The sequence below is a fragment of the Methylobacterium sp. SD274 genome (assembly GCF_017355285.1).
GTDB lineage: Bacteria > Pseudomonadota > Alphaproteobacteria > Rhizobiales > Beijerinckiaceae > Methylobacterium.
The window spans coordinates 115,343-171,536 of record NZ_JADIJP010000008.1 but is presented as its reverse complement, the minus strand read 5'-3'; the positions used below and the strand labels follow the sequence as shown (position 1 = coordinate 171,536).

Sequence of the window (56,194 nt, the reverse complement as noted above, 5' to 3'; positions counted from 1 at the left end):
ACCTCCGGCCGCTCGGCCAGCGTGTCGCGATGAGCGCCGAACACCATGTTCAGGGAGCCCATCTCGGTGCCGTAGGGATACTCGACCAGCGTGCCGATTCCCGTGGAGAGGCTGACGCCGGGGGCGGGCTCCGCGCCGACATAGGCGTCGACGTCACCGCGCGCGAGGGCGATGTGCATCTCGCTGAAGGAGATGCGGACCGGCGTGATGTCCTTCACGCTCACCCCCTCCATCCGCATGCGCTCTAGGGCGAAGACCTCCTGGGTCGAGCCGGGCCAGATCGCCACCCGCTTGCCCTTGAGATCGGCGACCTTCTGGATGCCCGACCCGGTCTTGGCGATGATGGCCATGCCGCGATTGCAGGTGGAGGCGATGACGACGATGGGCTCGCCGGCCGCGGCGCCCAGGGTGCCGGCGGCGATCCCGAACGTTCCGAAATCCACCGATTTCGTCACCACCGCATTCTTGCACTCGGTGGGACTCTCGAACGGGATCACCTCCACGGTGACGCCGGGCGGCGCGAACTGGGCGTAGAAATACGGCGCGATGGAATGGATCAGCTTCAGCGATCCCATCCGGATCACGATGGGCGTCTCGGCCCGCAGCACCGAGGGTGCGGCGACGAGGCCGGCCCCGAGGCCGGCGAGGAAGGTGCGACGACGAATCATCTGAGCCGGCTCCGACATGATGTGAACCCAGACAGGGTATGTCGGGAGGCCGTTGCAAACGAGTGCTGGTTATCGACTATGGTGTTGCGGAATTCGCAACACTGGGCGTAGGGCGGAGCGGTGTCTTGGAGATCACCCTCCAGGCGCATGTTCGGGTCGTTTGTCCAAGACTTCACCTCATCCTGAGGTGCCGCGGAGCGGCCTCGAAGGAGCCCTTCAGGGATCGCTGCGGCATCTGGAGGCCTCCTTCGAGGCCCGCTGACGCGGGCACCTCAGGATGAGGTGGTCTGATGGGACGATCGACCTGAGCGCGAGTCGCGGCTGAGAGCCCTGATCGAACAGGCCCCATGAAGCATCTGCGGACCCTGACCTACGTTTCCGAGGTAGCGCGGCGGGGCTCGATCCGCCGGGCGGCGGAGGCCCTGAACATCGCGCCTTCGGCGCTCACGCGGCAGATCCAGGATCTCGAATACGAGCTGGGGACGCCGATCTTCGAGAGGCTGGCGCAGGGCATGCGGCTGAACGCGGCCGGCGAGTTGCTGGTGCGCCATATCCGGGATCAGGTGTCGGATATGGAGCGGGTCCGCTCGCAGATCGCCGACCTGTCCGGCGTGCGGCGCGGACATGTGGCGCTGGCCTGCAGCCAGGCTTTCGTGAACCAGATCGTGCCGGATGAGGTCCGGGCCTACCGGGCGCGCTTTCCCCTCGTCTCGTTCACGGTCCAGGTGCGCGACCATGCCCAGGCGGTGGCGGCTCTCGTCTCCTTCGAGGCCGACCTCGCCCTCGTGCTGCAGCCGCCGCCGTCGGTCGATCTCCACGCTTTGTTCACCTGCCGGCAGACGCTCTGCGTGGTGATGCGCGCCTCGCACCCCCTGGCCCAGGAGGAAGGGCCCGTCCGGCTGCGCGAATGCCTCACCCATCCGCTCGCCCTGCCCGACCGGTCGCTGGCGATCCGCCATCATCTCGACGATGCGCTGGCGCGGCGGGGCACGCCGTTTCGCCCCGCCGTCGAATCGAGCTCGCTCGAATTCCTGCGCAACCTCGCCCTGCGCGAGGATGTGGTGAGCCTGCAGGTGCCGAGCGGCATCCCCAATGACCAGCGCCTCGTCAGCCGGCCCATCGACGAACGCGACCTCTCCCCCATGACCCTGATTCTCGGCCAGCTGCGTGGGCGGATGCTACCCGTGGCTGCCGCGAAATTCGCCGACGGCCTCGCCGCGAGCCTCAACGACCGCTACGGCGCGGCGTGACTTGTTCAGGCGACATTCCGGTTCGACAGGTTAGGTGATGCGCAGTCACCGGCACGGGTTTGACCCGGCATCGTCCTCATCCTGAGGTGCCGCAGCGAAGCGGAGGCCTCGAAGGAGACTTCCAGGGATCGCGGCGCGAGCTGGAGGTCTCCTTCGAGGCCGCTTCGCGGCACCTCAGGATGAGGGTCACGGATGGGGCGACCGGGTGCAGTCGCGGGTTTTTCGAAGGGTTGATTCCCACTCATGCATGCCGACGCCTTTCTCACCGCCGCCGAGAATCTCCCCGTGGCGGATCTCGATGCCCTCACCGATGGGGGCGGGCTCGTCGTCGTCGCCCCGCATCCGGATGACGAGAGCCTCGGATGCGGCGGCCTGATCGCCGAGGCCTGCGCGCGGGGGCGCGAGGTGCGGCTCGTCATCGTCAGTGACGGCTGCGGGTCGCACACCCATTCCGCCCTCTATCCGCCGCTCCGCCTGCGGGCGCTGCGCGAGGAGGAGACGCTGGAAGCGGTGGCGGCGCTCGGCCTCGCTCCCGCCAACGTCACGTTCCTGCGCCTACCCGATGCGGGGGTGCCGAGCAGCGGCCCCGAGGCGCAGGCGGCGGCGGATGTGGTGGCGTCCGTGGCCAAAGAGAGCGGGGCCGGCGCGGTCTGCGTGACCTGGGCGTACGATCCCCATTGCGATCATCAGGCGGCGGCCGCCATCGTGAGGCTCGCCCAGCCGAAGCTCGGCGCGACGAAGGCCTTCGCCTATCCGGTCTGGGGCTGGACCCTGCCGCAGGGCACGGAAGTCGGCGGTCCTCCGTCGGGCTACCGCGTCGATGTCAGCGCGCATGTGGCGGCGAAGGCGAGGGCCGTGGCGGCGCATCGTTCGCAGACCACCGACCTCATCTCCGACGACCCGACGGGTTTTCGCCTCGCGCCGGAGATGATCGCGCGCTTCCTCGGCCCCTACGAGATCTTCGTCGCAATGCCGGCGGACGCCGCGTGAGCGCGACTGTCATCACCCTGAACAAGGGCCGCGACGCGCATCTGGCGCGCCTTCTCGAAGGCCTCGGCCGGGGAACGCATCCGGCCGAATGCATCGTGGTGGAGATGGGGGCGAACCCCGCCCCCCTCCCCGATCACGGCTTTCCCATCCGCCGCATCGACCTTCCGAGCGGCGGCCTGCCGCTGGCCCGCGCCCGCAACGCCGGACGCCACGCCGCCTCGGGCGATCACCTGATCTTCCTCGATGTGGATTGCATTCCCTCGGGCGATCTCGTCGCGAGCCTCGACGCGGATCTCGGGCTAGCCGACGGCCTCATCTGCTGCGAGGTGAGCTACCTGCCGGCGCGGGCCGTCGACGATGGCTGGACCGAGGCGGGGTTGCGCGCGTCGGGCCATACCCATCCGGTGCGGAGCTTCCCGGCTGCAGGCCTTGCCCGCACCGACAATCCCGGCCTGTTCTGGTCCCTCGCCTTCGGCGTCCGAGCCGCGACCTTCGACCGGATCGGCGGGTTCGACGAAGCCTTCGACGGCTACGGCGCCGAGGATACCGACCTCGCCTTCCGGGCCGATGCCGCCGGCATCCCGATCCTGTTCAGTGCCGGGGGCCACGCCTACCACCAGTATCACGGGGCATTCGACCCGCCGCTCCAGCATTTCGCCGACATCATCGCCAACGCCACCCGCTTCCATGCCCGGCACGGGCTCTGGCCCATGGACGGCTGGCTCGATGCCTTCGCGCGGTTGGGCTTGCTGCCGCCGACCTGGCGCGAGGCGCCGACGATCCTGCGCATGCCGACCGCGGACGAGATGGAAGCCGCGCGGGTGCCGCTGGACCGGCCTTTTTAGGTGTTTGCGCGCAGAAGCGGTGCAGGCTTCTCTCTCGGACGTCGAGGACCGGTTTATCCCACCCTCCACCTCATCCTGAGGTGCCAGAGCGCAGCGGAGGCCTCGAAGGAGGGCTCCAGAGGCCGATGTGATCCCTGGGGGGCTCCTTCGAGGCCGCTACGCGGCACCTCAGGATGAGGTAAGAGCTTGGAATATCAGATCAAACAGGCACTAAACCCTCCGCGCGCGGCGGCGCTCGATCCCCTGAATGACGTCTTCGATGATCGCGACCGTGCGGCCGATGGCGTCGGCTTGAACCAGCCCGCCGATCACCTCCGGATCGAGCGCGAGGCCCGCTTGAATCAATGCCGGCCATTCCGAGGCGTCGGGCCATTCCGTGCGGACGATGGCCGCGCCGAGAGCCGCCAAAGCCTCCGCTTTCGCCGTCTGCTCCTCGAAGGCTCGCGGTTCCGGCAGGCAGAGGAAGCGCTTGGCCCGCGTCGCTACCGCCGCGACGACGCCGTCGCCGCCGCCGCCGATCACTAAGGCGGCGCGGTCGAGATAGGGGCCGGTCTCGGCGACCCAGCCATGGAGATGCAGGTTCGGCGGGAGATCGGGGGTCGGGGCCTCCACCGGACCGAGAACGTGCCAGTGCCGGTCGGGCACGGCACGCGCGGCGGCCGCGAGGTCGGAGACCGAGCCGCCGGCCCCGCCTCGCCCGTAGATCACCGCGATGGAGCCGTCTTCCGACGCGCCCGCCTTGGGGGCATCGGCCAGGAAGCCGGCATAGAGGGTCTTCGCCCGCACCCAGTCCGGCGTTCCGGCCGTCTCGATCTCGGGCGGGTTGAAGGCGAGGAGGCGCTCCGCCGAGCGGAAGCCTTCGAGATGCGGAATGTCGGTGCGGTTTCCGGCCAGCCTCACCACGAGGGTCGGCACCGAGAGGAGACGCGCGAGGAGCGTCACCTCCACCGACACGTCGACGATCAGCAGGGCCGGATCGTGCTCGGCCATCCAAGCGGCGAGCAGTCCCATCCGGGAGCGGATGCGGTCGATCCCGACGGGGACATAATGAAAGCAGTCCGGCCGGATCGCCTCGCCGTCCTGGCCGTCGAAACCCGTGAGGCGGTCGTCGGGGAGGTCGAGGATCGCCCCGTTGGCACGCGAGGTGTCGATGTCGGCCAGGGTGCCGATGAGGGTCACGGGCCGGTCCAGGCGAGCGGCGATGAGATTCGCGCGCTGCCAGTGACCGGCGCCCTGATGGTGGACATAGTAGCCGACAGGGCGCCGGTGCGCCGCCGCCTCACTCACGCGACGCGCGCCGTGCGCCTGTCGATCAGCCGGGCGAGCAGGGCGTCGAGCCCCGCGATGGCCTCGTCGAGGGGGACATGGGCCGGCTCCGGCCCGATCTCGCCGACCCGCTCTCCCACGCGCTCCGCGAAAGCGATGGCGTTGACGCAGGTCCCCGGTTGGATCGCGGCGATATCCTCCGCCGAGACGCCGAGCGCGCGTAAGCCGGCTTCCGGGCCGCCCTTGGCGCTCCAGGCGAGGCGGAACGCGCGCTGGCGCTCGATCACGGCCAGCCAATGGCTGGCGGGCGGAAGGCGATACTCTTCCTCACCGGCGACGACGCGGGCGCGGCGAGCCATCTCGGTGGCCATCCCGCCGGTGACCCGGCCGGTGCCACGATCGGACACCGAGATCGAGACATGGGGGCAATGGCGCACGCGGCCGCCCGCGAGGCGGACCTTGGCGACCAGGGCGTTGTCCTCACCGCAGGGAATCGCGGGCAACCCGCCGACCTCGCGGTAGAGCGCGGCACGCAGTGCGAGGCTCGCCGCAACATGGTCGCCGTGGCGGGGCGCCGGATCGTGGGCGGGGGGATCGATGGCCTCTTCGAGGGCGCGCACCGCGACCCAGTATTGTTCGATCCGGCGATGGAGCGCGTGGATCTCCGGGTCCCGGTTCTCGCTCTCCTCCGTCTCGATGACGAGGCGGCCGCCAACGAGTTCGGAATGCTCCAGGGCCGCGAGATTGGCGCGGGCCCAGCCTGGGGCGGCGACGGCGTCGGCATCGGTGCTGAGGAGCACGGCATCCTCGACGCCGTCGGAATCCAGCCAGTCGGCCCCCGCATCGAGCGCCATCCGGCGCGCGGTACCCACATGGGCCACCTCGCGCGGCACCACGGCTTCGATCACCCGGAGATCGAGATGGCGCGTCTCGCCGTTGCGCTCCATCTCGCGGATCAGAGACACCGTTTCGTCGGTGCAGTTATTGGCCAGGATCACGACCCGCAGCAGCGCGCCGTCGCCCGACCCGATCTGCCGGTCGAGGGAGCGGACGAGGCGCGGCATCACCTCGGCTTCGTTGCGGGCGGGGACGCAGACGACGGCCCGGCCGAGGGAGAGCGGGCTGTTACGCATTGTCGAGAAGCGATGCGCGAGCGCCGGCCGGGACCGGACGGACGGAGACGGGGGTCGACCAGCGGCGGATTTCGGCATGGTACATCGCCTCGTAGCGGTCGGTCATGGTGTCGGCGTCGAACAGGTGCTCGGCCCGGCGGCGGCAATCGTGCCGGTCGAGGCGGATGGCACGGGCGAGCGCACGGCCGAGATCCACCGGATCGTCGGCGACGGCGAGAACGCCCGACGTCTCGTCCAGGATGTCGGGGATGGCGCCGCGCGCGAAGGCCGCGACCGGCGTGCCGCAAGCCAGGAACTCCGCCAGCACGAGGCCGAACGGCTCCTCCCAGCGCGGCGTACACAGGGCCACATGGGCCTCGCCGACGCGGCGGGCGAGTTCGGCATGGCCGAGATGGCCGAGATAGGTGATGTCCGGGCCGAGGCGGGGCGCGATCTCGGCGTCCCAATAGGCGCGGTTGCTCTGCGGGCCGGCGAATTTCAGGGGGATGCCGGCGACACGGGCTGCATCGATGGCCAGATGCGGCCCCTTCTCGGGGACGAGGCGTCCCATCCAGATCGCATGGGGCTCGCCCTTGGGGATGGGCGAATAGGCGAAGGCGTCGAGATCGATGCCGTTGCCGATCACCAGCGGCTCGTCAATGAGCGGCAGCCACTCGCGTGCCAGGGATTCCGAAACGGCGGCGAAGGTCATGTCGTCCGCCCGCGCCTTCACGCCGCGCACGAAGGGTTCGAAGGGCGGCGTGTGCAACGCCGTCACCATCGGCGCGCCGAGGTCGCGGGCGCGCAGCAACGGCAGGTAATGCAGGCTGTTGTTGTGGATGATGTCGAAGTCGCCGCGCGCCACATCCGCCACCATCGCCTCGTAGGCGGCGAGCTCGGCGCGGTCGATCCGCAGGGCGGATTCGTCGTCGACGGCGCTGCCGGTGGGCGGGCAGACCGCCTTCAGGCATCCGCGCGCATCCGACCCTTCGGAGGCGTAGAGCGTCACGCTGTGCCCGCGGGCACGCAGGGTGCTCGCGAGCAGATGCGTGTGCATCTCGAGCCCTCCCGAGAAGGGCTGGGCGATGGGATATTTGAGGTGGGCGAGCAGGGCGATCTTCACGGGGCTGCAGACATCACTTCTCGAGTGTCCTACGCCGCGAGTGACGCGGCCGACGGACACTGGAATGCCCCCACGGTCCCGTTCGACGCGACAGTAAGGCCGGCAAAGGCCTCTACCGTGCTCATCTAGGATGACACAGGTGAACGTCGCCCGAACGACCTCGGCAATATGCCGATTGTCCGAACCTGTACCATCCGGCCCGCCGAATCTCAGCGCGCCAGCCGCCGGTGCTCCTGGGTCAGGCCGTCATAGCCCCACGCCTCGGCCGCGATTTCCTGGACCACCACATAGGTCGCCAGCGGCAACCCATCCCCCAGCACCCGATGCAGTAGGGCATTGGCCTCCGCGATGAAGCGGGCCTTCTGTTCGGCATCGTTGGTGCCCGCCGTCACGGCTGCCTGAATATGGGCGGCGCAGCCCAGCGGCCGGGCTCCCACCTGCCATCCCTGCGGCGGCACCTCTTCCACCAGCACCGACGTCAGGTCGGCGTTCTTGCCGAGCACCCCGGCCATCAGCTCCGTCACGCCGCGATGCAGGCTGTCGAACTGCTCCACAGCGATGGCCGGACCGGCGATCTTCACATTCACGAATGGCATCAGGTCTTCCTCCCCTTCGGATCGCGGACGCTCCGCGATTGACGGTCGGATGGTGACCCCTCAAGATGGTTTGGAAAATCTCGTAATTCTGAAGCATCCGTTCGGAAAACCTCAATGGTCCTACCGGTCAACCTCGATATGGACGTGTTGCGGTCCTTCGTGATCGGGATCGATCTCGGCAGCTTCGCCAAGGCCGCCTCGCGTCTCGGCCGTTCGCCTTCCGCGATCAGCCTGCAATTGCGCAAGCTCGAAGATCAGGTCGGCCAGCAACTCGTGCAGAAGCACGGGCGCGGGCTCGTCCTCACCGAGGCGGGCGAGATGATGCTGGGCTATGCTCGCAGGCTGCTCGACCTGAACGATGCCGCCGTGAGCGCCCTCGGCTCGCCAGCCCTCACGGGCAGCGTTCGCATCGGCCTGCCCCAGGATTTCGCCGAGACCTGGTTGCCGGAGACGCTCGGACGTTTCGCGCGCCTGCATCCCGGCGTCAGGATCGACGCCCATGTGGATCGAAACGCCATCCTGCGACCCTGCCTGGAGGCCGGGGAGCTCGACCTCGCGCTCCTCTGGGACGAGGATGGCGTCGAGCGGGATGGCACCGTCATCGGAACCCTGCCGATGGCCTGGATCGGGCCACGCCACGGCATCGCACAGAGCGCGGACCGTCCACTCCCGCTGATCCTGTTCGGATCGCCCTGCATCTTCCGGCACGCGGCCCTCGAAGCGCTCGACGCGGCCTGTATTCCCTGGCGGATCTCGTTCAGCAGTCCGGGGCTCGCGGGCCTGTGGGCGGCTGTCTCGGCTGGGCTCGGCCTGACCGTGCGCACGCCCCATGGCCTGCCTGTGTCCCTCGAGGCGCTCGATCCCTTGGACGCGGGCCTGCCGCCTCTGCCCTCCCTCTCGTTGCGGCTGCTCACGGCGCCGGCGGTAAAAACTCCGGCGGTAGAACGCCTGGCAAGTCTTCTGCGCGAGGTTCTGACCGATACGATAGACGTCAAGAATCACCAGATAACAGCATGATTCGACTATGGTTTCGAGCCCTAAAGCATTAACGGAACCGGCTTTTGTGCAGCGCAAAACAATTCTCGAAACAACCGTCAGAGCGCTGCAGGAAATGGTGGCTGACGTTACGCATGACCTGCAATTTTGTCCTTATAGATGCGGGACAATCCGGAAAAATATTGGAACGAATGACGCATGCCATCCATTACGACCTGAGAAATACTTCCTGGAGGAACAGATGCGACAGATTTCCAAGCTCATCGGCGCCGGCGCCATCGTGATGCTCAGCTCCGCCATGGCTCTCGCCGCTCCCTGTGCCCCCGGCTCCACGGCGGATGGGAAGGCGGCCATGAACGACAAGAGCTCGAAGGTCGATCCCGGCGCGACCGGCAATGTCAGCCCCGGCGCAAAGGCCGAGTCGCCCGGTACGGTCGGCGCCATGAACAATGTCGGTGCCAACACCGCGACCTCGGCCCCGGACGTCGCGAAGCAGCAGGACGGCAAGCCCACGGCCGCGGATGCCGCCAAAGGCTGCTGAACGTCCTTTCACCGATCGTCAGGACGCCCGCCCGGTTCGACCGCGGCGGGCGTTCCGCGTTCTGGGCAGCGTCCCGGCGTCTGAAAGGGTCGATTTCGTCAAAAAGCACCGCTTCAGCCAAAGGACCCGGTGTTCTGTATGTAAACATACACAAATCAAGGCGAAATAACGGCCAGGGAACTCTTCACGAGAAAGCTGTCAGATAAGTCGAGATGAAGCCTTGCTTAAGCTTAGCTCGCGCGTACAACGAATAATGTCCGAATCGCTTCATCGCGCACGGGTCGGATTCTAGGTCGAGGCAACGCGTGAGACATTGGACCATCCTGGGCGCCGTATCGTGATCCGGTTTTCCGAACAGGAGCGGATCGCCTCGGAGATCGCCCGCACCGTCGACGGACCGGACCCTTTCGCCGCGGCCCTCCGGGCCACGCGGATGCCGATGGTCATCGCCGACCCGAACCTGCCGGACATCCCCATCGTTTTCGTGAATGCCGCTTTCGAGCGCGCCACCGGCTACTCCCGCGACGAGATCCTCGGCCGGAACTGCCGGTTCCTTCAGGGCCCGAAGACTGATCCGGCGGCCGTTGCCCGCATTCGCGACGCCATCGACAGAGCGGTTCCGATCGAGATCGACCTGCTCAACCATCGCAAGAACGGAGAGGTCTTCTGGAACCGTCTCCTGATCGCGCCGGTCTTCGATTCCCAACGCAAGGTCGCGTATTTCTTCGCCTCGCAATACGACGTGACCTTGGAGAAGGACCGTCTGGTCCGGTTGCAGAGCGACCACGACGCGCTGGAGGCCGAGGTGGAGCGCCGCACCGTCGCGCTTCGCCGCAGCGAGACGAATCTGCGCTTCGCGCTCACCGCCGGCCAGATCGGCTCATGGAGCCTCGATCTCGTCGCGATGACGTTGGAGACGTCCGACCACTTCCGGGCGAATTTCGGCCGGGATCCCGACGAGCCATTCAGCTACGGCGAGATGAGCGCTGCGATCCATCCCGGCGACCGCGAACGGATGAAGGCGCAGATGCGCCGATCCATCGAGCAGAACATCGATTACGATATCGAGTACCGGGTCGTCACGCCGTCCGGTGACCTGCGCTGGGTCCATATCCGCGGGCAGACCGTCTACCGTCCCGATGGAACGCCCGTCAGCATGGCCGGGGTGTCCCTCGACATCACCGCACGCAAACACGCGGAAGAGCATCGCTCGCTCCTCGCCGGCGAATTGACCCATCGGGTGAAGAACACCCTCACCCTGATTCAGTCGATCATCCGCCAGACCCTGCGAACCGCCCCCACCCTGGAAGAGGCGGGCCGGTCCCTCGAAGCCCGGGTGGTGTCGCTTGCCGCGGCGAACGATGTGCTGACCGAGGAGGCCTGGGACAGCGCCTCCATCGCAGACATCGCCGAACGCGCCCTCGCCCCGTTCCAGAGCAAGGGGCGGGAGCGCGTGCATGTCGAGGGCGGCGAGATCAGGCTGCCGCCGCGCGGTGCCCTGGCGCTCGCCATGGCGCTGCACGAACTCGCCACCAACGCGGTCAAATACGGGGCCTTGTCCAACGATACCGGCCTGGTCCGGCTGTCCTGGAGCCTCCTCGACGACACGGCGTCCTTTTCCTTCCGCGTTCTCTGGCAGGAGACAGGCGGTCCTCCGGTGGCCGTGCCGACACGAAAGGGCTTCGGATCGCGGCTGATCGAGCGGGCTCTGGCACAGGAGATCGACGGCACGGCGAAGATCTCGTACCGGCCGGAGGGTATTCTCTTCGTGGCCGAAGGCATCCTGCCGGGACATCCGCAGGATGAGGGCGAGTCTCCGGGCTCCGCTTGACCCGCTGGTTCTGAAGCTCGAAGGAAGTCGCACGGCAAGCGCGACGACGGAGACGAGCATGGCCACACGCGGTTTCACGGGACGACGGCCACCTGAGGCGACGCAGGAGCGGCTTCCGCCGGGCCAGTATCTCGAACAGGACTTCCCGGTTCTGCAGATCGGTCCGAACCCGCGCATCGACATGGACAGCTGGAGCTTCACCCTGCGTGAGGGCTCGCGGCCCATCAAGAGCTGGAATTGGGACGAGTTCTCCGCCCTGCCCCGGACCTCCTGGCGCGGCGACATCCACTGCGTGACGAAATGGTCGAAGTTCGACACCGGCTGGGAGGGCGTCAGCATCGACGACATCCTCGCGGCGGCGGGGATCTCGGCACCGACGGAATACCTGCTCGCCGAGGGCTACGACGATTACACCACCAACGTGCCGGTCGCCGATCTCACCGGCCCCAAGGCCATGGTGGCGACCCATTACGAGGGGCAGCCGATCGAACCCGACCATGGCGGCCCGGCCCGGCTCTTGGTGCCGCACCTGTATTTCTGGAAGAGCGCCAAATGGGTGAAAGGCCTGCGCTTCACCAAGAAGGACGAGGGCGGCTTCTGGGAGCTGCGCGGCTATCACATGTACGGCGATCCCTGGCGTGAGCAGCGCTTCACCGGTGATTGATCCCGCCGCGCGGCCCCTCCCCTGGCAACAAGCCACCCTCCTCGCCATCAAGCCGGTGACGCGGCGGGTGAAGAGCTACCGGTTCCGGACTGCTTTCGACCGGCCGATGCTGGCCGGACAGCATGTGGACGTGCGCCTGACGGCCCCCGACGGCTACCAGGCCCAGCGCAGCTACTCCATCGCCTCGGCGCCGGGCACGGACGGAACCATCGAACTGATGATCGAGGGCCTGCCCGAAGGCGAGGTCTCGGGCTTCTTCGATTCCGTGGCGGAGATCGGCGATACGATCGAGCTGCGCGGCCCCATCGGCGGCTCGTTCGTCTGGCGCCCGGAGGATGGCGGCCCCCTCCTCCTCGTCGGCGGCGGGTCCGGCGTGGTGCCGCTGCTGGCGATGCTGCGCCACCGCGCGGCGGCGGCGCCTCAGGTGCCCGCCCTGCTGCTCTACTCGGTGCGAGAGGCGGATGAGGCGATCGCCGCGGAGGAACTGGCTGTCCGCGCCCGTGACGAGGCGCATTTCGACCTGATGCTCAATCTGACGCGCGCCGGTGGCCGCCGGATCGATGGGGCGATGATCGGCGAAGCGTTGGGCAAGCTCGGGGCTCCGCGCCACGTCTATATCTGTGGCGGAAACGCCTTCGTCGGCAACGCGGCGGACCTGCTCCTCGATGCCGGATTGGAACCGGGACGCATCAGGACCGAACGTTTCGGCGGTTGAGCGGACAGGCAAACGCTGGCGGGCCGGGGGCGCCCTACGCCCAATGGCGCGCCCACAATGCCACGACCCCACCGACGGCGAGGGCCAGGAGCGGGGTCACCACAAAGGCGACGAATTGGATATCGGTCATGGCTCGAGGTCTTTCAGGACCATGCGCGCTAGGGCGTGAAGCCCGACACTGCATCTCAGGACGATTGCGCGCCCAGCAGAAGTGTCAACGGGCCGACGCCCCGTCCTCAGGCCTACGATAGTCACACATCCCACAGGAGACGCGGGTCCCCTCTCCTGGAAGGAGAGGGACAGGGTGAGGTGTGTGACCTCTCCGGAGATGGACCGCACCTCAACCCAGCCCTCTCCTTCCAGGCAGGGCGATCGCATATGCCGATTTGCCTGTCAGAAACCCGCTGGCACCACCCCGTCATCCCGGGTCCGCGCAGCGGAGCCCGGGATCCAGAAACACAAGTGGTGCAGGACTTTACACTGTCGGCGGCTCTGGATTCCAGGCTCGCCTGTGGCGACCTGGAATGACGGCGTGGTGCTATATGCGATCGCCCTGCTTTCCAGGAGAGGGAGCACGTCGCGCTTCGGGTTGAACCCTCTCAGATGAAGGAAAAGCCAGCGGGGAGATGTGGGAATCCGGTAGCCCTCACGGCTCGGACCCGACCAGCCGATCCGCCACCTCCTCGGCAAGCGACAGGCTCGATGTGAGGCCGGGGCTCTCGATTCCGAACAGGTGGACGAGGTGCGGCAGGCCGTGCTCGGCCGGCCCGTCGATGAGGAAATCCGCCGCCGCCTCGCCCCGCCCGGTGAGTTTAGGGCGGATACCGGCGTAATCCGGCGTCAGCGCATCCTTAGCCAGTCCCGGCCAATAGCGCCGGATGGCATGGGCGAAGATTTCGGTGCGGGCCGGATCGACCGCGTAGTCCGGCGCGTCAACCCACTCCACATCCGGCCCGAAGCGCATCCGACCGGCGAGGTCGAGGGTGAGATGGATGCCGAGCCCGCCTTCCATGGGCGCGGGATAGATCAGCCGCGAGAAGGCCGGACGGCCGAGGCATCCGAAATAGCTGCCCTTGGCGAGGACCTGCCTCGGGATGCGCTCGCCCGGATAGGGCTCGACCGCCCGCGCCACGGCCTGCGCGCCGAGGCCGGCGGCATTGACGACGGCGTCGAAGGACAAGTCCTCGCCGCAGACCTCGACCTGCCAGCCCCCGGACTCGCGCCGGATCGCGCCGACCTGACTATGGAAGGCGATGGCCCCGCCGGCATCCTCGATATCCCCCTGCAGGGCGAGCATCAGGGCATGACTGTCGACGATGCCGGTCTCGGGCGAATGCAATGCCGCGACGCAGGCGAGGTTCGGCTCCAGGGCGCGGGCCTCCCGGCCCTCGATGAAGGCGAGGCCCTCGACGCCATTGGCCCGACCGCGTTCGGCGATTCCCTCCAAGGCGGCCCGCTCGGGCTCGGAGGTGGCGACGATGAGCTTGCCCGGACGCGCATGGGGCACGCCGTGGCTCCGGCAGAACTCGTAGAGCATCCGGCGGCCACGCGTGCAGTGACGCGCCCGCAAGGAGCCCGCGGGATAGTACATGCCGCCATGGATGACTTCGGAACTGCGCGACGACACGCCGGTCCCGACGGCCCCTTCGGCCTCGGCGACGATGACGGAATGCCCGCGCCGGCCGAGGGCCCGCGCCACCGCGAGGCCGACGATTCCTGCGCCGATGACGAGCACGTCCATCTAAGGTTCCTGCCTGACAGTCTTCTTTGGCCCCATGCACCAGGGCCTCCCTTAGCAGGTCCCGGGTCACGACGGGGATGGGGCTTCTCGAAAGGCCCCAGCCGGCCGTTGGAATCACCGACCATTCAGGTCCGCCGACCCGATGCTACGGCCGGGCGGGAGATCGACGCCAGAAGCCAGTGAACACGTCCCTGACGCTTTGGGTCAGAGGGATTTCGATCTGACGATGCACGATCCAGGCAAGAATTCCGGCGAGCGCCACTGCACTAACGAATGCGGCCAATCTCAAATAGAGGCTATCCGGATCGAAAACTTTGAAGACAATCTTCTCGCAGAGTTGATAAGACAGGAAATGCGTCAGGTATAGCGCGTAGCTGCTGTTGCCCTGTTCTATGGCAAAGGCGGTTTTCGAGACGACGCCCTTGGTCTCCAGCAAGATCGCGGCGAGGACGAGTGAAGCTGCCGGCAGACCGAGGCCGATAAAGCGGGGAACGGTCGGCCAAAGAAACTCCGCCGCCAATAAAAGACCGAAACTGGCGAGGCCCAAGGTGCCGATCATCGGGACGTTGAAGAGGCTCGTCAGAATCGCGACGTGTCGCGCGATGTAATAGATCCATATGCCTGCGACGAACTCGAGTATGATCGGGTCCGTATAAAACCGGCCGAGCGCATCCTCGGGGCGAAAAACCAGTCCGAGGATCACGAGCGCGACCATGGTGAGGCTGAGACAAAGGTATCGATTTAATTCCGTCTGAATGTACAGGCTCAGACAAAAGAGGCAATAAAAGAAGATCTCGTAGTTGATCGTCCATCCGAGGAACAATACCGGCTGGATCAAACCGTTCGATTTCTCAAACGGAATGAACGCCAGCGACATGAGCAGCTGCGCCGGCCCGGCATCGACGCTGCGGAATAGAAAGGGCATCGATAGGGCCGTGAGAAAGACGGCGATCGTCATGAACCAGTATAAGGGAAGGACGCGAACCAGTCGTTTGACGATGAATCGACGTGGGCTCACGTTCCGGCCGCCGGTGGTGTAGGCCATCACGAACCCGCTTATCACAAAAAATATATCGACGCCCCAAGCCCCCATTGAATATTTCAGGTGCCCGAAAAGCAAGATTTGGCAGTGAAAGCCAACAACGAGATAGGCCGCGATCGCCCTCAATGTCTGGACATTGTATATCATCGGATCGTCTCCACTGAGATGATATGAACGATCGTTCGACGCTATCCAGGCGATTGCGTTTGACTGCTCCGATGGGGAGCGCACCGCCACCATCATCACTGCCGCGCGTTCTTCGAGAAAGTGCGCATCGGGGCTATCTCGGTCTTTAGCGAAGTAGCATCCGCCAATGCGGACGGCGGCAAAGCCCGCCGTCACTGGCATTCGCGGCCACTGCCACCTCGGCGAGATCCGCCACGCCACATAGCCGCCGCCATGGCCGCGATTGCGAAGGGCTGGGCTCGGGCGGTCGCGCACCAAGGGGTGCGGGGACCTCGGCGGATGGGAAGCGGCATCCTGTGCGAGCGCCCCGTTTCCGTCCGGTAGTAACCATCCGCCACAATGCACGCACCGGCATACGACCCGCTTTTCAGGCGGGGCCGGCGAGCCTCGCGCCAATGATCGAAAATCATCCGTGACACATTTTGAACAAGATCTGCTCACTAAGATTTGTTGTGACAATAAAGAACTAGAATACTGAAGTGTACCGATCTGTACATTTGCCAATTGGCACAGAGGAAGTTCTTCTTAGTGCCGGCTGGTAATTCGTACGATCCGATTATTCGCTCATCAGTGCGACAATAATCTTGGGAATAGTGTCGGCAAACAACGCCGATGCTCATGGGGATCCGTGGCCAAAACAGCAGCGGATTGAGAGGGTCGGCATCAGGACCGGCCGCAGACACAACTGGAAATTGAATGCAGCATTCGCATCATCACGTCGCATCGTGCGACGACGCGCGTTCCGCCTCCGACACGGGCCTGGGATCGAGCCCGATATCCGACGTCGTTTCGGGACTTGCCGACGGCAGCGTCTCGAGCACGGTTCCGGTCATCGACAGCGCGGAACCCGTTTCCGACGTCCCTGTGGTGGTGGAGTCAGACGCCGGGGCGACATCCGCATCCAGCGCCAGCGCGGCTCCGTTGACACGCCACGATGGGACGATCGTCGCCAAGGAAGGCGATGTCATTCGCAACCTCGACATCTATGTCGATAGCGGTCCCGGCATCGATATCGACAACGTAAACAATGTGACGGTCGAGAACGTCCGCATCCATATCAATGGAAACGGCGGCACCGAGGAAGGCGCCGGCATCCGCATCATGCGGGGCAACAACGTCGATATCCAGAACGTGGAGGTCTTCAACGAAGGCGCACCCGAAACGGGCGCAGAGCGGACCCCGGACCATTACGGGATTTCGGCCTTCGAGGCCGAGGCTCTGAGCGTGACGAACGCGACGTTCCACGACACCTCGACGGGCGTCCTCGTGCAATACTCGCCGGGCGCCACACTCGAGGGCATCGAAGGCTACGATATGCGCGGGCCCTTCCCCCGCGGACAGCTCGTACAATTCGGCGAGTCGCCGGACAGCAGCCTCAACAACTTCTACGTCCACAACGATCCGAAGGTCGCTTGGACCGAGGACAACATCTCGGTTTACTACAGCGACAACGTCACCGTCTCGAACGGCGTGATCGACGGCAACAATTCGCCGAGCGGTCAGGGGGTCATCTTCGAGGGGTCGAACAACGGCACCGCGCGCAATATCGATACGATCCATATGGGCAACGGCGCGTTCGCGGATTACGGCCAGAACAACACCTTCGACTCCACACGCTCCTTCGACAACATCGCAGAGGACCAGGGACGGGGAAATCCTCTCTCGAACGCGCTGCTCTGGGGCGTGAACGAGAATACGGTGGTGACCAATTCCTCGTATCAGAATGCGGGAAATCCGGGCAACATCGTCTGGGGAGAGGGCAATATCGGCGCCAACATCGACGTGGCCGAAGTGAACGGCCAGACGCCCATGGCCCATTTCACGAACGCGTTCAGCGAAGGCTTCTCGGGTTCGGTACCCGAGGTCGACACTCCGGCTCCCATCCCCGAGGGGCCGGATGTGGTGGTGCCCGACATCGGAGCGACGCCCTCGCCCGAAGAACCCCCGGTCGTCGCGCAGCCATCCGAGCCGGCACCCGTGGACGAGCCCCCGACCGAGGGCGGCAACGCTCCTCTCACGCGCCATGACGGAACGATCGTCGCCCAGGAAGGCGATGTCATTCGGGACATGGACATCTACGTCGATAGCGGTCCCGGCATCGACATCGATCGCGTGGACAATGTCACGGTCGAGAATGTCCGCATCCATTTCAATGGAAACGGCGGCACCGAGGAAGGCGCCGGCATCCGCGTCATGGATGGTGACAACGTCGATATCCAGAACGTGGAGGTCTTCAACGAGGGCGCACCCGAAACGGGCGCCGAACGGACCCCGGACCATTACGGGATCTCGGCCTTCGAGGCCGACGACCTGAGCGTGACGAACGCGACCTTCCACGACACCTCGACGGGCGTCCTCATCCAATACTCGCCGGGTGCGGAACTGGAAAACATCGAAGGGTACGATATGCGCGGGCCCTTCCCCCGCGGACAGCTCGTGCAGATGGGCCAGTCGCCGGACAGCAGCCTCAACAACTTCTACGTCCACAACGACCCGAACGTCGCTTGGACCGAGGACAACATCTCGATCTACTACAGCGACAACGTCACCGTCTCGAACGGCGTGATCGACGGCAACAATTCGCCGAGCGGTCAGGGGGTCATCTTCGAGGGGTCGAACAACGGCACCGTCCGCAACGTCGATACGATCCATATGGGCAACGGCGCGTTCGCGGATTACGGCCAGAACAACACCTTCGACTTCACGCGCTCCTTCGACAACATCGCGTCGGACCAGGGACGGGGAGATCCTCTCTCGAACGCGCTGCTCTGGGGCGTGAACGAAAATACGGTGGTGACCAATTCCTCGTACCAAGATGCGGGAAATCCGGGCAACATCGTCTGGGGAGAGGGCAATATCGGCGCCAATATCGACGTGGCCGAAGTGAACGGCCAGACGCCCATGGCCCATTTGACCAACGAGTTTACTTGGAGCTGATCCGATCCGCGTCTTCGGACAGGCCCAGGCTCGTTCGACATGCATGATGAACGATGCTCGGTGTGAACGAGCACCGAGCATCTGATCTTACACAGCCGAACTCGAAACCAATGTGGGGTCCCGACAGGCAACCGTCGGGGCCCCCTTTCGTGTCGGACGTCGTTTTGGGCGATCCGCCTTCACCGATCGTGCCCGCATTGGCCGCGGTAAGGATTTGGATGGGAGGGTCCGCCCGGTGCCTTCGCCACGGGATGCACGCAAACCACGCTTGGAAGCATTGCAGCATGGGGCGTGGCGTCAGCGCCGCATTGCGGCTAGAAGCACACGCTCCGTAACCGAACGAGGCCGGACCCACGACCGGATGCAGCGACGTCGCCACTCAGGGTGACTCGAATCCGCAGGGTTTGCCTTGTCTGCCTGCAAGGCCTCTGCCCCGTGCCCTTTCCTACCCTGCCGGCCCCGCTCGTCCGAGCGCTCGAGGCCCGCAACTACGAAGACCCGACCCCCGTCCAGAGTGCCGTGATCGAGGCGGCGGCCCAGGGCCGCGACCTCCTCGTCTCGGCCCAGACCGGTTCCGGCAAGACCGTCGCCTATGGCCTCGCCTTCGCCGACACGCTCCTCGGCGATGCCGAGCGGCTCGATCCGCCCGGCCCGCCGCTGGCCCTCGTCATCGCCCCGACGCGCGAACTCGCTCTTCAGGTCCAGCGCGAGCTCGAATGGCTCTATGCCGAGACTGGAGCGCGCGTCATCGCCTGCGTCGGCGGCATGGACCCGCGCCGCGAGAGCCGGGCTCTCGCCGAGGGCGCCCATATCGTGGTCGGCACGCCGGGCCGCCTGCGCGACCATCTGGAGCGCCGCAACCTCGCCACCCAGAACCTGCGCGTCGCCGTCCTCGACGAGGCCGACGAGATGCTCGATCTCGGTTTTCGCGACGACCTCGAATTCATTCTCTCGGTGACCCCGAAGGAGCGGCGCACCCTGCTCTTCTCCGCGACCCTGCCGAAGGCGATCGCCAGTCTCGCCGAGCGCTACCAGAACGACGCCCTGCGCATCGCCGTGAAGGGCCAGGAGCGCGGCCATACCGACATCACCTACCGCGCCGTGCGGGTGGTGCCGCGCGAGATCGAGCATGTGGTGGTCAACACCCTGCGCTATACCGATGCGCCCACCGCCATCGTCTTCTGCAACACCCGCAACGCCGTCCGCCATCTCCAGGCGGTGCTCACCGAGCGCGGCTTCTCGGCCGTCGCCCTGTCGGGCGAGCTCGGCCAGGGCGAGCGCAACGCCGCGCTCCAGGCCCTGCGTGACGGCCGCGCCAAGGTCTGCGTCGCCACCGACGTCGCCGCACGCGGCATCGACCTGCCGACGGTGAGCCTCGTCATCCATGCCGACCTGCCCCACGATGCCGAGGTGCTGCAGCACCGGTCCGGCCGGACGGGGCGCGCGGGCCGCAAGGGCACCAGCGTGCTGCTGATCCCGGCCTCCAAGCGCCGCCGCGCCGAGCAGATGCTGGCCATCGCCAAGGTCAATGCCGAATGGGCCGCCCCGCCCACGGCGGACGAGATCCGCCGCCTCGACGGCGAGCGCATGTGGCAGGACCCGCTCTTCACCGAGACGCCGTCCGAGGAAGACCTCGCCATGGGCGAGGCGCTGCTCGCCCAGCGCACGCCGCAGGAACTGGCCGCCGCTCTGGCCAAGATTTACCGCGCCCGCCTGCCCGAGCCCGAGGACGTGACCGATCCGGGCGCCGGCCCCGAGCGCAAGGAGCGCAAGGTCTACGACCCCGCCGATTCGGCACGGATCGATGCGGAAGGCCCCTCGGTCTGGTTCCGGCTCAATCTCGGCCGTCGCGACAATGCCGACCCGCGTCGCCTCCTGCCGATGCTGACCCGTCGCGGCAATATCGGCCGCCAGGAGATCGGCGCCATCCGCATCTTCGACCGGGAGACCAAGTTCGAGATCCGTGGCGGCGCCGCCTCGCGCTTCGCCGCCACCTTCGCCAAGAACGGCTCGCCGGAAATCCAGGTCGAGGCGCTTCTCGGCGGCGAGCCCGAGCGTGAGGCCGAGGGCCCGAAGGGGTTCAAGAGCCCCCGCGCCGCCCGCCACGAGCGGGAAGCCGGCAAGAAGCCGCCGCAGCGCCGTCCGCGCTGAAGGCTTCTTCTCTCCCTCCTCCCATGTGCGGCCGACGATCGTCGCACCGTTCGCGGGCACCACGGGTCCCCTCTCCTGGAAGGAGAAGGACAGGGTGAGGTGTGTGACCTCTCTGGAGATGGACCGCACCTCACCCCAGCCCTCTCCTTCCAGGCAGGGCGATCGCATATGCCGATTTGCCTGTCAGAAACCCGCTGGCACCACCCCGTCATCCCGGGTCCGCGCAGCGGAGCCCGGGATCCAGAAACACAAGTGGTGCAGGACTTTACACTGTCAGCGGCTCTGGATTGCACGCCTCTGGCGCGGCCCTCCGGGTCCGGGCTCGCCTGTGGCGACCCGGAATGACGGCGTGGTGTCATATGCGATCGCCCTGCCTTCCAGGAGAGGGAGCGCGGCGCGCCAGCCAAATCCTTTCGCATAGAGAAATGGCCATCGAGCCGGTGGGTAAATCTTCCCCCCCTCGCGGAGGGAAACGGGGCCCGGCAACACCACTCGGTCACTCGAACGACGCGGTGACGAACTGATCCATTTCGTTCGCGGGCCGGTAAGGCGTCCGGCGCAGGGTGACGGAGCGCTCGGTGAAATCCGGGTCGTCGGCCCGCAAGACCATGACCTTGCCGTCCGGTGAGACCCGGCTGAACGAGAAAAGCGAGACCGCGAGGTTGTCGAAGGCGGCTTCGGTGGACCGGAACCGGCCGGGGGCACCGTTCGCCCGCTCGAACAGGCGCAGCACCTCCCGCGCATCGAGGGAGAAGATCCGTTCGTTCCGAAAATGCGTCTCGGCATGACGCGCTTCGACCGTCACGCCATCCAACCGGCCGTTGCGATATTCCAGTAGGATGGGCGTGCGGTCCTTCTCGAGGTTCTGCCGGTCCAGGCTCGCCAGATCGGTGGCGGCTCGCCTCATGGCGGAGATGTCGGCCGCCGACAGAGATGGTCCCAACGCGGCGATCAGGCCTTCGGTATCGGCCGCCGCATCCACGCCTCGAATGAGCGGAGTCGGGATGCCGTAGACCGGGTCCACCGCGGCAGCGACCTCCCCCGGCGTGAGACCGAAGACGAGACGGCCGATCCCGGCATGGGGCTCCACTCGCCAGTCGACGTTCATCACCTCTCCTTCCCGCTCCATCGGATGGGCGAGCGCAGCGGCGGCCGCCAGAAGACACGCCCAGAATGCCAAACGCCATGGCAGGATTCGCGTCATGTTCGGGTCGCCTCTTCTTCGACGATCGCGCCGTCACCTTCAGTTTCGATCCCGCACATCTGCAACACGGCATCGCGACCGTGATGCGAGGAGGCCGGACCATGGAACCCGGCCATGATTGCCGATCCCGACATCACGCTGTGCCCTCCACCGAGGCTTGCCGCGCCCGTGCCACCGCCAGCCACACGGCCGAGACGAGGAAATAGAAGGCGCCGAAGCCGGCGTAGGGTACGACGTCCATGATGCCGGGCGTTGCGACGTCGTTCGCCTTCGCGAGGAAAAAGAGGCCCGCGAGCGACGATTGCGCCCCGCTGAGAACCATTGCCCATTGAGCGCCGCCGTTCCAGCGCCGGATGCCGGTGGCGAGCTGCGACATTCCGGAGAGGATCGCCCAGCAGCCGAACACCGCGAGAACCGCGTGGGGGCTGAGGCCGAGGGAGAGGGCGACCGCGAGGGCGGTGACGGTGCTGATCGCGGCGTTGACGATCTGGCTGGGATTGGCTCTCCACCCACCGCTGCGCTGCGCATCGACGAGATTGGCCGCTGCATCCCAGGCGGGATACGCCACGAGAAGGGCCGCCGCGACCGGGGATACGCTCCGTCCCACGGACACGGCTGCGGCGACCCAGGCGACGGCAATGCCGGCACGGACGAAATAGTAAGATGTCAGCCATTGTGTCGAGGCGGGAACTGGCATGTCGATGTCCTTCTCATGTGCCTGTCGCTCCGAGGATCGGCAAAGTAGCGCCAGCGCGCTGAACGCCTTGCGGTATCTTCGGTGCTCGTGAGACCTTGCCCATCGCCACAGGGGGGAAACGTCTCCAAGGACCGCATGTGTAATTTTTGGACCCCGCATCGGCCATGACGGATCCGCCGAAAGACTTGACCGATCGTCCGGAGATCGTTTCCCCCGGCGCGGAGAACGCGGATCTGCTGTCGCAGGTGTTGGCGCAGATTCGGCTGAACGGTGACCGGGTCCGGGCTCGCACCGTTTCGCACGGCGAGCCGCTGGAACTGGACGCCGATGCGGCGCATGTTCTCGTCGTCGCCGCAGGTGCGCTTCAGGTCGGCGGAAGCCCCGGACATCCGCTCGTGCTCGACACAGGCGACCTCATGCTCCTGCCACGCGGCCCCGGGGCGGCGCGGCTCGTGGCGTCACCCGAGCCGGCGACGGTCATCGTCTGTCGGTTCTGGTTCGACCCCTACAGCCTTCGCGGCATGATCGCGGCCCTGCCGGACCTCATCCACATCCGACACGAAGAGGGGGCGGAATGGCTGGACGGCATGGTGCATTTCATGATGCGGGAGACGACCGACCCGCAGCCCGGCGCGGCCCTGATGATCTCGCGGATCATCGATCTGCTCGTGATTCGCACCCTGCGGACCTGGGTCCATCTCGGGCATTCGTCCGGCTGGCTGAGCGGTCTCTCCGATGCCCGCATCGCCCGCGTGCTCAAGGCCATGCACGAGCGGCCGATGCAGCCCTGGCGTATCGACGAACTGGCAGGCCTCGCCGGCATGTCCCGCTCGGGCTTCGCCGAGCGGTTCACCGAACTCGTGGGACGCTCGCCGCTGCGATACCAGAACGAGTGGCGGCTCAGCCTCGCGCGAGACATGCTGGCGAGGCGGGAGGCACGGGTCGGCGAGATCGGGCTGCGGGTCGGCTATACGTCGGAGGCCGCGTTCAGCCGCGCCTACAAGGCCCTGTTCGGGCACCCGCCACGGGACGAAACGTAAGTCCCTGGACTGGCCATCGGCGTCCGCAGCGCGCGTCTACGGTCGCCAATCAGAACTGGTTCGGCAGGTTCTTCACGGCGTTGCCGAGGGCTTCCACGCTCTCGGCGATCTTGCGGCCGGCCGGGGCGAGGGACGGCACTTTCACGCCGAAGATTTCGCTCTGTTCGGGTTCCGGTGCCGCTGCGGGTGCCGCTGCGGGTTCGGCGCTGGCTTCCTGCACGGGCTTCGCGGGCTTGACCGGCTTTGGCTTGGCCACAGCCACACTCGGCTTGGCGACACTGGCGGCGGGCCTCACGACCACGCTGGCGCTGGGCTTCGACGTTTCCGCACTGGCCTCGGCACGGGTCGGCTCAGGGGGAAGCGACGCGAAGCTCGTGGCCGCCGAGCGCGCGCGGATGGTCTGGGCCGCACTCGGAGCGATCACCGAAGCGACGCGGTTCGGCACGATGGGCGAGAGTGCGTTGGGCGGCAGCGCCAGGCTCACCGGCTCGATCGGCGGCAGCGCCTTCGGACGGGGCGCTTCGGCCTTGACGATCGAGGGAGCGGGCGTCGCCGCCGCCAGCGTCACGGGAGTATCGACCTTCGGGGGTGCTTCGACCTTGGCAGTGGCTTCGACCGGCGCGGGACTTTGAACCTTCGACATCGCCTCGGCCTTAGCCGGCTCCTCGACGAGGGCACGCCTCTCCACGAGCTGAATGCCGGTATCCCGGACCGGCGCGGGTGATCCGGCGGCCGAGGCCAGGGCGGGCACGCCGTCGCGCAGGTCGGGCCAATCGGCCGCTTTGGCCTGGAGGGCCTGCGCCTTCTGCATCTGGTAGAGGTTCGGCCGCACCACCTGCGGACCGGCGAGACTGCCCATCGCGGAATAGGCCGCGTAGGACAGGCCGGCCACGGCGACGCAGCCCAACGTTCCGAGAACGACCATGCGACCGCGCGCGGCGGGCTTCGACCCAAGCTTCGACACGGGCTTCACCGGCCTGGCCGCGACCGGCTTGTCAGCAACAACCTTGTCAGCGACGGGCTTGCGGAAGCCAGCGTCGCGCCTTTCGCTCGGGTCGATGGCAACCTGCATCATCGGGCGAGTTCTCTAACAATGGTCGAAAAAACGTTTGACCGTCACGGAATCGCGACGGCGCGGAACGGACGTGATGCCGACATTCGGGCACAAAGATGTCCTCGGACATCGTGCCAGTCACGCCCGTGTCGTCGCTCACATGAATCTGGATAAAGCATTGGCGCTTAACGCTCGGTATCCGTCGAGCACTTGCGGCCGAGCGCCATTTTCAGATGGTCGTGGCGCCGGGGTGAAACGGGCGCTGTGCGCCCCATCCCGCATGCGCGCATTCCCAGCGGACGGGATATCGCTACAAGCACAACGCGGCACTAGATCCATCCCGGTACGATCGACGATGACCCTGTCTCCCCCCGGCCCTCCGCCTGTGGAACCGGCCAAGCGCGCCTCGCCGCGCCTGCGCTGGGCCTCCCTGCCGACGCGGGCACGCCTCGTCGTCCTCGTCCTCGCCATCGATCTGCTGGCGGCCGTGGTTTCGTTCAGCCTCATCGTGGTGAATGCCCGCTCGGCCGTGCAGGTCGAGATGCAGGCGACCCTCGCCAATATCGAACTGGTCGTGGCCGACACGATCGGCCTCGCGCAATCGGCCTCCCCCGCGAGCCTGCTGCGCACGCTGGAATTAAGGGTGCAGGACCTCCGCCATGTCCGCGTCGCGGTGTTCGATGCCGAGGGAGGTAAGGTCGCGCTGGCCAACCCCCGCGCGCGCCGCGAGAGCCACCTCGCTCCGCACTGGTTCGCCGCCCTGATCGCCCCGACGCCACAGCGGGACGAGTTGCCCATCGTGGCGCAGGGCCAGCGGATCGGCACCGCGCTCATCACCACCGAACCCCTCGACGAGATCGACGAGGTCTGGGGCTACACAGTCTCCCTCTCGCTCGCGAGCCTGTGCCTCAATCTCGGGCTTCTCGGCGCCCTCTACATCGCCTTCGGCCGCGTCCTCGCCCCGCTGACGCAGCTGGCGGACGGCCTGACCCAGCTCGAACGGCACGATTACACGGTGCGGCTCGATCCGCCCGCCTCGCGCGAACTCGCCATCATCGCCGAGCGCTTCAACAGCGTCGCGGAGGCCCTCTCCGAAGCCCGCGCCGCCAATGGCCGCCTCAACCGGCAGCTTCTCACGGCGCAGGACGACGAGCGGCGGCGCACCGCGCTGGAACTCCATGACGAGTTCGGCCCCTGCCTGTTCGCGCTCGAAGCCAATGCCGCCTCGGTGACGCGGATGGCGCAGGCCGAAAGCCAGCCGGACCGGGCCAAGCTCACCGCCCGCGCCGACGAGATCAGCGCCATCGTCGGGCAGGTGCAGGGGCTGAACCGCGACCTTCTGAACCGCCTGCGTCCCCATGCCCTGGGTCAGGTGCCTCTGGCCGAGTGCCTGCAACTTCTCCTGCGGAATTTCCGCAGCCGCCATTCCGAGACGGTGTTCGAAGGCCGCTTCACCGATCTCGCCCGCGGCTACGGCGACCTCGTCGACCTCACCGTCTTCCGCTGCATCCAGGAGAGCATGACCAACGCGGTCCGGCATGGGGAGGCGCGCCACGTGACGGCGGAGGTGAGCGAGAGCCACGCCTCCGACGCGTTGCGGGTGGAGATCCGCGATGACGGCACCGGGCTGGCGGAGAAACGCACGTCCGATCTCGACGGCGGTTTCCGCGGTGGAATCGGTTTGTCGGGGATGCGCGAGCGCGTGGAAGCGCTCAGCGGCACATTTCACCTTGACAACGCGGCGCCGGGGACGGTTGTCCGGATAGTGATACCGCTCGATCCCGAGCGGACCGAGGACACGAGCCCGATCGTTTCCGTATGAACGCGTTCACACCGACATCGACCCAAGCGCCCGTCCTCGTGATCGACGATCATCCGATCGTCCTCCAGGGCTGCCGTCGCGTCCTCGAAGACGCCGGTATCGAGCGGATCGCCGAGGCGACCAGCACGGTGGCGGGCTACCGCCTGTTCTTCCGCCTGCGCCCCTCGATGGTGATCTGCGACCTGACCTTCCAGGGCAGCGGGCTCGCGGGTCTCGATCTCATCCGCCGGATGCGCAGCGCCTCGCCCGGCATTCGCATTCTGGTCTTCAGCATGCACAACGATCCGGTGATCGTGTCGCGGGCGCTGGAGGCCGGGGCGCTGGGCTACGTGCTCAAGGACCACGCCTCGGTGGAATTGTACGAAGCCTTCGAGAAGGTCCGTTCCGGCCAAGTCTATCTCGACCGTCGCCTCGCCACCGAAGTCGCCATGCTGCGCACCGACCCGCGCCGCACTCCGGAATCGCAATTGACCCCGCGCGAGCAGCAGATCCTCACCCGGCTGGCCCAGGGCAAGTCCTATGGCGTCATCGCGAGCGACCTGTCGGTGAGCTACAAGACCGTCACCAACGCCTGTTCGCAGATGCGCCAGAAGCTCGGCGTGCGGACGCTGGCCGAACTCATCCATGTCGCGGTGACCCAGGCGCAGCGGCAGGGCTGAGATCGTCCTTCTCGGCAATCAGACGATGCCGTCGATCCTGCGCAGGGCCGGGACGACGAAATCGACGAAGGCGCGCACCGTCGGCCGCAGGAACTTCGCCGAGGAGTAGGTGAGGTAAAGCTCGGTCGGCCGGATCTCGTGATCGGCGAGAACCCGCACCAGGCGGCCGCTCGCCAGTTCCTCCGTGACGAGTTGGACCTGCGCCGTCCCGATCCCCCGCCCCGACAGCATGGCGTCGATGAGGACGCGCGCGTTGTTGGTCGTCAGCACCGGCCTCACCGGGACCTCGACCGTCTCACCGTTCCGGCACAGGGGCAATGTATCGGCCCGGGACAGCACCGTATCGGTGACGAGGAGGCTGTGGTCGGGGAGATCGTGCGGCTCGGTGACCGAAGCGCGTTTCGCGAGATACGACGGTGCCGCGACGAGGATGCGCTGGACCAGCCCGATCCGACGTAGGATCACCTCCTGGTCGACCGGCCGGCCCATGCGGATGGCGAGATCGAAGCCTTCATGGATGAGATCGGCCGAGCGGTTCTCGAGGGTCAGGCGGACCGAGACGGCCGGGTGCCGATCCTGAAAGTCGGCGACGATCCGGTGGAGGCGGCTCTCTCCCAAGCAAACCGGGCCGTGCACGCGCAGGGAACCTCCGATCGTCCCGGCTTCGTTCCGAGCCTCGTCGATTGCGGCGTCGATGGTGGCGAGGGCGCCATTGGAGGCTTCGTAGAGACGCAAGCCCACGGGTGTCGGCCGGATGGCGCGGGAGTTTCGCTCCAGCAGCCGGGCTCGCGTATGGGCTTCGAGATTGCGAAGGAGCTTGCTCACCGCCGGCTGCGAGATCCCGAGATCCTCGGCGGCCGCCGTCATCGAACCGCGCTCCACGGTGCGAATGAAGGCTCGGAGGGCGACGGTGAGATCCACGCATAACCCCTGGTTATGGCAACGAGCGCTGTCCAGCGCGTAGACGCTGCGTCGGCATCGGACAACCATTCTGCATCGCAACGATGACGGATGCCGACATGCCGATCCAGCGCCGAGACCTCCTCCGTTCCGCCGCATGCGCCTCCCTCGCGCTCGGGATCGCGCCCGCGCTCGGGGCGGTGCCCGATTCCGGGCTGGATGCGGGCGTGCTGCCGCCGGGAGCGGCCAGTCGCTTCGCGCAGCTCAATGGCATCCGCATGCATTACGTCGTCGCCGGTTCCGGCCCGCCCCTGGTCCTGCTGCATGGCTGGCCGCAGACCTGGGCGGCCTGGAAGGCCACGATGGCCGCCTTGTCCGACCGCTTCACCATCATCGCCCCCGATCTCAGGGGCCTCGGTCTCTCGGCGCGCACCGTGTCGGGCTACGACAAACGTACCATTGCGGAAGATATCCGCGCTCTGATCGACCACGAGGCGGGTGGCCGTGCGGGCGTGGTCGGGCACGACATGGGCGGCAAGGCGGCCTACGTCCTGGCGCATCTGCACCCCGACCGGATCTCCCGACTCGTCCTCGCCGATTGCCTTCTTCCCGGCACGGAGAACATGGACCCGCTCCGGGGCGGAGCGTGGCACTATGGGTTCCACATGGCCCCCGACATCCCCGAAAAGCTCACGGCCGGTCGGGAGCGTGGCTATATCCGCGACCAGATCAGGGCGTGGTCCCACCGCAAGGAGGCCGTTACGGACGAGGCGATCGCGGAGTACGCGCGGCACTATGCATCGCCTGGCGGCATGAGAGCGGGGTTCAACTACTATCGCGCTCTCAAGGACGACGCCGCGCTCGCGGCGAGCTTCGCCGGACGCCGTCTCACAATGCCGATCCTGGCCATCACGGGCCGTTACGGGGTGGGCTCGCGCCTGTCGGACGCGCTGAACCGCGAGAGCGATCGGCTGGAGACAGTCATCGTCGAGGAGAGCGGCCATTTCGTCGCGGAGGAAGCGCCGGAGACGTTCCAGCGTGCCGTGGCGCAATTCATGACGACGTGATCGCTTGGTCGGACGAGGTGGGGAAGCTCTAAACGAGCCCACCCATCCCGCGCACGATCCACCATTCCTCCTCCGTCACCGGCTGGACCGAGAGGCGGGAATTGTTGACCAGTACCATCGCCTTCAGGCACGGCTCGGCCTTGATCGCCTCCAGGGTCACCGGCTTCTTCAGCGGCTCGACCGCACGGAGATCCACCATGCCGAACCGGCCGGTCGGGTCGGTGTCGTCGGGGTAGTAGGGGCGGATCACCTCGACGATCCCCACCACCGCCTTGCCCTCGTTGGAATGGTAGAAGAAGCCGCGCTCGCCTACCTGCATCGCCATCAGGTTGAGCTTGGCGACGTGGTTGCGTACCCCGTTCCAGGGCGTGCCGTGCTCTCCCGCCTCGACCTGCTGGTCCCAGGACCAGGTCTTGGGTTCGGATTTGTAGAGCCAGTACGCCATCGCTCGCCTTTTCGATCGTCGCGCCTCCTTAGCGCGGGAAAGCGTGGCCGTCAGGCGTCGCGGAGGGCCGATCCCCAATAGCGCAGGCTGTCATCGTTGATGGGCGAGCCGGCTTGCGCGTTGCGCGCGGTCACGAAGGCGTGGAACGCCTCCGCTTCGACGGGACCGAGAAGACTGCGGATCGCGGTGAGGATCCGGGTGATGCGCAGGTGATTGTGGTCGTAGGGGCGGAGCCAGCCGTCGGTGCGGGTATAGAAGAGCCGCATCCGTGCGAGCGCCGAGCGCAGGCCGGCGCGCGCGGTCTCGTCGGCGCGGATCGCCTCGGCCTCGTCGCGCCCCAGCACCGGGGCGCCCGGCACCGCGCGGCTGGCTTCGGCCAGGGGAAAGCACCATTGGATATAGTCGTGCACGCCCTCGATCCGCGCATCGTCGAAGGCGAGGATGTCGGCGAGGCTGCGCCGCGCGCCATCACGACCCGTGCCGGCGAGGAAGGCGTGGATCGGCCCCGTTCTCATTCGGCCTCCCCCTTGAGGGGACGGGCGAGGAGCCCCGCCACCACGGCATCGACGCTCGCTCCCCCGGAGACGATGGCGGCCACGGCCTCGGCCACCGGCATCTCCACCGCGTTGCGTCGCGCCAGGGCGATGAGCGCGGCGGCGGTGAAGGCGCCCTCGGCGAGCTTGCCGCCGGACGCTTCCTCCGGGGTGGCCCCGGCACCCAGACGCTGGCCGAAGGCGAAGTTGCGCGATTGCGGCGAGGAGGCGGTGAGGACGAGGTCGCCGAGGCCGGACAATCCCATGAGCGTCTCGGGCCGTCCGCCATAGGCGCGGGCAAAGCGCATCAGCTCGGCGAAGGCCCGCGCGATCAGGGCGGCGCGGGCGCTCTCGCCGAGGCCGCGCCCCGCGACGATGCCGGAGGCGATGGCGAGCACGTTCTTGCCCGCCCCGCCGATCTCGACGCCGCGCACATCGTCGGTGTGATAGACGCGCAGAGCCGGGCCGGACAAAGCGGCGGCGAGGCGGCCGGCGAGGGCGCCATCTTCCGCGGCCAGGGTGACGGCGGTGGGCAGGTTGCGGGCGACATCCGCCGCGAAGCTCGGGCCGGACAGGACGGCCACGGGCGCGCCGGGCATCGCCTCGGCCGCCACCGCGCTCATGAAAGCGTCGCTGTCCCGCTCGATTCCCTTGGCGCAGAGCACGATGGCCGCACGCGGATCGAGGGACGAGCCCAGGGTTCCCAGAACGCCGCGCAGGGTCTGGGCCGGCGTCACCAGCAGGACGATGCCCGCCCCGGCGAGATCGCGCGCTTCGCCGGTGGCGCGGATGCCGTCGTGCAGCGTCACGCCGGGCAGGTAGCGGTCATTCTCGCGGGTGGCCTCCAGCCGCGCGGCGGCCTCCCCGTCGCGCAGCCACAGGGTCACGGGCCGCCCCGTGGCCGCCGCCGCGTTGGCCAGCGCCGTTCCCCAGGCGCCCCCGCCCACCACCGCAATCCGCTCGCTCATGATCGATGGTCCTCTGGCGCTTGGTCCCCAATCGAGGATGCCCCGCCCGCTTTCAGTCGATAGAGCCGGTGCGGCTGGAGACGGTCGTCGGCCGGAAGGGCCGGATGCAGGAAATCCTCGGCGAACACCATGCCGAGCCGGTGCATGACCCGCAGCGACGGGGTGTTGCACGCGGCGGTGAAGGCCACCACGGCTGGCACGCCGCAGCGCCCGAACAGGTCGTCGAGGGCGAGTCTTGCGGCTCTCGTGGCGAGGCCGCGCCCCCAGGCGGAACGGGCCAGCCGCCAGCCGATCTCCACCGTCGCGCCCGCCGTCTCCCCACCCGCGAACGGCATCGGCCTGACCAGCCGCATGGCACCGACGAAGCCGACGAACCCCTCCCCCGGTACGTCGAGCGCCCAGGGCCCGAACCCGTCGGACTCGAAGCGCCGGTCGATGGCGCGCGCCTCGATCAGGCTCTCGCCCCGGCTCTTGGTGGAGGGGAAATGACGCATCACCTCCGCATCGGCATTGAGATCCGCGAAAGGCCGATCGTCCGCACGAAGCCAGCGTCGGAGGACGAAGCCCTGCCCCTTGAGCGAGGCGGGAACCGGCGACGGCACGCTGCGCCGAATCTTGCCGCGCCAGGCAAGGGAACGCCGGTTGAGGAGTCCGAGATCAGCCTTCTCTGCCAGCACCGCCTCGCCGAGATCGATGGCGAGGGAGAGCCGGTCCGGCGGCATGTTGGCCCAGGCGGGCGGGGCCACGCTCTCGCGCCAGGGACCGCCGCAGGCATTGTCGAGAAGGATGCGCGCGAAACAATGATCGAGGCGCACCGGCCATTCCGGCCGGGCGCGGGCCGCTTGGGGAAGACGCCGGTCGACGAGGTCGCGCCAGCGTCTCTGCAGAGCGACGGGCGGCACGGTCCCTGTCAAAAGACCCTCAGGCAACCGCCGCCGCCTCGGCGAAGGGCCAGCGGGCGCGGGCCGGCGCGGTGAGATCGTCCACGAGGCCGAGGCGCAGGCGCTCGATTCCCGCCCAGGCGATCATCGCGCCATTATCGCCGCAGAGGGAGAGGGGTGGGGCCACGAAAGTGAGCCCGGCCTCGTTGGCCTGTGTCGTCAGCGCACGCCGGATCGCGCCGTTGGCGGCGACCCCGCCGGCGGCGACGAGGGCGGTCGGATGGCCCGCGATGGAGCCGAATTCGCGCAGGGCGACGCGGACCCGGTCCACCACCACGTCCACCACCGCCGCCTGGAAGCTGGCGCAGAGGTCCGCCACATCGGCGCTCGACAGCGGGGTCAGCCGCTCGGCCTCGATCCGCAGGGCGGTCTTGAGGCCCGACAGGGAGAAGTTCGGCTCGCGGCGGCCGAGCATCGGACGCGGCAGGGCGAAACGCTCCCCGTTGCCGCTCTCGGCCATGCGCTCCACCTCTGGGCCGCCCGGATAGCCGAGGCCCAGGAGCTTGGCCACCTTGTCGAACGCCTCGCCGATGGCATCGTCCACGGTGGTGCCGAGGCGGACGTAATCGCCGACGCCCTTCACCGCCACGAGCTGCGTGTGCCCGCCGGAGGCCAGCAGCAGCAGGTAGGGAAAGCCGATGCCGTCGGTGAGCCGGGCCGTCAGCGCATGCGCCTCCAGATGGTTCACCGCGATGAGGGGCTTTCGCGCCACCAGCGACAGGGTCTTGGCCGTGACGAGGCCGATCAGCACCCCGCCGATCAGGCCCGGCCCGGCCGCGACCGCGATGCCGTCCACCTGCGACAGCGTCATTCCGGCGCCGTCGAGGGCACGGGCGACGAGGCGGTCCAGCACCTCCACATGGGCGCGGGCCGCGATCTCGGGCACGACGCCGCCATAGGCCGCGTGTTCGGCGATCTGGCTCAGAACCTCGTTGGAGAGGATGCGGCCGCGCCCGTCCTCGCCCGGCATCACGACGGAGGCCGCCGTCTCGTCGCAGGTCGTTTCGATGCCGAGGACGTTCATGACGATGCTTTGGATTTCACGGAGACAAGGTTTCCCACCCTAGCCGGGCATGGCGGTGGAGGGCAACGACGGCCGGAGCCAGCGATGGTCGTCCACCGGCAACCACGTGTCATCGAAGCGGCTTGCCAACGGCCCGCCGAGGAGCGAATCCGAAGCCATGGTGGCGACACGAATCTGGATCGCGCGGCCCGAGCCGGGCGCCACGCGCACGGCCGAGCGACTCTCCGCCCTGGGCTTCGAGCCCCTGGTGGCGCCGGTCCTCGTCGTGGCGGCGACGGATGCTCCCCTGCCCGAAGGCCCCTTCGACGGCCTCGTCGTCACCAGCGCGAACGCGCTTCGGCAAGCCTCGCAGTGGCACCCGCTTCATAGCGTCCCCGTCTTCGCGGTGGGCGCGCGCACGGCGGCGCTGGCACGTGAATTCGGGTTTACATCGGTGAAGACGGCCGACGGCAACGCCGCCGATCTCGTCGGCCTCGTGGAGCGGGAGGTCTTGCCGGGGGCATCCCTGCTGCATGTGGCGGGGGAGGACCGCAAGGCGGAACCGGAGGCATCCCTGACACGGGCAGGCTTCCGGCTGACGAGCCACATCGCCTATGGCGCACGAGCCGTACCGTCGCTGCCCGCATTGGTGGCGTTGGCGCTCGCTACCCCGTCCACGCTGACAGGCGTGCTGCACTACTCACGAAGAAGCGCGGCGACGGCTTGCGAACTCGCCATCAAGGCGGGATATGGCGGAGCTTTCGCGGCGCTCAGGCATTACTGCTTGTCGGCGGACGTGGCGGCTCCCCTGGCTCGGGCTGGGATCGCTCCCCATTTCGTTGCCGGGCAGGCCAATGAGGATTCACTTCTCGCGGGCCTGACATCAGGTTTCTGACAAGCGGTCTCGCCGAGGTGGCGGCCTCGGTGCTAGGACGAATGACAAGCTGTGACCGCAGGGCGGCAAACGGAGCGCGGAACGCGCCAGGTTGCGGAATGCGGCAGACGAAAGTCGGGAAGGGAGCAAGAAGCCCGTGAATCCACCCAACAGCGACGGAAAAGGTCCGGGAACGCCCACCGGGGCGAACGGCCCCAAACCCGAGACCGGCAAGCCCGAAACCAGCAAGCCCGAGACGGGAAAGCCTGAAATGGGCAAGCCCGGCACGCCGATTCCCGGCTCCACGAGTGCTGCCTCCACGAATCCTGCCGCCGCCAAGCCGGGCTCCTCGAATCCCGGCTCCGTGGGCTCCGGCCCAGCAAAGCCCATCGTGCCGCCCGTGGCTTCACCGGCCCAGCCGGCCAAGGCCGAGACGCCTGTCTCCGGCACGACACCGGTATCGACGGTCGCCAAAACTTCGGACGGCAAGCCGGCCGACGTGAAGCCGGCTGAGCTGAAGCCCGACGCCGCGAAGGCGGGCACGTCTCCGTCCAGCCCCGTGAAAGCGGATGCGCCGAAGGCGGAGCCCGTCAAATCCGAGTCGCCGAAATCTGCCGCATCGAGCTTCGAGGCAGGGAAGGCCGGTGGCCCCAAGCCCGATCTGTCCAAGCCCGATCCGGCAAAGTCCGAGCCCGCGAAGCCTGCCGGTTCCGGCCCCATCGGCGCAGGCCCGGCGGCGAGCGGTACGTCATCGATGCGTAACGATGCGCCGAAGGCCGGGGCAGCCGCCAGCGGCCCGCAATCCCCGCCGCCAAAGGCAGAGATCACCGATGGGCCGATCATCGACCTGAAGGCGAAGCGGATTTCCGATTCCCCCGAGGCCACCAAGACCGGTCCTGCTTCGAGCGCGACGAAACCCTCGGGCTCCACCACCTTCACGGGCAGCCCGGACAAGCCGTCCGCGCCCTCCGACACGAAGAGCGCCGGTTCGACGACACCGAAGATCGGTCCGGCCGTAACCGCGCCCGAACCCAAGCGCGGCGGCGCGGGCTTCGGCTCGGTCGCCACGGCCGGGCTCCTCGGTGGCGTCATCGGTGCCGGCCTGCTTTTCGCCGTGGAGCGCTCCGGTGCCCTGGGCGTCGCGGAGGACGGCCGCATCGCCGCCCTCGACCAGAAGATCGCCGCGCTCGCGCCGAAGGAGGCCCTCGCCGCCCTCGACAAGCGCATCGGCGCCAACGAGGCCGGCCTGAAGCCGCTGCAGGAGTCCATCCGCTCGGCCGATGCCACCGCCAAGGAGGCGCTGCAGAAGGCGGGATCCGTGTCCGCGGTACCGACCACGGCACCGACCGGTGACGGATCCGCGCCAGCCGCGACCCTGCCGCCAGATCTCATGGCCCGGCTCGATGGGCTCGACCAGCGCGTGGCGGCTCTACAGGAAGAGCCGGGACGCGACCAATCCGGCAATGCCGGTCTCACCACCATCACCCCCCAGACGCTCACCGGTCTCGAGGACAGGCTGAAGGCCGTCGAGGGCAAGGTCGACACCGCCGCCAAGCCCGCCGCCAACGACGGGCTTGCGAGCCAGGTCACCGCCCTGAAGGGTGAACTCGAGACGCGCACCAAGGCGAATGCCGAGGCCGGGGAAGCGCTGAACCAGAAGCTCGCGAGCCTGCAGCAAACCCTCGAAAACCGGGTGAAGGCCGCGACGGAAGCGGTCCAGACCGCGACGCAGGCCAGCCAGCAGGCGGTCGACGCCAACAAGGCGCAGGCGGCCGAAGCGGCCAAGGGCGTGGAGCGGCTCATCCAGGCCCAATCCGAGAAGATCGCCGGCCTCGATCAGGCACTGGCCAGCCGCGCGGAGGCCTCCACCGTCCAGGCCGCCATGCGGGTCGTCGCGGCGGACCGCATCGTCGGCGCGCTGAACACCGGCTCACCCTATGCCGATGCGCTGGCGGCCCTGCGCAGCTCCGAACCCGGCGATCCGGCACGGCTCAGCGCCGTCGCGGCCTTCGCCGACAAGGGCGCTCCGACGGCCGCGTCTCTCGCCGCCGAGTTCCGTCCCATCGCCGAGCGGATCGCCGCGAACCGCAAGGCGGCCCAGGCGAAATCGGTGGCCGAGACAGGCGACATCAAGCAGCGCCTGATGAGCATGGCCGAATCCATCGTCCAGGTCCGCAAGGTCGACGCGCCGGCAAAGCCCGGCGAAACCGTTACCGAGGATGCCGTGCCGAAGGTGCAGGATGCGCTGGATCGCGGTGCCATCGCCGAGGCGGCCAAGGCCTTTGCCGGCCTGCCCGAGGATGTGCGCGGGCAGTTCGGCGAGTTCGGCACCAAGCTCGCCTCGCGGGCCGCGGCGGGTGACGCCGCGCGGATGCTGCTGGCGGACGCGTTCAAGGCATTGCCGTCGACCGGTACAGCCCGGTGAGGTCCGTCCGTCCGCGCGGATCTCCGGGCGGCGCCGTCTCGATCATTGTGTGCGGGCGCAGCTTGCCCGCCTTTCCCGATACTCGCGTCCCCTCCCCGGCCGACGCCACCTTCCGGAGTTCGTGATCCCATGTGGCGCGCCCTCGCCTTTCTAGCCCTCCTCGCCATTGCCGCCTTCGGGGCGACATGGATCGCCGACCGGCCCGGCACGGTCACCATCGTGTGGAACGGGTACGAGGTCGCCACGAGCCTCGCCATCGCCCTGATCGGGGTGCTCATCGCCGCCATCGTCATCGGGTTCATCTGGGCCGTGGTGAGGGGAATCATCACGCTTCCCGAGGCCCTGGTCCGTGGCTCCAAGGAGCGTCGCCGGGCCAAGGGCTTCTCCGCCCTCTCGCGGGGCATGGTCGCGGTCGGCTCGGGCGATCCCCTGGCGGCGCGTCGCCATGCCAGCGACGCCGAGCGTCTGCTCGGTGCCGAGCCGCTGGCGCTCCTCCTGAAGGCGCAGGCAGCGCAGATCTCCGGTGACCGCGAGGCGGCGGAACACGCGTTCCAGCGTATGGTCAACGATCCCGAGACGCGGGTGCTCGGCCTGCGCGGGTTGTTCGTGGAAGCCCGCCGCCGCGAGGACGACGTGGCCGCCCGTGCCTATGCGTCCGAGGCCGCGCGCCTCGCACCCAGCGTCACCTGGGCCAACGAGGCCGTGCTGGAGGCGCAATGCGCGGATGGCGATTGGAGCAGCGCCGTCGAGACGGTGGAGCGCCGTGCCTCCCTCGGCCTCATCGAGAAGGGGCTCGCCCGTCGCCAGCGCGCGGTCCTTCTCACCGCCGCCGCACAGACCCGCGAGGCCGGCGAGCCCGAAGCGGCGACGCAGCGCGCTCTCGATGCGGTCAAGCTCGCGCCCGACCTCGTCCCGGCCGCCTGCATCGCCGGACGCCTGCTCGCGCGGCGCGGCGACCTGAGGAAGGCGGCCAAGATCGTCGAGGCGGCCTGGCGCGCCAATCCCCATCCGGACCTCGCCAAAGTCTATCTCGGCCTGCGCGTGGGCGATTCCGTGCGCGACCGGCTCGCTCGGGCCGAAACCCTCGCCAAGATTTCCACTTGGCACCCCGAAGCCCGACTCGCCATGGCGCAGGCCGCCTTGGAGGCGCAGGAATTCGGCAAGGCCCGCGAAGCGCTGGCGCCCCTTCTCGCCGAGCGTCCGACCGTCCGCACCTGCCTCGCCATGGCGAAGATCGAAGAGGCCGAGCACGGCGCGGGAACAGGCCGGGCACGCGAATGGCTGGCCAAGGCCGCCCACGCACCGCGCGACCCGATGTGGATCGCGGACGGGATCGCCTCGGAGCGCTGGGCGCCGGTCTCGCCGGTCACCGGCCATCTCGACGCTTTCGTCTGGAAGGCGCCGACCGAGTTGCTCGAAGGGCCCTCCAGCGACGATGTCACCGGCGACCTCGTCGACAAGGACGATCGCAGCCAACCGGCCCTCGCGCCAGCCCTGCAGGGCAACGAGATGCCGGCGCCCGTGACTGCGCCCGTCGTGGCTCCCGCTAAACCCGCCGAACCCCAGCCGGTGAACGGCGCCGCGATGGTGTCGAAACCCTCCGCGCCGGCCACGGGTCCGATGGCACCCGGCGCCGTGACACCGGTGGTGTTCCCCCCGCCGAAGGGTTCCGATTCCACGTCGGAGAACAAGGCGCGTCTGGTCGGCTGATCCCGCAATGGGGCAAGAAGGGCGGCGCGGCGGCGTCGCCCTTTAAAGGTCGGTTCACGCAAGCTCGCTAAAGCTGTGTCCAGCGAGTTCTGCGTAAACGAAGTGCCATGTCCCCATCTCTCGACGATGCGCCGGACTTCTCCGGCCTGATCGAACTGTCGCGTCTCGGTGACCTCGATCTGAAACCTGTCATCCTCCGGGTGCAGACCGATCTCTTCCTCACCGCGACCGCGCGGGACAGGAAGACGGTGGAGGCCTTCGAATCCCTCGCCGGTGGCTTGATCCCGACCGTCGACGACGAGACGGCCGAGATCGTGGCGCGCAAGCTGGCGCCCTTCCCCGCGACCCCGCAATCCGTCCTCGCCGCACTCGCCGCACGCGGCGGTGAGATCAGGGATCTGGTCATCGCGCAGGCGCCGGACCTGTCGGCGCTCGTGATCGAGGCCGCACTGGCGGACGGGTCGGACATCGCCGTCGCCATCGCCCGACGGGCCGATCTGAGCCGCAGCCTCATCGACGAGATGGCCTCCCGCGACGTCGCGGCCATCGATCTCGCCCTTGCCGAGAACTGGCAGCTCAGCCTTCAGGGCTCCACCGTCGCGCTCCTGGTCGGTCGCGCCCGAACCAGGCCGGACCTGGCCCAGGCGCTGCTCGCCCGTCCCGACCTTGCTCCTGGCGATCTCGGACCACTGTTTCTGTACTCCGACGAGGAACTCCGCGAGGCGATCGGCCGGGCGGTGGGCTCGCGCGCCGCACTTCGGCCAGCGCCTCCCCTGCCGCGCGAGGCCGGAGCCATCCTCACCGGTTTCTCCGGACGCAAGGATGTGGCCGGCTTCGTCGGTGCACTGGCGGACATGCTCGGGCTGCAGCGCAATTTTCTCGCCGGGACACCCGACCCGAGCCGCCGCTACGACCTCCTGACCCTGGCGCTTCGCGCGGTCGGGCTGCACGAGGAAGAGGCAGTGTATGTCTTCCTCACCCTCAACGAGACCGTGGCCCGCTCCGTGGACCGGGTCTACGATCTGGTGAAGCTGTTCCGCACCATCCCGCGCGGTGCGGCCCGAGACCTTCTCTGTGCGGTTCTCGACATGCCGCTGGCCGAGCGGCTCAACGGCGGCTCCGCCCACCAGCCCTACGCGGCCCCCGACGCGGTGCGTCCCCGCATGCCCGCTACCGAGCGCGCCCCGCTACGCCCGGCCCTTCCCGGCAGGGTGCGGCAGTCCGGAACGGCCTGACGGTCCGCCGGAGCCCGCGTCGTTCTATTCGGCGAGATCGAGATGGTGGCGGCCTGCGCGGTCGTCGATCTCGATGATCCAGAGATCGTCGTCGAAACGCAGTTCCTTGCCGATGCGGAGTTCGACATCGGGCGGCGCGGCTTCGCTCATCAGCCGGACGAAGCTGCGGTCCGCCCCGTCCCCGGTATCGACGAGGGATTGCGGGGCCGGACCATAAAGGTCCGCCCGGCCATCCAGACGGTCGACCTTCACGAAGATGGCCCCCGCCTCGGGCGCACCGCGCCGACGCTGCACTGCGTCGATCCCTTCGACGGCGAGACGGCGGAGATGGGCAGAGACCCAGAAATCGGAGCGCAGGCGAGGCATGGCCCGCCTATAGCACCGATGGATTGGCGCAAGCATCGGCCTCCATGGACCAATTCCCGGATTGGATCCGGCGCTCAATGGCGATCGCCCGTCTCGGGTCTATAAATCGACCGGTGCCGGGTTGATCGACGAGGCTCCTGCGGCCTGGATCAGACACAAACGGGACCACCCTTGCGAGGGGCGGTCCCGTTGGGTTTCCAGAGAAGCGTCCAGCCTGAGCACGCCAGGATCGGGTCTGATCGGAAGACCTACTGGGCGACGGTCGAACCGGTCGTGGTGGTCGATTTCACCGGCTTCGAACCCGGCTCGTGCGACATCGTCTTGGTGCGGGATTCGACGCTCTCGCCATCGCGGACCTTGGTCTTGGTCTGCGACTTCGAGAAGGTGCCGCCGTCATGGGACATCGCCTTGGCCTGTCCGTTCAGGCCACCGTTACCGGTCTCGTTCACGTGCGAGCGATCCTTAGTCTTGCCGCCGGCGGCGCTGCCACCGGTCGCGAGCGAGGAGCCCGTCGCGCCGTCCGAGCCCGTCGAGGTGCCGCCCGTCCCGACCGTCGAGGCGGACGTGCCGCCGGCGGCCGCGGAACCGGCACTGCCGCCCGTCGCGCTGCCGCGAGTCTGGGCATCGGCGATGGCGGGCGCGAGGAGGAGCCCGAGGGCCGCGAGTGCGGGAAGAACCTTGGTCATCGTCATGTCAGCCTCACCTTTTGTCCTTGGGAACGGTGACCACGCAGTCGCCGTCTCCGGTGGTGGTCATCGTGGTGCCGTTGCCGGAGCTCGAACTCGAGGCCGAGCTGCTCGTCGTGCCATCGGCGGATCGGGTGGTGACGGACGGCCCCCCGGTAGAGGAACTCTTCACGCCGTCCGGACCGGCCGTGACCGAACTCGACACCGCTCCGGTGTTCTTCGCCGCATCGGACGAGACGATTTTACAGGGTTTTCCGTTCGGCCCGGTGGTGACCGTCGTACCGCCCGAGACGCCGTTCGGTCCCGCGGTGACGGTGCTGGTCTGGGCATGGCTCGCGGCGACCCCGGCAATGGCGAGGGCGCCGCCGAGAAGCGGCAGGATCATACGCGCCATGGTGCAACTCTCCTCGGAAGCGGGATGGGCGCGGCTCCGGGGAACCGCGCCCGAGGGGTCAGACCTGCGGCTCAGCGCTTGTTATGGCCGGGCGCGTTCTCGGAATTGCCGGGACCGCTCTTGTCGTGGCCAGCGGCGCTGCCGGACTTGCCGGCGCCGCCGGACGTTCCGGCGGACGAGCCACCGGTGCCGACCGTCGAGCCGCTGGTGCCCTTGCCGGCCGACGAACCGCCGGTACCGACCGTCGAGCCCGAGCCGCTACCCGTGCCGGCGGACGAACCACCCGTGCCGACGGTCGAGGAGCTGTTGCCGCCACCGGCCGACGAACCGCCCGTGCCCAGCGTCGAGGACGTGCCCGAGCCACTTCCGGAGCCAGCCGACGAACCACCCGTACCGACCGTCGAAGAACTGGTGCCACCGCCCGCGGAAGAGCCGCCGGTTCCGACGGTGGACGACGACTGCGCGACCGCCAGGGCAGCGCCACCGAGGACGAACGTGGTCGTGAGGGCGACGATGCGAATCTGCTTCAACATAAGGTTGCTCCAGTTGTTGTAGTCTTTACGGAGCAATAAACGGAGACCTGCCAAATACCGTTCCAACAAAATGCAGCTTACTTGAGCAAAGCGCCTATCTGAACGGCAGATTAACGCGCCGTTCTATTTACCCCGAGCGTGGCCGACCGTTCAGGGACTTGCCCTGCTCGAGAAAGGACTGGTTGGCCGGAACTGCCAAACGGTGTTCGGCCAGAATCTCCGCCATTCCTGAACCGTCAGGGGAGAGGCGCGAGCGGGCAGGAACGACGATTGCCGTTTGACCGTTCCACGCCGACATCGCGGGGGCTTCGCGCGTTCACGCGCCGTCGATACCGAAAGCGGCTTTGCCGCTCTCAGTCCCTCACACACCGAGGTCTGAGGCAGAACGCCGGATCCGGCCCCTTATCCCTTGGTCGAGCCGGCACGGGAGGCGAGTTCGCGCAAGGTGCGGCCGGCGGCGACGCCCTTGACCGGGAGCTTGCGGTCACGCTCGAATTTCTCGATGGCCGCCCGTGTGCCGGGGCCGAGGACGCCATCGGCGACGAGCGGTCCGTAACCGAGTTTCACCAGGGCGCGCTGTGCCTGCGCCACGGCCTGATCGGGTTTCGGCGTCACCGACGCCGTGGTTTCCCCGGCCTTGATGATGTCGGCGATGACATCGCGCTTGGTCGACGCCGCCGGAGCGGGCTTGGGCGCGGGTTTGGCCGCCTCGATGGCCGGCGCGGCTTTCGGCTCGGGGGCGCTCTCGGGCTTCGGCACCTCGATCTTGCGCGGCGCGGCTTCCGCCAGTTTCGCCGGCTCGGCTGTCTGGCCGGATACCGGCTTGGCGGCGGTGGTGGTGCCGGCACCCTTGCCGAGGGTGGGGAAGAGCGGCGCGGGGTGGCGGCCACCCTGGTAGCCGAGCGCATTCAGGGCGACGGCCGCCACCGCACCGATGGCAACGACCGAGCCGAGCACCTCTCCCGGCCGGCGCAGGCACAAACGCCCGAACCCGCCGACGGCTTGCACGACGTTCCGGAACCAGCCGGAGGCGGGCCGCCGGGCGGGACCGGAGGCGGGTTTGCGGCGGGGCGCGGAGGCCTGCGCCGTCCTGGTCGGCACGATGATCTCGCGCTGGTCGCGCTTCGGCAGCGGTTCGCGCATGGTCTATCCCCTCGAACGCAGACGACGGCCCGACAGATCGAGCCGGGAACGGAAAACCGGCCCCGGCGAAACGCCGTGCCGGTACGGAATGCGCGCGCCTCGTCCGGGACATCGAAGCCGGGACGAGGCGCGCGTGGGGCCTTGGAGGTCGCGGAGATTTCTCATCCCGCGCGCTGCATCGGAATGTAGCGTTCGCTCACCGCCTCGGGGGCGGGGTCGAACAGCCCCATCGGTCGGCGCACCGGCACCACCGTCCCGTCGAGGCTCGGCAGGGGCGTCGAACGGCGGATGCCGGTGCGGATCGGGGCCGGAGGTGCGGTGCTGGACCCGCGCCGGCAATCGAGGGGGAGCGTCACGGTCACGCTGGTGCCCTGGCGTTCGGCGCTCTCGATGGAGATGCTGCCGCCATGCAGGCCGACGAGGCCCTGCACCACCGAAAGACCGAGGCCGGTCCCCTCATGCGTCCGGTCGTAGCCGCTGCCCGCCTGGAAGAACGGCGCGCCGATACGCGGCAGGTCGTCCGCGCCGATCCCGATCCCGGTATCGGCCACCACGATGTCGAGATGCGCCGCGCTGCGCCGGACGGAGACCTCGATCCGCCCGCCGGGCGCGGTGAACTTCACCGCGTTGGAGAGGAGGTTGATGAGCACCTGACGGCAGGCGCGGGGGTCCGCCATGATGTCGATCCCCAACCCGTCGGTGCCGCGCACCAGCGTGATCCCGCCCTGGTCGGCCCTCAGCTGCATCAGGTCGCAGCAGGTCCGCACGAGCGCGCCGACATTCACCACCTCGGGGACGTAATCGAAATTGCCGCTCTGGATGCGCGACATGTCGAGGAGCGCGTTCACCACGTCGAGGAGATGGCGACCGGAACTGCCGATGATCTCGGCATATTCGCGGCTGCGCTCGGGCCCGAGCGTCATGGAGCTTTGCCCGGCGAGGACCTCCGAGAAGCCGATGATGGCGTTGAGGGGCGTGCGCAATTCGTGGCTGACGGTGGCGAGGAACCGGCTCTTGAGGTCGTCGGCGCGTTCGGCCTCGGCGCGGGCGCGCTCCAGTTCCTCGGCGTGGCGACGATGCTCGCTGACGTCGCGGGTCACGGAAACCACACTCGATCCCTCGATCCCCGACAAGGTGCCGACGATGCAATGGGCCCGCATTTCGGCGAAGATCACCCGCGGCTCGCCTTCGGCGCGCTGGGCGGCCGCGTCGAGATGCAGCCGGAACTGGACGGTGGCGGGCTTGCCGCTGGCGGCCACGTCGCTGATCGTCTGCAGCAGGGCCGGACGGTCTCCCACATGGACGCGGTCGAGCAGGCCGTGTCCGCGCAGGCGCCCCGGTTCGATGCCGACGAAACGTGTCGAGGAGGCGCTCGCATCGATGACGCGACCGTTCCGGTCGTGCCAGGTCACGAGGTCGTCGATGGCCGAGAGCAGCATGCGGTCGCGCAATTCGTTGTCGCGCATGCGGGCCAGCCAACGGTCCTCGTGGCGCAGATGCTCCAGGGCCTGGGCGGCCACGTGACCGATGGCCGTGATGGCGAAGACCGGCATCGCCAGGGAGCGGGACAGGTCGAGGAGGGGCAGCGAAATGCTGCCCGGCGGCAGGAAGGCGACGACCAGGGCGCCGATCATCGCGATGAAGGCGGCGGCCAGCGTCGCGCGGCGTGAGCCGGACACGACGGCCTCCAGCGGGATCGCCACCAGCCAGATCGCGGCGGCGGAATTCACCCCGCCTGACATCTGGGCGAGGCAGACCACGAGGCCGGTGAGACCCGCCGACGAGATCGCATGGGCGACCCAGAGGATACCGGTCCGCGACAGGAACACGGCGGCGAAGATCGGCAGGATCAGGCTGGCGATGGCCAGCACTTCGAGACCGCTGGGGACGCCCCGCCAGAGCAGATAAGGCGGGAGGCAGGCCATCATCACGATCCCGGTCGCGAGGCGCGACACCAGGAACCGCTCGTGCCGGAACCGCACGGCATCGTCGTCGATCACCGACTCATGCACGAGTCCGGCGAGCCGGAGATCGATCAGGGAAGCCAGGCCGCTGTAGATACGCAATACGCACACGCACAGCGCGAAGTGCCAAACAGGCCGCTTCGTCGCCCCTTGCTCGACTTTGACTCGGGTTCGACTTGAACTCGACTGATGCCAAACCTCGCAGACCCGACTTAAGCGAGTGTTGCGCAGACCCCTCCGATTGTTCGCGGATGCTTTCCGGTCCGTAACCAGGCCTATTCGGCGGAAGGTCCCTTTCGGGGCACATCGCCCGCTATCCACAGGGCCCGGCACCACATGCCGGTTCGCTGAAGGGTGGTGGCAAAGCCATGTTCACCATGGTTCTGGATTTCAGGGCGTGCGTGATGTGGGCTTTACGTTCTGCGCGGAGGCTCGGTCGCACGGGCCCGCTCACGGCCGACACCGAACCAGTCCGGAAAGCCCATGTCGTTCCTCATCCGCGTCTGCCTCGCCATCGGCGCCCTCTCCTACCTCGCCGCCCACCGCGACGATCCCGACCTCGCGGCGCGCATGACGGCGCCGTCGCTGGAGAAATCCGTCTCCGTCGCCTGGGGAGCGTTGCCGGCCGATACGCGTGAGAAGGCCCTGAGCCAAGCCACCGACGGCTTGGTCCGGCAGGTGGCGGGATCTCTCGCCGGCTCGTCGCGCGACACCCTGGCGGAGACGGATCGCCGTCCGGCCTGGCGCGGCGTGGACGACCGCTGATCGGGGCGGGAGCGGCCGGACCGGACCGCTTCCCCATCCCTCAGATCTCGTAGGACGCGGCCTGTCTTCCGCGCAGGACGTAGAGCGAACGGGGATCGAGGCGCAGACGCGCATTGGGGGGGAACAAGGCCTGCCCGGCCGGGACCGCGCCCGTCGGTCGGGTCGTGTCGAACACGACCATCCACGGCCCGCCGATCACCGGGGCCAGGGTGAAATCGATCGCGTCCTCGGCAGCGTTGATGAGGATCAGCAGGCGGTCCGCGCTCGGTAGATCGTTGCCGATCTGCATGCCGAAGGCCTGCCGGTGTCCGTCGGCCCAGGCCTCGTCGTCCATCTCGGCACCGCAGGGCGAGAGCCAGTGAACGTCGCGGAGAGGTCCTTCCCCGATCACGGCACCGGTCAGGAAGGTCAGGCGGCGCAGGGCCGGTTGCTCGCGGCGCAAGGCCGTGAGGTTGGCGACAAAGGCCGTGAGGCCGGGATCCGGATCGGTCTCCCAATCGACCCAGTTGATCGCGTTGTCCTGGGCATAGGCGTTGTTGTTGCCGTTCTGGCTCCGCGAGCGCTCGTCCCCGGCCAGAAGCATCGGGACGCCCTGGGCCAGAAAGGTCGTCGCCAGCAGGTTGCGCTTCTGCCGCGCGCGAAGGCTCAGAATCGCCGGATCGTCGGTGGGACCCTCGACGCCGTAATTGCGCGAGAGGTTGTGACCGTGGCCGTCGCGATTGTCCTCGCCGTTGGCGTGGTTGTGCTTCTCCTCAAAGGCGACGACGTCGGCCAGCGTGTAGCCGTCATGGCTCGCCACGTAGTTGATGCTGGCCAAAGGCGAACGGCCGGAGCCGGAGAAGATCTCCCGCGAGCCGGACAGCGCCTGCGTGAGCTTCGGCAGAATGCCGTGGTCTCCGCGCCAGAAGGCGCGGACGCCGTCGCGGAACTGGTCGTTCCACTCGGCCCAGCCGCGCGGATAGGCGCCGAGCTGGTAGCCGCCCATGCCGATATCCCACGGCTCCGCGATCATCTTCGCCCGCGACAGGATCGGATCCTGCGCGATGGCCTGGAAGAACGCCGCCCTGGGGGTGAAATCGTGCGGCGTGCGCCCGAGGCTGGTGGCGAGATCGAAGCGGAACCCCGCCACACCATAGGCGGTCACCCAATGCCGCAGGGAGTCGAGGACGAGCTGCATCACCCGCGGGTGGTCGAGGTCGAGGGTATTGCCGCAACCGGTGCAGTCGATCTCCTGCCGCCGGTTCTCCGGGTTGAGCTTGTAATAGCTGGCATTGTCGATGCCCCGGAACGACAGGGTCGGTCCGGTATGATCGGCCTCGCAGGTATGGTTGTAGACGACGTCGAGGATGACCTCGATCCCGGCGGCGGCGAGTTCGCGGATCGCCGCCTTGAGACCGCCGGCCCCGGCCGCCCCGAGATAGCGCGGCTCCGGCGCGAAATAGCCGAGCGGCGAGTAGCCCCAGAAATTCACCAGCCCCTTCTCCACTAGGAACCGGTCGTCGGCGAAGGCCTGGATCGGGAGAAGCTCGATCGCCGTCACACCCAGCTTCAGCAGGTGCTCGATGATCGCCGGATGGGCCAGGGCGGCGTAGGTGCCGCGCTCCGCCTCGGGAATCGCCGGGTGAAGCTGTGTAAGCGCCTTCACATGGGCTTCGTAGATCACGGTCTGCCCGAGGGGACGACGGATCGGAGTGATCGCGAGTTCGGTTAGGTCGGGGGCCGTCACCACGCCGCGCGGCATGAGGGCCGCGCTGTCGCGCCGGTCGATCTGGTCCTCGCGCTGGAGGCCGCGACGGTGCCCGTAGAGGGAATCGTGCCAACGGATCCGGCCATGGATCTCGCGCGCATAGGGGTCGAGAACGAGCTTCGCGGGATTGAAACGATGGCCGTTGGCCGGGTCCCAGGGGCCGTGCACCCGGTAGCCGTAGAGCTGGCCCGGAAACACGCGGCGCAGATAGCCGTGCCAGACGTCGTCGGTGCGGCAGGGGAGCGGGATGACGCGATGTTCGTGGCGTTCGCCCGGCTCGAACAGGCACAGGTCCACACCGGTGGCGTTCTCGGAAAATAGCGCGAAATTGACACCGCGACCATCGAAATGCGCCCCGAGAGGTCCGGGTACGCCCTCGTCGATGCCGATCATGGAGGCCTTTCGCAGGTGCATAGGCCCAACGAATGCGGGCCGGTCGTCGGCGCGGGTCACGCAAGAACGGTACCCCGGAGCCCTGTCCCGCAACCGGCCTGATTGGCCGGTACCGCTCGCCCCGCCGTTAGCAGGACGACGGGGGGCTACTCTGCGGCAGCAGCGGCGCGGGGTGGCTCACGCTCGACGGTGCGGAAGTTCTCCAGGTCCGTCAAGAAATTCCGCGCCCACCAATCCACATCTTCACGCGTCATCCGCTCGACCATGGGCTTCCAGCGCTCGATCCGTTCGCCGCGCGGCATGTAGAGCGCCGTGCGGATCGCCTCCGCCACCTCGAACCGGTCATAGGGATTGACCAGCAGGGCCTCGGGAAGCTGCCGGCACGCGCCGGCGAATTTCGACAGCACGAGCACGCCCGGATCGTCCGCCGTCTGGGCGACGATGTATTCCTTGGCGACCAGATTCATCCCGTCGCGCATGGGCGTGACGAGGCCGACGCGGGCGGCGCGATAGAGACCCGCGAGGACAGGACGCGGATAGGCCTTCGTCACGTACTGGATCGGGGTCCAGTTCGGCTCGCCGAGAGCGCCGTTGATCTCGCCGACGGTCTCGTTCACCTCGCGGCTGAGTTCCTCGTATTCCGGCACCTCGGTGCGGGATTTCGGCGTGATCTGGAGGTAGACGACGTTGCCGCGCTGGTCGGGATTCGAGGCGAAGAAGCGGTCCACCGCCTCCATCCGCTCAGGCACGCCCTTGGAATAGTCGAGCCGGTCGACGCCGATGAGAAGCTTGCGGGTGCGCAGGCCCGCCATGGTCTCGCGGACAGTCTTGTTGGCGCCGGCATTCTCCGCCGCCTCTTTGAACCCGGCGACATCGATGCCGATGGGAAAGCTGCGGATGCGCGTCCGGCGCCCATCGACCATCAGCGACCCGCCGCCGAGCGGAATGGCCCGCAATTCGTCGATGAGATTGCGCGACAGGTTGTGGACGTCCGGATCGGTTTGGAGGCCGATCAGGTCGTAATCGGCGATGCCGCGCAGGAGGTCACCGCTGGCGGGCAGCGTGTTGAATACGTCCGCGGCCGGCCACGGAATGTGGTGGAAATAGCCGATGGGGTTGGCGATCCCGAGGCCGCGCAGCTCCGAGGCGAGCGGCAGCAGATGGTAATCGTGGACCCAGATGATGTCGTCAGGCTCGATCAGCTTGGCGAGAGCCCGCGCGAACGTCCGGTTCACACGCTGGTAACCGGCGTAATCCGAACGGGAAAACGCCCCCAGGCCGAGCCGGTAATGCATGATCGGCCAGAGCGCACGGTTGGCGAACCCGCTATAATATTCCCGGTGATCCTGAGGCGACAGGTCGACCACGGCGTATTGAACGCGACCGCGATCGATCAGTTCGGGTTCTTCGGACGGATCCTCGACGACTTTGCCGCTCCAGCCGAACCACAGGCCCTCATAGGACGTGAAGGCCTCCTTGACGGCGACCGCCAAACCTCCCGCGGCAACGGATTTCCCGCTGTCTTCAGGGATGGCCACACGGTTCGATACGATGACAAGGCGTGCCACTCAGCGGGCTCCGGTCCTCAGCGTGCGGCGCACCATGGGCGCACCGGACAAGATGATTCCGACAGTCAACGCGCGTAACCCGGCGGTGATCCGTCGGATACGGCTACGTATGTTGATAATCCGCCGACCAACCTAGCCGACCGCGCCGCCCGCGGCCAGAGTTCAGCACCATGAATGTCGGTTCGGCGGTGGATCGCCGGTCGGTTCGGCGGCTGTCGAGCGCCAGGATGGGCCCGGTCCGGCACCCAACGTAAGCTTAGGTGAATCCCGCCGGGCCGATGGTTCCGACCGTCGGCAGCGCCACCGTCCAAGCATTGCATACGCAGCGCAATCCCTTCGGAACCGCGTCTGTTTCCGTGATGTTGAAGAGCCACAGGTGACACAGACCACAAGTGATCGAGGAGTATGCGCGTGAACGCAAATCAACCCACTGGCCCGGCATCCGCGGCGAACGCCCCCGGGATCGGCTCCGGCGAGGCTGCTACTCCGACCGGCGATTGGCGGACGCTGAAGGGCGATGTCGAGGGCATCGCCGACGTGGCCGTCGAGCGTGGACGGGGATTCGTCGCCGCCGCACGCGCCCATGCCACCGACTATGCCGATCGTCGCAAAGGCGACGCGGCCCAGTCCGTCAACGACCTGGCGCAGGGCCTGCGGGATTCGAGCAAGTCCTTCGAGGAGCAGCCCAACATCAAGGCGTTCTTTGACAGCGCCGCCGAGGGACTCGAACAGCTCGGTTCCTCCATCGAGAACCGCAGTTTCGCCGAGTTCTACGACGAGGCGGAAGCCTTCGCCCGCCGTGCGCCGGTGGCCGTCGCCGTCGCCACCTTCGTGACCGGCTTCGTCGTCTCGCGCTTCATCAAGTCGTCGAGCATCGCGCATGACCGCGATGCCCGCGATTCCTTCCGAAGCTAGGCGGGCGCCATGTCGAACGCCCCTCAATCCAGCATTCAAAGCCTCGTCGGCGATGCCCTGCGCGAGACCAGCGAACTCGCGCGCAAGGAGATGGCGCTCTTTCGCAACGAGATGACGAGCAACGTCCGCACGCTGTTCATCGGCCTCGCGCTGATGGTCGGTGCCGGCGTCTTCGGGGTCGTCGCCCTGTTCGTCCTCGTGGACGCCCTGGTGAAATGGCTCGCGACGGTGGTGCATTCGGAAGCCTTGTCCGCTCTCATCGTCGGAGGCGTGCTTCTGGTCATCGCCATCGTCTTCGCCCTGATCGGGCGGAGCACCATGTCACTCTCCACCCTGGCGCCGACCCGCACGACACGGCAGATGCGCCAGGACGCGCGTGCGTTGTCGGAAAGGGTTTCGGGATGAGTGAATCGTTGAACGATCTCGAGAAGGACATCGAGGCGAGCCGTGCCCGCCTCGATCAGACCATCGATCGCATTCAGGACAGGCTCTCTGTCCCGAGCATCGTCGATGACATGCTGGGCAATGTCCGCCGGACCCCGCTGAGCGGTGCCTATGACGGCGCTCTCGATGCGATACGGCGCAACCCGGTCCCCGTCCTGCTCATCGCGGCCGGCATCGGCTGGCTTCTGCATCGCACCGGCAAGGATCGGCAGACGCTGACGAAGCGTCCGGTCATCGATCCCAACGGTGCGCTGCCGGTGACGCCGGGCGTGGCCGCGAAGGCCTACGACCCCGACCAGCCGACCCGCCAGCCCGTGAAGGACCTGGCCGAAGCAAACCAGATCTGAGCCATCACGGGCCGATCGACACCCGACTGATCCGGCAGCGGCATCGCCGCCCCATCCCCATTCGACAGGAGTCGCATCCATGAGTTCCAGCAGCATTCCGGGCGGGCCGAAGAGCTCCCTCCCCGAGGATATCGCCGTCTCCGCCGGCCTCCCCCACGGCGACGAGACCGCCCGTTCGCTCCACGACATCTCCGACCGCGCGCGCAGCGAAACACGGACCACGGCCGGCGACCTTCGCCACCAGGCCGGCCACCTCGCCGACGATACCCAATCGAAGGCCGAGGGCTATGCCGACCGCGCCAAGGCCGCGGCCCTCGACGCCCGCGACACCGTCAAGGACAAGGCGGAATCGTTGCTCGACCGCGCGTCAGGGACCTACGACGACGCCCGTGAATGGGCGTCGGACGCCCACCGCTCCGGCCGTCGCAGCATCGGCGAGTTCGCCGAGCGTGGAAGCCAGCGCCTCGACCGCGGGAAGACCAATGTCGAGCAGTTCGTCACCGAGAACCCGCTTCTCGTCGGCGTCGTCGGCCTCGCGGCGGGAATGCTCCTCGGTGCCCTGCTTCCCAGGACGCGCCGTGAGGACGAGACGGTGGGACATTGGTCCGACGAGGTGAAGGACCAGGGCATCCGCTACGCCCGCGACTTCGCCGACCGTGGCCGCGAGTTCGTGGAGAGCGCGCTCGACCCAGAGAATCTCAACACCACGACCCAGGGCGGTTCCGAGCCGTTCCGCAAGCCGGATGTGCCGCCGGTGCGCCAGCACTGAGGGCAGGTTTCCGAGCCAAATTTCGCGACGGAAGAGGGGCGGCGCTCGACAGCGCCGCCCCTTTTGTGTTCGGACTGGAGCGAGTGTCGGAATCGGGGTTGCCCCCGGGGCCGACGGAGATTGCGTCGAGCGAGGCCCCGCGACCCGTGTCAGCCCCTCAGCCCCGCCTGCTTTGGTGCGGCGACACTGCAATCACCGTGGAGTTCGGTGAGACGATCGACCCCGAAGCCAATGCGATGGTCCTGGCCTTCGACCGCGCCGTGCGGGATGCCGGCATTCCGGGGCTCGTCGAGACCGTCCCCACCTACCGCTCGCTGACGGTCCATCTCGATCCCTGCGCGGCCGAGCCGAACCGGATCGAAGCCTCGCTCCTCGCCTTGATCGGCGCGGTCTCGACCGAGACGACGCCACGCCGGTTATGGCGCATCCCGGTAGTGTATGGCGGGTCCTTCGGCATCGATCTCGCCGACGTCGCCGCCCATCACGGGTTGAGCGCCGACGAGGTCGTGTCCCGGCATGCCGCAGCCGATTACCGGGTGGCCATGAACGGTTTCCTGCCGGGCTTCGCCTATCTCTCCGGTCTCGACCCGAGCCTCGCTCTTTCACGCCGGGAGAGCCCGAGGCCGGTGACGCCGGCCGGCACCATCTCCATCGGCGGCGTGCAGGCTCTGGTGGCGAGCATCGCCGCCCCGAGCGGATGGCATCTCCTCGGGCGGACCCCCGTGCGCGCCTTCCTGCCGGGCCGCGACCCGGTCTTCCTGTTCGAGCCCGGCGACGCCATCCGCTTCCTGCCCATCGAGCCGGAAAGATGGGACGAACTCGACCGGGCAGCGGGGGCCGGTGAGTGCATCGTCGAATGCGAGACAACGCCGTGACCGGGCGTCTCGTCATCCGCAGATGCCATGGCTCGCTCAGCCTCCAGGATGGCGGACGACAGGGCTACCAGCGCTACGGCCTTTCCGGCTCCGGTGCGATGGACCGCCTCGCCATGGCGACCGCCAACGCGCTGGTGGGCAATGCCCCTGACGCACCGGTCCTCGAATTCGGGCTCGGCGGCGGCCGCTTCGTCATGGAGGCGGAACAGGGATGGTTCGCCTGCGCTGGCGCGCCCTGCACGCTCCGTATCGACGGCGCCCCCCTTGCCGGTCACCGCACCGCGACCCTGGCGCGAGGCGCCGAACTCATCGTGGACCCGCCGCGTGAGGGAGCGTTCGTCTACCTGGCCGTGGCCGGCGGGTTCGAAGCGGGTGCCGTGCTCGGCAGCGTCTCACTCCATCTCCGCGCGGGCATCGGGGGCGTCGAGGGCCGGCTCTTCCAATCCGGCGACCATCTGACCTTCGCCGCGATGGAGAGCACCGCACTGGGTGACCGGACCATTGATGCCGTTCCCCTCGACCGGGACGCGCCGATCCGCGTCATCCTCGGCCCTCAGGCCGAACGCTTCACCCAAGTCGGGATCGACACGCTGCTGGGCTCGACCTTCACCGTGTCGCATCGCGCCGACCGGATGGGATACCAGCTCGACGGCCCGGCCATCGCCCATGGCGCGGGCGGCTACAACATCGTCTCCGACGCCACCGTCATGGGCTCGATTCAGGTGCCGGGCAACGGCCTGCCCATCGTGCTGATGGCGGATCGGCAGACCACCGGCGGCTACCCGAAGATCGCCACTGTGATCTCGGCCGATCTGCGCCGCCTCGCCCAAAGCCGGCCGTGCGATCCGGTCCAGTTCGAGGCCGTCACACTGGCAACGGCACGGGAGGCCGCGCTCAGGCGGCAGCGCGACATCGCCGACCTGCCCGGCCGCCTTCGTCCGCTTGGGGGCTTCGACGCCGAGCGGCTCCTGGGGGCTAACCTCGCCGGTCACGCCGTCGATGCCCTGCGGGAAGGCCCATAAGACGTGACGGCATCCGATCTTACCGAGATCGAGTCGTTCGGCAGTGCGCGACACCCCGATACCGAAGGGCGTCTGTGTGCGGGAGGAGGGCCAGGATGCGAATCGCCGCGTTGATCTTCGGCCTTGTCCTGCTCGTGGCGACGGCCTTCTGGTTCTTCTACCTCGTCCCCCTGGGATGCGCGATGAACACCACCGGCTGCAACGAGCGGTTCACGGTGTGGAGCGGCCTGGGCCTGGTCCATTTCTGGACGCCCTTCCTCATCGCCATCTCGGCGATGGCCTATGGTCTGGGACGGCCGTGATCTTATGTGCCTGGCCGACGAAAGCCGCGTCGGCAGCGAGGGGAAGCCGTCGCCCCCTCGTCTCGTTGAGGCTTTATGGGGCCTGCCATTCGACACCGGCATGCTCGCGGATATCGCCGGGCGCGGACCCGGTATCGGCATCGCTGACCCAGTCGCTCGGCTCGACCACATCGACGATCTCGTCGTCTGGATAGGCCGCGGCGAGAAAGACCTTGGCCTCGCCCTCGGCGGCAGCCCGGACCGTGACCAGAGGGCGAAAACCCTTGGCTGCGCGGATATTGGCGATGAAGAGCTTCGTCATGTGCATTCTCCCGGCCACGCTGACGAGCGCGACACTCGGCTAACGCGGGAAACCTCGATCCGGGCGGGCCTTCGATGAAAATGATAGGCCGTCGCTTGTCGCAGCCCGGAGGCACTTCACCCAAGCTGCGATGCCTGCCCAATTCCCCTCATCCGTCTCGACGCCGCGCGAGCGAGCCGCTATCGGGGCAGGATGAAGCTCGCCGATTGCGACATCCTCATCCTCCCCGGCTACGCAGGCTCGGAAGACGGCCATTGGCAGGCCGGCTGGGCCGCTCGCATGGCCAATGCCCGCATCGTCGAGCAGGAGGACTGGCACCATCCCGAAGCCGGCTCCTGGCGCGCGCGTATCGTCGAGGCGGTGGAGGCGGCGACGCGTCCGGTGATCCTCATCGCCCACAGCCTCGGCGTGGTCGCCTCCGTGCAGGCCGCGCCCGCCTTCCCCGAGGGCAAGGTGCGGGGTGCCCTGTTGGTGGCGTTCCCGGATGTGGAGCAGACGCCGAACCTGCCATCCAGCGTCACGGATTTCGCGCCGGTGCCGCGCGATCCCCTGCCCTTCCCGTCCTTGCTGGTGGCGAGCCGCAACGACCCCTATTGCGCCTATGACCGGGCCGAGGACTTCGCCTATTCCTGGGGTTCCGCCCTGGTGGATGCGGGCGAATCCGGCCACATCAACGTGGCGAGCGGGCATGGTCCCTGGCCCGAAGGGCTGATGCGCCTGGCGGGATTCCTCAAGGGACTCTGATTTACGCCTTCTCGGCCCCACCCATCGGCTTCAGCAGCTCGCCGGCCACGTCCGACAGGCGCGGCGGCTCTTCCCTAACGAAGGGGAGCGGGCGGCAGACGGCCAGGGCGGCGAGGCCGAACCGGGCGGTCATCAGGCCGTTGAGCACGCCCTCGCCGAGCTTCGCCGAGACCCGCGCGGCGATGCCGAGGCCAAGGACCTGCTGGATCATGCTCTCGCCCACCGCCATCCCGCCCGTGACGGTGAGATGCGCGAAGGCGGCGCGGGCAAGACGCAGGAATCCGAGAAAGCCCGGACGCCCGCCATAGATCGTCGCGATCTGACGCAGGAGGCGCACCGCGGCAAAGACCACGAAGGCCACGTCGACGATGGCGCGCGGGCTGAGCGCCGTCACCGCCGAGACCTGCTTGGCGGCCGAGGCGATGGCGTTGCGGGCCTGCCGGTCGAGGGGTTCGAGCAGTTCGTGCTCGGCGAGCCCGATGCGGTCGTCCACGTCGAGAATCGTATCGCCCAGCGCTTTCAGGCGCTGGCGGCCGGCCGCGAGTCCGGTCCTCGTGGCGTAGAGGTCGCAAAGCTCGGCGACCACCGCCTGCGCGCCGGTGTGATCCCGCGTGGCGATAGCCTCGATGGCCTTCGCCCGCAGCTTCTCGATCCGGCGCTCGCGCCAGATGCCCGCGAGCTCGCGCATCACCAGGGCGAGGAAGGCGATGGCCGCGAGGACGAGCAGGGCCAGGGCGACGCCGCCGAGCCAGGGCGCGGCGGAGAACAGGTCCGCGATCATCCGCTCCAGCGACAGGCCGACCGCGAGGGAGACGAGGCCGCCCAAAGCCAGCATCAGCACCGACAACCAGGGCGCCCGGGATTTCGGAGCCACCGGCACGGCGGTGCCGTCCGCCGCCTCGACGATCTCGAACGGCTCTTCGACGATCCGGACCGCGTTCGGCGGCACCGGCGGCGGAACGATGCCCTCCAGGCCCTCGGCCGGCTCGGCGGCGGGGATGCGGAAGGCGCGGGGACGGTTCGGAGAGGTCATGGGCGGACTTTGTCTGAGGCGTAATAGGCAAACCGCGAGACCAGCCTTCCCCCATCCACCCACCTCATCCTGAGGTGCCGAAGCGAAGCGAAGGCCTCGAAGGAGCCCTCCAGTTCGCGCAGGGGAGCCTGGAACCCTCCTTCGAGGCCGCTGGCGCGGCACCTCAGGATGAGGTCGGCGGGCGGGATGGGATGATGGGCGGTGGCGCTCACGTCAGCTTGTCGCCGATGAGGAACTGCATCGCCCGGTCGAGGCGGATCTGCGGCAGGTGGCCGGGGCGGCCATGGGCGTCGGGCCGGATCAGCGGGGGGCGGAAGCGGGGAAAGCGGAGCGATCCGGGCGGGACCGCGCCGTCGAGGACGGATTCGGGTCGCGAGGGCAACTCACCGGGGAACACCGCCGCCTCGCTCCGCCCGTCGAAAATCTCGTCGCCCACATGCTCGCCCGCCTCGGGCGTTCCCGAGACCGCACGCAGGGTCATGCCGTCATCGTGGACGGTGGTCTCCCGCGTCGCCCGCACGGAGGCGAGGGCGACGGTGCCGACGCGAGCGCCGGCCGCCTCGGTCCGGCGCATGGCGCGAGAGACGAGGAGCCGCAGCAAAGCCTCCAGGCGGTCGTGGCTGGTCTGGTGCAGGTGATCCGCTTTGGTGGC

At 67.9% G+C, this 56,194-nt stretch carries 56 protein-coding genes (2 of these 56 cut by a window edge); 27 read left to right on the top strand and 29 right to left on the bottom strand.

What is annotated here, in order from left to right; genetic code table 11:
* Window positions 1–668 carry the 5' portion of an NrtA/SsuA/CpmA family ABC transporter substrate-binding protein gene (locus IPV08_RS09905; RefSeq protein ID WP_207411729.1) on the bottom strand. Its footprint begins 280 nt before the window's first position, so only the first 668 of its 948 coding nucleotides appear in the window; its start codon is at window positions 666–668; the stop codon falls past the left edge of the window.
* 347 nt (window positions 669–1,015) lie between these two features.
* Here IPV08_RS09905 and IPV08_RS09900 point away from each other — a divergent pair, with 347 nt between their 5' ends.
* The 3 genes from IPV08_RS09900 (at window position 1,016) to IPV08_RS09890 (ending at window position 3,753) form a co-directional block, all read left to right on the top strand.
* A complete protein-coding gene (locus IPV08_RS09900; protein WP_207411728.1) occupies window positions 1,016–1,918 on the top strand; it encodes a LysR family transcriptional regulator in 903 nt (300 codons plus the stop codon).
* A gap of 243 nt (window positions 1,919–2,161) precedes the next feature.
* Window positions 2,162–2,908, top strand: a complete 747-nt coding sequence (locus IPV08_RS09895; protein ID WP_207411727.1) for a PIG-L family deacetylase — start codon at window positions 2,162–2,164, stop codon at window positions 2,906–2,908.
* Window positions 2,905–3,753, top strand: coding sequence for a galactosyltransferase-related protein (locus tag IPV08_RS09890; RefSeq protein WP_207411726.1), 849 nt, complete (start codon window positions 2,905–2,907; stop codon window positions 3,751–3,753). The genes IPV08_RS09895 and IPV08_RS09890 overlap by 4 nt, the downstream gene beginning before the upstream one ends.
* Window positions 3,754–3,963: 210 nt before the next feature.
* On the opposite strand, the gene IPV08_RS09885 is transcribed toward IPV08_RS09890, so the two are convergent.
* The 4 genes from IPV08_RS09885 to IPV08_RS09870 all read right to left on the bottom strand — a co-directional run bounded on the left by IPV08_RS09885 (window position 3,964) and on the right by IPV08_RS09870 (window position 7,850).
* Entirely contained in the window at window positions 3,964–5,040 is a 1,077-nt protein-coding gene (locus IPV08_RS09885) for a glycosyltransferase (RefSeq protein ID WP_207411725.1), read from the bottom strand.
* Window positions 5,037–6,152 (bottom strand): glycosyltransferase, encoded by a 1,116-nt coding sequence (locus IPV08_RS09880; RefSeq protein ID WP_207411724.1) that lies wholly within the window; start codon window positions 6,150–6,152, stop codon window positions 5,037–5,039. Before IPV08_RS09880 ends, IPV08_RS09885 begins: the two co-directional genes overlap by 4 nt.
* Window positions 6,145–7,254 (bottom strand): glycosyltransferase, encoded by a 1,110-nt coding sequence (locus tag IPV08_RS09875; RefSeq protein ID WP_207411723.1) that lies wholly within the window; start codon window positions 7,252–7,254, stop codon window positions 6,145–6,147. The genes IPV08_RS09880 and IPV08_RS09875 overlap by 8 nt, the downstream gene beginning before the upstream one ends.
* Before the next feature lie 209 nt (window positions 7,255–7,463).
* Window positions 7,464–7,850, bottom strand: a complete 387-nt coding sequence (locus IPV08_RS09870; protein WP_207411722.1) for a tautomerase family protein — start codon at window positions 7,848–7,850, stop codon at window positions 7,464–7,466.
* Between the two features lie 114 nt (window positions 7,851–7,964).
* Between IPV08_RS09870 and IPV08_RS09865 the strand changes: the two genes are divergently transcribed.
* The 5 genes from IPV08_RS09865 to IPV08_RS09845 all read left to right on the top strand — a co-directional run bounded on the left by IPV08_RS09865 (window position 7,965) and on the right by IPV08_RS09845 (window position 12,597).
* Window positions 7,965–8,867, top strand: a complete 903-nt coding sequence (locus IPV08_RS09865; RefSeq protein WP_207411721.1) for a LysR substrate-binding domain-containing protein — start codon at window positions 7,965–7,967, stop codon at window positions 8,865–8,867.
* A gap of 220 nt (window positions 8,868–9,087) precedes the next feature.
* Window positions 9,088–9,387 (top strand): hypothetical protein, encoded by a 300-nt coding sequence (locus IPV08_RS09860; protein ID WP_207411720.1) that lies wholly within the window; start codon window positions 9,088–9,090, stop codon window positions 9,385–9,387.
* A 337-nt stretch (window positions 9,388–9,724) separates the two neighbouring features.
* Window positions 9,725–11,218, top strand: coding sequence for an HWE histidine kinase domain-containing protein (locus IPV08_RS09855; protein WP_207411719.1), 1,494 nt, complete (start codon window positions 9,725–9,727; stop codon window positions 11,216–11,218).
* A gap of 58 nt (window positions 11,219–11,276) precedes the next feature.
* Window positions 11,277–11,882, top strand: coding sequence for a sulfite oxidase-like oxidoreductase (locus tag IPV08_RS09850; protein WP_207411718.1), 606 nt, complete (start codon window positions 11,277–11,279; stop codon window positions 11,880–11,882).
* On the top strand, window positions 11,875–12,597 hold the full coding sequence (locus tag IPV08_RS09845) for an FAD-binding oxidoreductase (RefSeq protein ID WP_207411745.1): 723 nt from the start codon (window positions 11,875–11,877) through the stop codon (window positions 12,595–12,597). Before IPV08_RS09850 ends, IPV08_RS09845 begins: the two co-directional genes overlap by 8 nt.
* A 646-nt stretch (window positions 12,598–13,243) precedes the next feature.
* Here IPV08_RS09845 and IPV08_RS09840 read toward each other — a convergent pair.
* The 3 genes from IPV08_RS09840 to IPV08_RS09830 all read right to left on the bottom strand — a co-directional run bounded on the left by IPV08_RS09840 (window position 13,244) and on the right by IPV08_RS09830 (window position 16,519).
* A complete protein-coding gene (locus IPV08_RS09840) occupies window positions 13,244–14,338 on the bottom strand; it encodes an NAD(P)/FAD-dependent oxidoreductase (protein WP_207411717.1) in 1,095 nt (364 codons plus the stop codon).
* Between the two features lie 145 nt (window positions 14,339–14,483).
* Window positions 14,484–15,821, bottom strand: coding sequence for an acyltransferase (locus IPV08_RS09835; RefSeq protein WP_348646104.1), 1,338 nt, complete (start codon window positions 15,819–15,821; stop codon window positions 14,484–14,486).
* Window positions 15,822–16,279: 458 nt separating this feature from the next.
* Window positions 16,280–16,519, bottom strand: a complete 240-nt coding sequence (locus tag IPV08_RS09830; protein WP_207411715.1) for a hypothetical protein — start codon at window positions 16,517–16,519, stop codon at window positions 16,280–16,282.
* Between IPV08_RS09830 and IPV08_RS09825 the strand changes: the two genes are divergently transcribed.
* Both IPV08_RS09825 and IPV08_RS09820 read left to right on the top strand, forming a co-directional pair.
* Window positions 16,488–18,503 (top strand): right-handed parallel beta-helix repeat-containing protein, encoded by a 2,016-nt coding sequence (locus tag IPV08_RS09825; RefSeq protein WP_207411714.1) that lies wholly within the window; start codon window positions 16,488–16,490, stop codon window positions 18,501–18,503. The two genes, IPV08_RS09830 and IPV08_RS09825, sit on opposite strands and share 32 nt — an antisense overlap.
* Window positions 18,504–18,938: 435 nt before the next feature.
* Window positions 18,939–20,654: a DEAD/DEAH box helicase gene (locus tag IPV08_RS09820; protein ID WP_056426018.1), complete on the top strand. Its 1,716-nt coding sequence runs from the start codon at window positions 18,939–18,941 to the stop codon at window positions 20,652–20,654.
* A 496-nt stretch (window positions 20,655–21,150) separates the two neighbouring features.
* On the opposite strand, the gene IPV08_RS09815 is transcribed toward IPV08_RS09820, so the two are convergent.
* Both IPV08_RS09815 and IPV08_RS09810 read right to left on the bottom strand, forming a co-directional pair.
* Complete coding sequence (locus IPV08_RS09815) at window positions 21,151–21,858, bottom strand: hypothetical protein (protein WP_246747873.1); 708 nt, start codon at window positions 21,856–21,858, stop codon at window positions 21,151–21,153.
* A gap of 133 nt (window positions 21,859–21,991) precedes the next feature.
* Window positions 21,992–22,555, bottom strand: coding sequence for a DUF308 domain-containing protein (locus IPV08_RS09810; RefSeq protein ID WP_207411713.1), 564 nt, complete (start codon window positions 22,553–22,555; stop codon window positions 21,992–21,994).
* A gap of 164 nt (window positions 22,556–22,719) precedes the next feature.
* Here IPV08_RS09810 and IPV08_RS09805 point away from each other — a divergent pair, with 164 nt between their 5' ends.
* Window positions 22,720–23,595, top strand: a complete 876-nt coding sequence (locus IPV08_RS09805; RefSeq protein WP_207411712.1) for an AraC family transcriptional regulator — start codon at window positions 22,720–22,722, stop codon at window positions 23,593–23,595.
* Window positions 23,596–23,644: 49 nt separating this feature from the next.
* Here the strand turns inward: IPV08_RS09805 and IPV08_RS09800 are convergent, their stop codons facing one another.
* Window positions 23,645–24,670, bottom strand: coding sequence for a hypothetical protein (locus IPV08_RS09800; RefSeq protein ID WP_207411711.1), 1,026 nt, complete (start codon window positions 24,668–24,670; stop codon window positions 23,645–23,647).
* A gap of 334 nt (window positions 24,671–25,004) precedes the next feature.
* Between IPV08_RS09800 and IPV08_RS09795 the strand changes: the two genes are divergently transcribed.
* Window positions 25,005–26,471: an ATP-binding protein gene (locus tag IPV08_RS09795; protein ID WP_207411710.1), complete on the top strand. Its 1,467-nt coding sequence runs from the start codon at window positions 25,005–25,007 to the stop codon at window positions 26,469–26,471.
* Window positions 26,468–27,130 (top strand): response regulator transcription factor, encoded by a 663-nt coding sequence (locus IPV08_RS09790; protein ID WP_056426034.1) that lies wholly within the window; start codon window positions 26,468–26,470, stop codon window positions 27,128–27,130. The genes IPV08_RS09795 and IPV08_RS09790 overlap by 4 nt, the downstream gene beginning before the upstream one ends.
* 18 nt (window positions 27,131–27,148) lie before the next feature.
* On the opposite strand, the gene IPV08_RS09785 is transcribed toward IPV08_RS09790, so the two are convergent.
* Window positions 27,149–28,051 (bottom strand): LysR substrate-binding domain-containing protein, encoded by a 903-nt coding sequence (locus IPV08_RS09785; protein ID WP_207411709.1) that lies wholly within the window; start codon window positions 28,049–28,051, stop codon window positions 27,149–27,151.
* A 98-nt stretch (window positions 28,052–28,149) separates the two neighbouring features.
* Here IPV08_RS09785 and IPV08_RS09780 point away from each other — a divergent pair, with 98 nt between their 5' ends.
* Window positions 28,150–29,097, top strand: a complete 948-nt coding sequence (locus tag IPV08_RS09780) for an alpha/beta hydrolase (protein ID WP_207411708.1) — start codon at window positions 28,150–28,152, stop codon at window positions 29,095–29,097.
* A gap of 28 nt (window positions 29,098–29,125) precedes the next feature.
* On the opposite strand, the gene IPV08_RS09775 is transcribed toward IPV08_RS09780, so the two are convergent.
* The 5 genes from IPV08_RS09775 to tsaD are packed head-to-tail and all read right to left on the bottom strand — an operon-like array spanning window position 29,126 to window position 33,008.
* The gene (locus IPV08_RS09775; RefSeq protein ID WP_207411707.1) at window positions 29,126–29,542 is read right to left on the bottom strand and encodes an EVE domain-containing protein; all 417 of its coding nucleotides are present in this window, start codon (window positions 29,540–29,542) and stop codon (window positions 29,126–29,128) included.
* A gap of 50 nt (window positions 29,543–29,592) precedes the next feature.
* Window positions 29,593–30,057, bottom strand: a complete 465-nt coding sequence (locus IPV08_RS09770; protein ID WP_207411706.1) for an opioid growth factor receptor-related protein — start codon at window positions 30,055–30,057, stop codon at window positions 29,593–29,595.
* On the bottom strand, window positions 30,054–31,043 hold the full coding sequence (locus IPV08_RS09765) for an NAD(P)H-dependent glycerol-3-phosphate dehydrogenase (RefSeq protein WP_207411705.1): 990 nt from the start codon (window positions 31,041–31,043) through the stop codon (window positions 30,054–30,056). Before IPV08_RS09765 ends, IPV08_RS09770 begins: the two co-directional genes overlap by 4 nt.
* Window positions 31,040–31,945, bottom strand: a complete 906-nt coding sequence (locus IPV08_RS09760; RefSeq protein WP_207411704.1) for a GNAT family N-acetyltransferase — start codon at window positions 31,943–31,945, stop codon at window positions 31,040–31,042. The genes IPV08_RS09765 and IPV08_RS09760 overlap by 4 nt, the downstream gene beginning before the upstream one ends.
* 19 nt (window positions 31,946–31,964) lie before the next feature.
* Window positions 31,965–33,008 carry a tRNA (adenosine(37)-N6)-threonylcarbamoyltransferase complex transferase subunit TsaD gene (gene tsaD, locus IPV08_RS09755; protein WP_207411703.1) on the bottom strand — a complete coding sequence of 348 codons (1,044 nt, stop codon included), beginning with the start codon at window positions 33,006–33,008 and terminating at the stop codon, window positions 31,965–31,967.
* A 157-nt stretch (window positions 33,009–33,165) separates the two neighbouring features.
* Between tsaD and IPV08_RS09750 the strand changes: the two genes are divergently transcribed.
* From IPV08_RS09750 to IPV08_RS09735, 4 genes are all read left to right on the top strand, one after another.
* Entirely contained in the window at window positions 33,166–33,882 is a 717-nt protein-coding gene (locus tag IPV08_RS09750; RefSeq protein WP_207411702.1) for a uroporphyrinogen-III synthase, read from the top strand.
* 136 nt (window positions 33,883–34,018) lie between these two features.
* A complete protein-coding gene (locus tag IPV08_RS09745) occupies window positions 34,019–36,286 on the top strand; it encodes a hypothetical protein (protein ID WP_207411701.1) in 2,268 nt (755 codons plus the stop codon).
* 129 nt (window positions 36,287–36,415) lie between these two features.
* Window positions 36,416–37,996, top strand: a complete 1,581-nt coding sequence (locus tag IPV08_RS09740) for a heme biosynthesis HemY N-terminal domain-containing protein (RefSeq protein WP_207411700.1) — start codon at window positions 36,416–36,418, stop codon at window positions 37,994–37,996.
* Between the two features lie 107 nt (window positions 37,997–38,103).
* Window positions 38,104–39,231 carry a DUF2336 domain-containing protein gene (locus tag IPV08_RS09735; RefSeq protein WP_207411699.1) on the top strand — a complete coding sequence of 376 codons (1,128 nt, stop codon included), beginning with the start codon at window positions 38,104–38,106 and terminating at the stop codon, window positions 39,229–39,231.
* A gap of 24 nt (window positions 39,232–39,255) precedes the next feature.
* Here the strand turns inward: IPV08_RS09735 and IPV08_RS09730 are convergent, their stop codons facing one another.
* From IPV08_RS09730 to IPV08_RS09705, 6 genes are all read right to left on the bottom strand, one after another.
* Complete coding sequence (locus IPV08_RS09730) at window positions 39,256–39,597, bottom strand: DUF1491 family protein (protein WP_207411698.1); 342 nt, start codon at window positions 39,595–39,597, stop codon at window positions 39,256–39,258.
* 248 nt (window positions 39,598–39,845) lie between these two features.
* Window positions 39,846–40,283, bottom strand: a complete 438-nt coding sequence (locus IPV08_RS09725) for a hypothetical protein (protein ID WP_246747880.1) — start codon at window positions 40,281–40,283, stop codon at window positions 39,846–39,848.
* A 13-nt stretch (window positions 40,284–40,296) separates the two neighbouring features.
* Window positions 40,297–40,677, bottom strand: coding sequence for a glycosyl hydrolase (locus tag IPV08_RS09720; protein ID WP_207411696.1), 381 nt, complete (start codon window positions 40,675–40,677; stop codon window positions 40,297–40,299).
* 71 nt (window positions 40,678–40,748) lie between these two features.
* Entirely contained in the window at window positions 40,749–41,210 is a 462-nt protein-coding gene (locus tag IPV08_RS09715; protein WP_056426073.1) for a hypothetical protein, read from the bottom strand.
* Window positions 41,211–41,612: 402 nt separating this feature from the next.
* Complete coding sequence (locus IPV08_RS09710) at window positions 41,613–42,353, bottom strand: peptidoglycan-binding protein (RefSeq protein ID WP_207411695.1); 741 nt, start codon at window positions 42,351–42,353, stop codon at window positions 41,613–41,615.
* A gap of 161 nt (window positions 42,354–42,514) precedes the next feature.
* The gene (locus tag IPV08_RS09705; RefSeq protein ID WP_056426076.1) at window positions 42,515–44,428 is read right to left on the bottom strand and encodes an ATP-binding protein; all 1,914 of its coding nucleotides are present in this window, start codon (window positions 44,426–44,428) and stop codon (window positions 42,515–42,517) included.
* 372 nt (window positions 44,429–44,800) lie between these two features.
* Here IPV08_RS09705 and IPV08_RS09700 point away from each other — a divergent pair, with 372 nt between their 5' ends.
* Window positions 44,801–45,082, top strand: coding sequence for a hypothetical protein (locus IPV08_RS09700; protein ID WP_207411694.1), 282 nt, complete (start codon window positions 44,801–44,803; stop codon window positions 45,080–45,082).
* A gap of 40 nt (window positions 45,083–45,122) precedes the next feature.
* On the opposite strand, the gene glgX is transcribed toward IPV08_RS09700, so the two are convergent.
* Both glgX and IPV08_RS09690 read right to left on the bottom strand, forming a co-directional pair.
* The gene (gene glgX / locus IPV08_RS09695) at window positions 45,123–47,222 is read right to left on the bottom strand and encodes a glycogen debranching protein GlgX (RefSeq protein ID WP_207411693.1); all 2,100 of its coding nucleotides are present in this window, start codon (window positions 47,220–47,222) and stop codon (window positions 45,123–45,125) included.
* 146 nt (window positions 47,223–47,368) lie between these two features.
* Window positions 47,369–48,790 (bottom strand): trehalose-6-phosphate synthase, encoded by a 1,422-nt coding sequence (locus tag IPV08_RS09690; RefSeq protein WP_056426081.1) that lies wholly within the window; start codon window positions 48,788–48,790, stop codon window positions 47,369–47,371.
* 405 nt (window positions 48,791–49,195) lie between these two features.
* Between IPV08_RS09690 and IPV08_RS09685 the strand changes: the two genes are divergently transcribed.
* The 7 genes from IPV08_RS09685 to IPV08_RS09655 all read left to right on the top strand — a co-directional run bounded on the left by IPV08_RS09685 (window position 49,196) and on the right by IPV08_RS09655 (window position 53,464).
* Window positions 49,196–49,705: a hypothetical protein gene (locus tag IPV08_RS09685; protein WP_156467727.1), complete on the top strand. Its 510-nt coding sequence runs from the start codon at window positions 49,196–49,198 to the stop codon at window positions 49,703–49,705.
* 9 nt (window positions 49,706–49,714) lie between these two features.
* Window positions 49,715–50,110 carry a phage holin family protein gene (locus IPV08_RS09680; protein ID WP_056426085.1) on the top strand — a complete coding sequence of 132 codons (396 nt, stop codon included), beginning with the start codon at window positions 49,715–49,717 and terminating at the stop codon, window positions 50,108–50,110.
* Window positions 50,107–50,496, top strand: coding sequence for a DUF3618 domain-containing protein (locus tag IPV08_RS09675; RefSeq protein ID WP_207411692.1), 390 nt, complete (start codon window positions 50,107–50,109; stop codon window positions 50,494–50,496). The genes IPV08_RS09680 and IPV08_RS09675 overlap by 4 nt, the downstream gene beginning before the upstream one ends.
* Before the next feature lie 79 nt (window positions 50,497–50,575).
* Window positions 50,576–51,265 (top strand): hypothetical protein, encoded by a 690-nt coding sequence (locus tag IPV08_RS09670; protein WP_207411691.1) that lies wholly within the window; start codon window positions 50,576–50,578, stop codon window positions 51,263–51,265.
* A 146-nt stretch (window positions 51,266–51,411) separates the two neighbouring features.
* Window positions 51,412–52,140 (top strand): 5-oxoprolinase subunit PxpB, encoded by a 729-nt coding sequence (pxpB, locus tag IPV08_RS09665; RefSeq protein ID WP_207411690.1) that lies wholly within the window; start codon window positions 51,412–51,414, stop codon window positions 52,138–52,140.
* On the top strand, window positions 52,122–53,162 hold the full coding sequence (locus IPV08_RS09660; protein ID WP_207411689.1) for a biotin-dependent carboxyltransferase family protein: 1,041 nt from the start codon (window positions 52,122–52,124) through the stop codon (window positions 53,160–53,162). The genes pxpB and IPV08_RS09660 overlap by 19 nt, the downstream gene beginning before the upstream one ends.
* Before the next feature lie 95 nt (window positions 53,163–53,257).
* Window positions 53,258–53,464: a hypothetical protein gene (locus IPV08_RS09655; RefSeq protein ID WP_207411688.1), complete on the top strand. Its 207-nt coding sequence runs from the start codon at window positions 53,258–53,260 to the stop codon at window positions 53,462–53,464.
* Between the two features lie 73 nt (window positions 53,465–53,537).
* Here IPV08_RS09655 and IPV08_RS09650 read toward each other — a convergent pair whose 3' ends face one another.
* Window positions 53,538–53,765: a hypothetical protein gene (locus IPV08_RS09650; protein WP_056426098.1), complete on the bottom strand. Its 228-nt coding sequence runs from the start codon at window positions 53,763–53,765 to the stop codon at window positions 53,538–53,540.
* A 192-nt stretch (window positions 53,766–53,957) separates the two neighbouring features.
* Here IPV08_RS09650 and IPV08_RS09645 point away from each other — a divergent pair, with 192 nt between their 5' ends.
* A complete protein-coding gene (locus IPV08_RS09645; RefSeq protein WP_056426103.1) occupies window positions 53,958–54,509 on the top strand; it encodes an alpha/beta hydrolase in 552 nt (183 codons plus the stop codon).
* 1 nt (window position 54,510) lies between these two features.
* On the opposite strand, the gene IPV08_RS09640 is transcribed toward IPV08_RS09645, so the two are convergent.
* The 3 genes in view from IPV08_RS09640 to IPV08_RS09630 are tightly spaced (each overlapping or abutting the next) and all read right to left on the bottom strand, a layout consistent with a single transcriptional unit that may run on beyond the window.
* Complete coding sequence (locus IPV08_RS09640; protein WP_207411687.1) at window positions 54,511–55,542, bottom strand: TIGR01620 family protein; 1,032 nt, start codon at window positions 55,540–55,542, stop codon at window positions 54,511–54,513.
* Window positions 55,539–55,754: a hypothetical protein gene (locus IPV08_RS09635; RefSeq protein WP_207411686.1), complete on the bottom strand. Its 216-nt coding sequence runs from the start codon at window positions 55,752–55,754 to the stop codon at window positions 55,539–55,541. The genes IPV08_RS09640 and IPV08_RS09635 overlap by 4 nt, the downstream gene beginning before the upstream one ends.
* A protein-coding gene (locus IPV08_RS09630) for a YcjX family protein (RefSeq protein ID WP_207411685.1) crosses the window boundary here: on the bottom strand, window positions 55,751–56,194 show its 3' portion. Its footprint extends 996 nt past the window's final position; 444 of the gene's 1,440 nt are visible here — the last part of the coding sequence; the start codon falls outside the window, past its right edge; its stop codon occupies window positions 55,751–55,753. Before IPV08_RS09630 ends, IPV08_RS09635 begins: the two co-directional genes overlap by 4 nt.

Coding starts and splice junctions, on each gene's coding strand:
- IPV08_RS09735 (WP_207411699.1), top strand. CDS start 38,104: ATGTCCCCATCTCTCGACGATGCGCCGGACTTCTCCGGCCTGATCGAA.
- IPV08_RS09720 (WP_207411696.1), bottom strand. CDS start 40,677: ATGGCGCGTATGATCCTGCCGCTTCTCGGCGGCGCCCTCGCCATTGCC.
- IPV08_RS09815 (WP_246747873.1), bottom strand. CDS start 21,858: ATGACGCGAATCCTGCCATGGCGTTTGGCATTCTGGGCGTGTCTTCTG.
- IPV08_RS09740 (WP_207411700.1), top strand. CDS start 36,416: ATGTGGCGCGCCCTCGCCTTTCTAGCCCTCCTCGCCATTGCCGCCTTC.
- IPV08_RS09660 (WP_207411689.1), top strand. CDS start 52,122: ATGCGAGACAACGCCGTGACCGGGCGTCTCGTCATCCGCAGATGCCAT.
- IPV08_RS09670 (WP_207411691.1), top strand. CDS start 50,576: ATGAGTTCCAGCAGCATTCCGGGCGGGCCGAAGAGCTCCCTCCCCGAG.
- IPV08_RS09725 (WP_246747880.1), bottom strand. CDS start 40,283: ATGACCAAGGTTCTTCCCGCACTCGCGGCCCTCGGGCTCCTCCTCGCG.
- IPV08_RS09685 (WP_156467727.1), top strand. CDS start 49,196: ATGCGCGTGAACGCAAATCAACCCACTGGCCCGGCATCCGCGGCGAAC.
- IPV08_RS09895 (WP_207411727.1), top strand. CDS start 2,162: ATGCATGCCGACGCCTTTCTCACCGCCGCCGAGAATCTCCCCGTGGCG.
- IPV08_RS09870 (WP_207411722.1), bottom strand. CDS start 7,850: ATGCCATTCGTGAATGTGAAGATCGCCGGTCCGGCCATCGCTGTGGAG.
- IPV08_RS09770 (WP_207411706.1), bottom strand. CDS start 30,057: ATGAGAACGGGGCCGATCCACGCCTTCCTCGCCGGCACGGGTCGTGAT.
- IPV08_RS09640 (WP_207411687.1), bottom strand. CDS start 55,542: ATGACCTCTCCGAACCGTCCCCGCGCCTTCCGCATCCCCGCCGCCGAG.
- IPV08_RS09900 (WP_207411728.1), top strand. CDS start 1,016: ATGAAGCATCTGCGGACCCTGACCTACGTTTCCGAGGTAGCGCGGCGG.
- IPV08_RS09805 (WP_207411712.1), top strand. CDS start 22,720: ATGACGGATCCGCCGAAAGACTTGACCGATCGTCCGGAGATCGTTTCC.
- IPV08_RS09800 (WP_207411711.1), bottom strand. CDS start 24,670: ATGATGCAGGTTGCCATCGACCCGAGCGAAAGGCGCGACGCTGGCTTC.
- IPV08_RS09650 (WP_056426098.1), bottom strand. CDS start 53,765: ATGACGAAGCTCTTCATCGCCAATATCCGCGCAGCCAAGGGTTTTCGC.
- IPV08_RS09860 (WP_207411720.1), top strand. CDS start 9,088: ATGCGACAGATTTCCAAGCTCATCGGCGCCGGCGCCATCGTGATGCTC.
- IPV08_RS09710 (WP_207411695.1), bottom strand. CDS start 42,353: ATGCGCGAACCGCTGCCGAAGCGCGACCAGCGCGAGATCATCGTGCCG.
- IPV08_RS09715 (WP_056426073.1), bottom strand. CDS start 41,210: ATGTTGAAGCAGATTCGCATCGTCGCCCTCACGACCACGTTCGTCCTC.
- IPV08_RS09675 (WP_207411692.1), top strand. CDS start 50,107: ATGAGTGAATCGTTGAACGATCTCGAGAAGGACATCGAGGCGAGCCGT.
- IPV08_RS09850 (WP_207411718.1), top strand. CDS start 11,277: ATGGCCACACGCGGTTTCACGGGACGACGGCCACCTGAGGCGACGCAG.
- IPV08_RS09655 (WP_207411688.1), top strand. CDS start 53,258: ATGCGAATCGCCGCGTTGATCTTCGGCCTTGTCCTGCTCGTGGCGACG.
- IPV08_RS09645 (WP_056426103.1), top strand. CDS start 53,958: ATGAAGCTCGCCGATTGCGACATCCTCATCCTCCCCGGCTACGCAGGC.
- IPV08_RS09730 (WP_207411698.1), bottom strand. CDS start 39,597: ATGCCTCGCCTGCGCTCCGATTTCTGGGTCTCTGCCCATCTCCGCCGT.
- IPV08_RS09775 (WP_207411707.1), bottom strand. CDS start 29,542: ATGGCGTACTGGCTCTACAAATCCGAACCCAAGACCTGGTCCTGGGAC.
- IPV08_RS09680 (WP_056426085.1), top strand. CDS start 49,715: ATGTCGAACGCCCCTCAATCCAGCATTCAAAGCCTCGTCGGCGATGCC.
- IPV08_RS09795 (WP_207411710.1), top strand. CDS start 25,005: ATGACCCTGTCTCCCCCCGGCCCTCCGCCTGTGGAACCGGCCAAGCGC.
- IPV08_RS09880 (WP_207411724.1), bottom strand. CDS start 6,152: ATGCGTAACAGCCCGCTCTCCCTCGGCCGGGCCGTCGTCTGCGTCCCC.
- IPV08_RS09810 (WP_207411713.1), bottom strand. CDS start 22,555: ATGCCAGTTCCCGCCTCGACACAATGGCTGACATCTTACTATTTCGTC.
- glgX (WP_207411693.1), bottom strand. CDS start 47,222: ATGATCGGCATCGACGAGGGCGTACCCGGACCTCTCGGGGCGCATTTC.
- IPV08_RS09750 (WP_207411702.1), top strand. CDS start 33,166: ATGGTGGCGACACGAATCTGGATCGCGCGGCCCGAGCCGGGCGCCACG.
- IPV08_RS09765 (WP_207411705.1), bottom strand. CDS start 31,043: ATGAGCGAGCGGATTGCGGTGGTGGGCGGGGGCGCCTGGGGAACGGCG.
- IPV08_RS09840 (WP_207411717.1), bottom strand. CDS start 14,338: ATGGACGTGCTCGTCATCGGCGCAGGAATCGTCGGCCTCGCGGTGGCG.
- tsaD (WP_207411703.1), bottom strand. CDS start 33,008: ATGAACGTCCTCGGCATCGAAACGACCTGCGACGAGACGGCGGCCTCC.
- IPV08_RS09700 (WP_207411694.1), top strand. CDS start 44,801: ATGTCGTTCCTCATCCGCGTCTGCCTCGCCATCGGCGCCCTCTCCTAC.
- IPV08_RS09865 (WP_207411721.1), top strand. CDS start 7,965: ATGGTCCTACCGGTCAACCTCGATATGGACGTGTTGCGGTCCTTCGTG.
- IPV08_RS09790 (WP_056426034.1), top strand. CDS start 26,468: ATGAACGCGTTCACACCGACATCGACCCAAGCGCCCGTCCTCGTGATC.
- IPV08_RS09780 (WP_207411708.1), top strand. CDS start 28,150: ATGCCGATCCAGCGCCGAGACCTCCTCCGTTCCGCCGCATGCGCCTCC.